We start from the raw sequence: 57671 nt of genomic DNA, 5'->3' as shown, positions 1-57671 counted from the left end.
CATGCTGCTGGGCATCGCCTACAACGGCCTCGGATTCCACCGCGTCCGGGCGCTGCGCTACTTCGTGACCGCCGTGCGCTCCGCCCGATCGCCCCGCAATGCCGCGCTGAGTCCCGTCGACCGCGCTCTGATCCGCTCCGCAGAGGCGAGCGCGTACCGACTGATCGGACGGCCGGGCATGGCGGTCGGACCCGCGACGGCCGCGGTCGCGACCCTCGACGGTCTCAGCGACGACGACCGGCAGCAGCTCACCGAACTCCCGCGCATCTACTCGCAGGTGGGTGTCTCCCTGTACTACGCGGGCGAGATCGAGCAGGCGATGGAGACCTTCGCGAAAGGGCTGGCCGCCTCCCCGACGACGCCGCCCTCCCCCGGGTTCAGCAACCTCGCCATGCTCGCGGGCATCCACGCGCTCCAGGGAGACCTCCCCGAAGCACGCGCGCACGTCGAGTACGCGAGGACCGGTCCGTGGACGGACCGGCAGCGGAAGACGTACATCGGCACCTTCTACCGTCTTGCCGAGGCGATCCTGGCGCTCGAGCGGTTGGATGCGGGCGCGGCCCGCCAGCACCTCGCCGAGATGGAGCACGACCCCCGCACCATCGAGCACTGGATCGCAGTGGCACGCGTCGAAGCGCTGGCCCTGCTGGTGGACGGCAGGCCCGGCGATGCCCTTGCCGGCCTCGAGGCGTACGCGTCGATGAGGGCCGGCGAGGCGCGCTCGCCCGCAGCACGCAACGACCTCGGCCGGATGCGCGCCCTGCAGCAGCTCGCGCTCGGCAATCCCGACGCCGCCTCCGTCATCGTCGAACGGGACACGGTCGCCGGCCCCGACCAGCACATCGCACGGGCACGCGTGCACGTCTCGCTCGGCCGGAACGGGTCGGCGCTGAGCGAGCTCCGTGCGGCGGTCCGCGGTCCCCTCACAGCGCGGCAGACCGCGGAGGCGGCCGCTCTGGAGGCCGCGGTGCTGCTCCGACTCGCCCCCACCTCCCGCACCCGCGGTGTGGTGGAGCACCTGGGCGCGGTCCTGGAACGCACCGAGCAGCGCCTGGCGCTCGCCCTGCTGCCGGCCGACGACCTCGACCGGGTCGTCGCCGCCCTCGACGGTGTCGGCTACGGCCAGGTGACCCGGGATGTGCCCCTGCGCTCGCTGCTCCCCGTCGCCGAGCCGGAGCTGCTGCTCACCGACCGCGAACTCGCTGTGCTGGCGGAACTGATGAAGACCGGATCCGTCGCGGAGATCGCCGCAGCCCTCGTGGTGTCGGCCAACACGGTCAAGTCGCAGCTGCGAAGCGTCTACCGGAAGCTCGGCGTCAACAACCGGGAGGATGCGATCGCCGTCGCGCTCACGCGCAACCTGCTCGTCGAGCGCGACTGAGGCCGGGGTGACTGGAGGGTGAGCGCAGGGTGAAATCGGTCCGCCGGTGGCACCGGGGCACGTAGCGTTCTCTTGCACGCCCGCTTACCCATCCCGCCCCATCCCGCCCCCTCCCGCCCCCTCCCTCACCCGAGGAACGACATGACCATCGACGAGAGCACCCCGACTCTCCGTCGCCCCGGCCTCGACACGCAGAGCGCATCGCGGTGGCACCGCGCCCTTCCGGGCGACCTCGCAGCGCTCCTGCACAACGCCCACGCCGACGAGCGGGAGGCGCTCGGACCGCAGCGGCGGGCGGCCTACCTCCTGACCCGCCAGGTGATCAGCGGCCTGCTGTGCGCCGGCTACCCGGCCCGGCTGGTCGCCGCCGAGCTCGGCGTGCGCAGCGAGTCGATCCGGACGCGCGCCCAAGCGGGATGGATCCGCCTCGCCGACATCGCCGCCCTCACCGGCCTCGAGCAGGACGAACTCGCGCGGCGGTGCGTCGCGAACGACGCCGCCGTCGAGGACGGCCGGCTGTTCAGCGACGAGCTGGTGCGTATCCTGTCCGCACCGGCCACCTCCGCCGACGTCCGGGAAACCGTGGGCGGCCGGTGACCGGAAAAAACTTCGCGAATCGGCGTCATGATTCCGGACATTCGCGATCTCTTAGGTGGTGCATGACCCGAACGTGCGCCAGCGGCGGCGACCCGAAACGCTGCCGCTCAGATCGACGCCGATCGAACGGTGCCGAATCCGGGAGACCCGAACCCCGCTCGACGCCGAGAGTGCCCGCGACCCGACGGGCGCTCTCGGCGTGCACACAGAAAGCCCCTGTCATGCCCGACCCGTTCGCGCCGCCGATGACCGGCGCACTGCTCGCCCTGCTCGACGACCTCCGCCCCGGCGACTGGCTCGCCCTCGCCTCGGCCAATGCGCCCATGCTGGAGAGGACCCGGTCGCTGACCGTCGACGCCTCCCTCGAGGAGGTTGCCGCCTCGGTCTTCGACATCCTCCCGATCAGCCGTGACACCCTCCGTCCGCTCGCCGGCTGGGCGGTGGAGGACGACCACCCGCGGTTCACCGACCTGGCCGGCGCCGTTCAGGGCCTGGCGAGCGACGGGTCCGGACGGCGCCAGGAGCTCTTCGCCCTGCCCGACGACGTGCTGGTCGACTGCGCCGACGGCATCTCGAGCACGATCCGCGTGCCGTGGGACGGCGCCCCCTTCCTCTTCCTCGTGTGCGTCGGCGGCGCGCGCCACGAACCCACCGACCTCCGGCGACGGCGGGCTCTCGCCGGGATCTGCTGACCGGGCGGACGAGCACAGCGTGCGCGACGACGACCAGAAGGAGACCGTGTCCGACCGTTCGGACACGGACCTCGTCGAGTCCGCACGCGCCGGCGACGACGACGCGTTCGCCGAACTGTGGCTGCGTCACGCCGCCGCCGGCCGGACGGTGGCCCGGTCGTTCAGTACCGAAGACCCGGACGACGTCGTCGCCGAGGCCTACGCCCGCATCCTGAAGGCGGTGCGGGACGGACGCGGACCGAGCGCCGGCTTCCGGCCGTACCTCTTCACAACGATCCGCAACGTCGCAGCGGCCTGGGGCGGCGCCCGCCGCGACGTTCCCATCGAGGACGCGACGACGATCGAAGACCCGGAGACGACCGAGGCGGCCAGCATGGATGCGCTGGACAGGTCGCTCACCGCCCGCGCGTTCCGCTCGCTGCCGCAGCGCTGGCAGGAGGTGCTCTGGTACAGCGAGGTCGAAGGGATGAGCCCGGCCACCGTCGCGCCCCTGCTCGGGCTGACCCCGAACGGCACGGCGGCGCTGGCGTACCGGGCGCGCGAAGGGCTGCGCCAGGCATGGATCCAGGCGCACATCTCGGCCAGCCCCGAAGGATCCGACTGCCGCTGGACGACCGAGCGCCTCGGCGCCTACAGCCGCGGCGGACTCGGGAAACGCGAGACCGCCCGGCTGGAACGGCACCTGACCGAATGCGCCAAGTGCTCGATCGTGGCGGCGGAGGCGCAGAACGTCGGCTCACGGCTGACGCTCGTGCTGCTTCCGCTGCTGCTCGGCGTGGGCGGGGCGGCGGCGTACGCGGCCAGCCTGCAGCGCGGGGCTGCAGTGGCGGCGGGCGGTGCGGCCGGGGGCGCGGTGATCGCTGGGGGCGGCGGTGCTGGGGGCGGCGGTGCTGGGGGCGGCGGTGCTGGCGGCGGCGGTGCTGGCGGCCATTCAGCTGGAGCGGCGGGGGCGGCGCGTGCCGGCCGCGCGGCTCGGAGTGGGGGGCATGGAGCAGCCTTCGGCGTCGGAGCCACCATCGTCGGAGTGGCCGCGGCGGCCGGTGTGGTCGGCGCGGTCGTCCTCGGGCCGCAGCTCTTCGCATCCACTCGACAGGATGTGACCGCCGCGCAGCCATCGCATGCGCCGTCGGCCGCGGCGCCTGACGCGCCCGGTGCGCCGACCGGCGGCACCGCGCCGGAGCCGCCGGTGAGTTCACCGCCGCCGGCCGCGCCGGTGGTGCCCGATCCCGCTCCGGCGCCGGACGATGCGCCGCCGGTCGTGATCCCGGTCGTGCCGGCGGTGCCGTCGGCGTCGGTGCCGGCCGCCGAGCCTCCCGTCACTCCCCCCGTAGGCCCTCCGGCCGTTCCGCCGGCGGCGCCCGTCGTCGCCTCGACGTTCCCCTCGGGATTCGAGACCGCCGCGACGTCCCTCCCCCTGACCGGAAGCGGCGAACCGGGCGCCACCATCGCGGTCACCGGGTCGCCCCTGGCCTCCGGGGCCCGGATCGCCGCCTCCCCGGCCGGGTCTCCCTCCGTCGTCCTGGGCGGCACGACGGTCGCGCCCGACGGCTCGTGGACCCTCGACGCCGACCTGAGCGGACTCGCGGACGGCACCTGGGACGTCTCCGTCACGCAGACCCGGAGCGGCCTGACGTCGGCGCCGGCGTCCGTGCGGATCGGCGTCGACCGGACGGCGCTTGCCCCCGTCATCGTCAGTGCGGACACGGGCACCGGCGACCTCGCCGACCGGCTCGCGCCCACCCTCACCGGAACGGCGGAGCCCGGCGCGACGATCGTGGTGTCCGACCACGGCACGGCTGTCGCGACCGTCACGGCGGACGCCGAGGGCTCATGGATGTCTCCCGAGCTGATCGCGATCTCTCCCGACTACAGCTTGACGGCGCGGCAGACGGACGTGCTCGGCAACGTCTCGGCCGAGTCCGCGCCGCTCGCCGGGACGGCGATCGTGCCGACCGTCACCGCCGTGGGGTCACCCGGTACCGTCGCGATCACCGTGCACGGCATCCCCGGTTCGACGGTGCAGGTCTGGGCCGACGGCGAGTCGACGCCATACACGCTCACCCTCGACGCGGCGGGCGACGCGTCCCAGATCTACAGCTGGACCGCGGGCGACCACCGCATCGGTGCCGTGTACCTCTCCGGCGCGCGTCACGGCGTCCTCAGCGACGTGCCGGTCACCCTCCCCTGACGCGCGTCCCGCTCGCCGATAACGGAGGCGTCCCGCCGCCGAACCCCCGAAACCCCCTCCGTTTCGCGCGTGCGCGCGGCGCGCCGCCCATCGCGTCCTCCCTTTCCGACCGCACCGGAAACGGAGGGGATACGTACCGCCACCCCGGCGGCCCACACACGAAACGGAGGACGTCCCGCCCGACCGCACCACGATCCGCCTCCGTTCCCGGCATGGACGCGTCGCGTCGACCGCCGCATCTTCCCTTCCTGACTGCAACAGAAACGGAGGGGATACGTACCGCCACGCCGGCAGACGGCGCGGAACGGAGGGGGATGCGGCCCGGCCGCTCCGCGATCGCCTCCGGGGGACGCGCTGCGGTGGACCGGGCCGGGAAAACCCGGCCCACCGCGACCGCACGAGCGGCACCGCGAGGCGGCGGGCCGAATTCGCCGCGCTCACGGGCCCTGTCGAGCGACCCCGCTTAAGAGAGTGCCGACGGGCCGGATCATGACGCCGGTTCGGAAAATAAGTGCGGCGGGGAGGTTCCCGTCCTCCCCGCCGCGCGACGGAGAGGGCTTACCCAGCCTCTCCCTCGGCCGGTCGCTGACCAGATCGGGTCTGGTTCATCGCTTCCGGAGCCTCGGCCGGCGGCGCAGCAGGAGCAGGCCGGCGCCGGCGATGAGCGCGGCCAGCGCGGTCATCGCCCAGGCCAGCGATCCCAGCAGGTCGCTTCCGGTGTTCGCCAACCCGTGGACGGGCGGATCGGTCACGGTCGCGCACGCCGTCGCGCCGTCACCGCACCGCTCGTCGCCGGTGGACGGATCCCACGGGCCGTTCGGCGTCTCGACGCTGGCGCGGTTGGTCGTGTCCTGCGGCGCCATGAGCTTCGCAGCCAGCGTGATGGTGGCCTTCTCGCCCGCGGCGATGCCCGGGATCACCCAGTGCAGCTCGCCGTCGGTCGCCTTCGCCGCCGCGGGCTGGGCGCCGAGCACCTGGATGCCGCTGGGCAGGTGGTCGGTCACGGCCACATCCTTCGCGTCGATCTGTCCGTCGTTGGTGACGGTGATCGTGTAGACGATCGTGTCGCCAACGCCAGCCGTCGACCGGTCGGCCGTCTTCGCGATCCGAAGGTGCCCGACGTCGAAGCGGTTGGTCACGGTGACCGTCGCCGCGGCGCCCGCCGAGATCGTCACCGTGCCGTCGGCCGGGTCCATCGTCGTGGCGGTCGCCAGCCCGGCGTCCGTCTCCTCGATGGCGCAGGATGCGCCGGCGATCAGGCCGTCGATGGTGGCCGAGTAGCCGTTCGCCTTCGACAGGACCACGGTGCCGTCGGTGCCGAGGTCGATCGGGGTGACCACCCCATCCGCCTCGTACGTGCAGGTGACCTGCATGGTGAAGGGGCCCGCTCCGAACGAGGCGACGCCGTCGCCGATCCGCTTCTTGTCGATAACGAGGGATCCGGTGTCGAACGTGTTCGTGATCGTCACCTCGGCCGGTGCCCCCGCCGGGACGGTGACGCCGCTGGTCGGTGCGATGGACACGGCGGTCGCCCCGCCCGTCGCGGTCTCGGTCACGTCGCAGTGCGCGCGCTGGATGAGCCCGGTCACCGTGGCCGTGTAGCCGTTCGCGTCGTCGAGGGTGACGAGGCCGGCGTTCGGCAGCGGGATGGTGAGCGTCTGGCCGTCCTTCTGCCAGGTGCAGACGAGCTGCGCCGTGAACGGACCGGCGCCGTAGCGGGCCACGCCGTCACCGACTCGCTGCTTGACGATCGTCACGCTGCCCGCCGAGAACGTGTTGGTCACGCTCACGGTGACCGTCGGCACGGAGCCGTCGGTCGCACCCGGGATGGTGACGGTCGGCGTGTCCACGGTGCTTCCGGTCGCTCCGCCGTCGGTCGTCTCCACCACCGAGCACTCGGTGCCCGCCGGGTAGACGCCCGGGACGGTCAGGGTCTGGCCGCCCACGATGGAGAGGTCGCCGTCGAACAGGGTCTGGTCTCCGGCGTAGACGCAAGTGACGTGGACGGTGAACGGGCCGTCGCCGTATCCCGCCGCCGCATCGCCGTCGACGATCTTGGCGATCGCGAGGGCGCCTGCCGCGTAGTGGTTGGTGATGTCCGCGGTCGTCGCCTGCGGGCCGGTGCCGAGCACCACCGTCGCCTGCGTTCCGTCGGTCGCCGCTGCTCCGTCGACCGAGATCGCGACGTGGTTCGGCGAGGCCGCCGCACCGTCCGCATCCGTCTCCGTCACGACGCAGCTGGAGCGCGCCGGGAGACCGCTGATCGTGTGCGACCCGCCGTCCTGGAGGGTGAACGCGGCGTCCCCGGCGGCGAGCGGGATGCTCTGGCCGAGCGGAGCCGTGCAGACCACGCTCACGCCGAACGGCCCGAAGGCGCCGGCCGTCGCCGCGGTGTCCACGTGCTTCGTCACGGTCAGGTCGGTCGTCCCGTAGTCGTTGACGATGGAGACCTTCTGGTCATCCGGCACGGGAGCCGAGGCGTCCGCCGCCGCGATGGTGACCGAGCCGGGCGTGACCGTCCGGCTCGCCTCACCGTAGGAGCCATCGGCGCCGTGCTCCACGACCGCGCACTGGGCGCCGGTCGGGATGCCGTCGATCCGCGCGGTGTACTGGTTCGCCGCGCTGAGCGTCACCGTCGCGTTCGCCGCGAGACCGACGGCGACGCCGCCGATGGTGCAGCTGACATCCGCCTGGAAGCTGGTCGGCGCGTACTGCGCCGCCGGTCCCGTGACGGTCTTGGTGATCTGCAGCGGACCGCCGGTGAGGATGACGCCCGCCTTGATCGGCTCCTGCGGGCCGGCCGGCTGCGAGCCGGACACGTATGTCGGGTAGAAGCCGAACGAGTTCCAGGCGCGGACGGCGGTGACCGGTGCGCTCACCGGGGCGCGGTGGTCGCCGGCCGCGGTGGTCGGCACGTTCGTGCTCGTGTAGGTGACCTTCACGGCGGCGCCGGCCGCCAGGGTGCCGGATGCGGTGCCGCTGAAGTCGAAGACCATCTTGACGCCGGTCACATCCGCCGCCTGGACGGTCGAGCCGATCTCGCTCGACGGGACCCACGCGCCCGCGGGGCAGGAGGACCCCGGGGTGATGTCGGCGGCACACGGCTTCGCAGCGGTCGTCACGTACCAGGTCATCACCGCACCCGCGGCGTCACCGGTCGGCTGGAAGGTCAGGTCGCCGAGGAACTTCGGCGAGTAGACGGAGCCGCGAGGCGACGAGTCGACCACGCCGGTGTCGCCCGGGTAGGGGAAGACGTCGACCGCGGTCAGCGTCTTGGCCGCGACGTTTCCGCCGTTGACCATCTCGAGCTTCCAGTCGTCGGTCGCGCCGATCGCGCTGACCGCCGCACACGGGTACCGGTAGTAGCCGTCCGCGTCGGCGGTGCAGGGCAGGGCCGGGTTGACGACGTTCTGCGCCTGTCCGGTGGACGACTTGACGCCCTTGGATGCGGTGAACGACCCCTGCGACAGCGTCGTCACGACGTTGCTGGTCGAGCAGGTGTTGCCCGCGAACGTCACGGCGCGCCCGTTGCCCGGGTTGAGGGCGGTGCAGTTCGCGCCGGTGAGCTGGCGGTCGGTGGACACCCCGAAGGTGTTCACCGCCGTCTTCGCCGGGGCGAGTCCCGGCTTGATCTGCAGGCCGATGGTGATGCTGTAGGTCTCTCCGGGCGCGAGCTGCGAACCGGCCGGCCAGGTGAACCGGATGGTGCCGGTCGCGGCGTCGTAGGTGCGGGTGATCACGGCGCCGTCGACGGGCAGCGTTCCCCCGGTGGAGGTGCTGAACGTGGGGACGTTGGTCGGCACGTAGAGCAGGGAACCGTCCGCCGGCAGGGTGTCCGTCACGACGGGGTTGGCCAGGCTGCCGGTTCCGCTGTTCTTGAACCGGAGAGTCCAGTTCACCTCGCGACCGGAGGCCGCCTGACCCGGGCTGGTCTTCTCGACCTGGAGCTTCGCGGTGCCCGGGTCGACGGTGAAGGTCGCGCTGGCGTTCGCCTGGGTGGCGTGCACGTCGTTGTAGGACGCATCGGCGGTGACCGTGTCTGAGATGGTGCCTGCGGCCGTCTCGCCCGGCATGGGCTGCGCGACGACCGTCGAGGTCACCGGGCCGCTGCCGTCACGCAGGGTCGTGCGGAGCGACACGTTCAGCCGGACGTCGTCCTTGTCCTCCGAAGCGGAGAAGGCGGCACCGTCGGCCCGCGTGTAGGTGTATCGCAGGCCGGTCACGTCCGCGACGGCGACGCCGGCGGGGAGGGCCGCCGAACCGATCGCGGTCGGCGTCCCCGACTGCCACTGGGCGTTCGCGCCCTGACCCGTGCGCGCATCCACCTGGACCCGGTCGGCGCCGGTCGGCGTGTTGGGCAGCGTGAACGACTTCAGGGTGAAGGCGTTCCAGAAGCTGTCGTCCGCATCCTCGATGACGAGGACCTTGGGCGAGAGGGTCCCGGTCGACCGGGCACGCAGGTTGACCTGGATGGGGTCGACCGGGTTGGCCTGCAGGGTGCTCGTCGGGTTGAACGTCTTGCCGGTCGTGACCTGCAGGTTGCCGTTCTGGAGCGTCACCATGACGCCCTGCTCATCGGCGGCCTGCACGGCCGGGTAGACGTCGTCGTGGAGGGTGGCGTGCGCGTTGTTGAGGATCGTGCTGGGCACGGGAGCCGTTCCGCCGGTGCGGGTCGTCTTGCGCAGCTGCGCCGTCAGGGTCAGGCCGACCTTCTGCTGCGGCGCGATCGTGCCGCCGGTGCCGTCGGTGCCCTGAGCGTTGGTGCCGCGCAGGAGCGCGCTGACCGCGACGACATCGCTGAGGTCGGCCGGCGTCAGGGCCATGGCCTGCGCGAGCGTCACCGTCTGGGTCGTGGTGCTGCCGTCCGCCGCCAGGTGGAGCAGGGAGACGCTGCTGGCGCTCGTCTGGACGCCCGGCGCCTGGCTGAGGTCGACCACGATCTTCGTCAGGTTCAGCTGCTCGAACGGGTTGGCCGCGGCGTCGTAGGGCGCGAACACGCACGGGTCGGACGTTGTGGCGTTCACGCACTCCGTCGGGTCGGAGAGGCGCAACTGCCAGGTCTTGCTCGTGGAGGTGTTCGTGGCCGTCGTCGCATACGTGGTGCTCGGGTACGCGGACGCCGGGACGTCGGGCTGCGGGATGACGAGCGTCTGCGGGGAGGCGGTCTTCGTCACCTTCGTGGTGAACGTCGGGTCGATGATCGTGACGTGGTCGTTCGCGTCACGGCTGACCGGGTCGCCGTCGAACGGCTGCGCGCCGACGCGCACCGTGTTGTCGACGGCCCCCGGCGAACCGCCGAGGTTGTAGGTGCGGGTGCCGGTCACCCAATCGGTGGCCGTGCCGCCCCGGACGGTGTTGCGGATGGCGAGGTCGAGGTGCACGGTCCGGCCGTTCGGCTGGGCGCTCGCGCTGACGCTGGCGACGCCGCTCCCGACAGCGGGGGCGGTCGGGTCACCCGTCGACTGGATGCGCGCGGCGCGGTTCGGGCTCTCGATCACGGTCAGACGCACGCCCTGGGTGCTCGCGCGCTGCGATGCGGTGAGCGTGTAGCCCGGGAAGACGCCGTCACAGGCGTTGGACGTGGGGCAGGCGGCGGACGTGATGTCGTTCCACTGCGTCCCGTCGAACAGCTCGACCTTGGAGACCTTGTCCCAGCGGATCTGCGGGTCGAGGGTCGCACCAGCGGTGGACGTCGGCGTGATCGCGTCGATGCGGACCAGGTCGAACGCCTGGAAGACGCTGCCGCCGATGGGGCTCGGCACGGCCGGGTCCTGAATGGTCATCGACTGCATCCCGCTGACCTGGCTGCCCCAGCCGAGCGTCACGCCGGTGGTGGCGCCGGACTGCGCCTGGACGACCTTGGTGCCGTCCCAGCTCTTCGCCGCGAGCAGCGGGCCGGGGCCGCCCTGCGTCGCCTGCACGCCGACGGTGTCGCAGTCGACGGCGGGCTGGCTGGTGATGCCGGACCCGGCGACCGTGCCGGACGCCTGGCTGACCGCGCAGTTCTGGTACGGCGTGACGGTCGGGTAGGCGCCCGGGTTGGTCGGGCCGCTGCCGTCGCGCAGCTCGCCGCGCGCGGTGAAGGTGATCGCCGGCTTGACGTTGGTCGCCTGACCGAAGCCGTCGGCGTCGGTGAAGGTGAAGCGCAGGCCGCGGACGTCGGAGTGCGTCGTCCCGTTCGGCAGCACGCTGTCGAGAGTCGCCGAGTACGTCTTTGCTGCGGCCGTCGCGTCGACGACGGCCAGCGTGTTCCACGTCGTGCCGTCGGTGGTGTACTCGATCGTCAGCTTCGAGCCGGAGGGCACGCTGGTCGGGGCGATCGCGGTCGCGTCGAAGGCGTTCCAGTAGGGAACGCTCGCGGTGTCCTGCGGCTCGGTGATCACGATCGTGTCGGGCCGGACGGAGCTGGTACCGGTGGGCGTCTGCGCAGACAGCTGGACGAGGCTCGTCCCGCCCGGGATGACCGTGCTGGGCGTGATGGTCTTGTCGAGAGTGAGCTTGACCTCGGGGAAGTACACGTCGAGGTTGGCGTTCGCGGTGTCGGTCGCGGTGCCGGCGGGGTTGGCGCCCTCGACCGTCGCGGTGTTCGGGTAGGTGACGAAACCGGAGCCGGCGGGTCCCGCATCCGTCGTCGTGTTGACGGTGAAGGGGATGCTGGCGGTGGCGCCCGGCGCGATCGAACCGGTGTAGACGATCTGGAAGCCGGTCAGGTACTGCCCGCCGCTGAGCGTCGGTGCGCCGGGCAGACCGGAGGCCTGGTCGACGGTGGAATCGGCAGGGGCGGTTCCCGAGTTCACGAACCAGTGGATGGTGGCGCCGGTCGCCCCCTGCGGCCACGCGGCGGCAGAGGTGAAGCCGCCGAAGGTCACCTTGTTCGTGAAGAACGTGCCGGAGCCCGGCTCGGTCACCGTCAGGCTGGTGAGCGGTCCGGTCGAGGTGTTCTTGGCGGTGACGGTGGCCACGGACGAGTCGCCCGCGGGGATCTGGGGGTCGACGAACGACTTGTCGGCCGAGACCGAGACGGTGAGCGGGGCGACGATCTGCTGGGCGGAGGCGAGGGGCGCCTGTCCGTCTCCACTCGGCGTGCTGACGGTCGCGCCGACCTGGTTGGTGCGCGTTCCGCCGGCCACCAGGCTCGCGCCTCCGGTGCGGCCGGTCGCGCGCTGGACCAGGCTGAGGGCGACCGATCCGGCGGTGCCGCCGGCCTCGATGGTGTCGCCGGTGCTCGACGAGAACACGAAGCGGAGGCCCGTGACGTCACCCGGCTGCACGCCGGACGACAGCTGCGGGGTCGCGCCGACCGGTCCGTCGACCGGTCCGCCCGCGGTGAGCGCGATGACCTGGACCTGGTCGGCTCCCGCGGGGAAGGTCACGGCGCCGAAGCCCGCGAGGTCGTAGAAGTCGAAGGTGTTGCCGGCGGCGGACGGATCGGCCGGCTCGGCGATCGTCAGGCTGGTGGCGGGGATGTTGGAGGTGTTCGCGACGGTCAGAGCGACCTGCGAGGTCTCGCCCGGGTTGTACTGCGTCGAGCCGGGCGTCCAGGTCTTCGACACGGACGCGGTGATCACATCCGGGACGTGCACGGTCACCGGCACGGAGCCGCTGACGGTCGACGCGTTCGTCGCCGTGAAGGTCGCGTTGTTGGTCAGCTGCGTGCCGTCGAGGGACTTGTCCACGTTCTGCGGCATGGTGACCTGGATCTGCACCGACCCGGTCGTACCCGCGGCGAGACCCGTGCTCGCCGGGACGGTGTTCGGGACGCTGTCGGCGAAGGCGACCGTGACGGTGTTTCCGCTGACCGTCGTGGTGGCGCTGCCCGCTCCGACGACGGTCGGCTTGCCCACGATCTGCAGCGGCGCGGGGACGGGGTCGGTCAGCACCGCGTTGACGCATCCCGTCGTCGTGGACGAGCAGCCGTAGTTGAGCGTGTAGAGGAAGCTCTGACCCGGGGTGACCTCGGTGACGTTCGCCGTCTTGGAGAGGTTCAGCACGCCGGAGCCCAGGTCGTCGGCGTTGGCCGCGGGAGCTCCGACGGCCACCGCGCCGATCAGGGCGAGCACGATGCCCGCGGCGACACTGGCGGGAGCGCGGAGCGTACGGCGGCGGGCGTGGGCGCCGCGGGCAGGCAGGAACAACGAACGGAGTCGGGTAAGCAAGACGTGGTCCTTCGGGCAGAACAGTCGGGAGATCGCGAAGGTGCGGGAACACGCGACGCGTCGGGTACTGCCGGAGTCTTTCGGAATCGGGGACGCAGCTGAGCGTTTTTCACCCCGGCTTCACCCTGCTGGAGGGCCGTATTCCCCTGTACTGGGGGCAGAACCATCGGGTCAGCGGGTCAGCGCAGGACGAGCACCGCCGCGGTGAGCGCCCACAGGGCGACGACGAACACCGTGTCCCGCGCGCGCCACTGGGGTGGGATGCGTTCGGTGCGGCGCGGATGGGCACCGAACGCGCGGGACTCCATGGTGAGCGCGACCCGGTCGGCGTGACGGATGCTGGAGGCGAGCAGCGGCACCACCATCGCGGAGGCCCGGCGCACGGCGGCGACCGGTCCGCGGCCGGGTGCGACACCGCGAACCCTCATCGCGCGATGGATCGCAGCGAGCTCGGAGGCGAAGAGCGGCACGAACCGGTAAGCCGCGACCGCGGTGTACGCGAACCGGTACGGGATACGCAGCTGCGCGGTCAGGGCGCGGGCGAGGTCGGGGCCGCTCGTCGTGAGGCCGCCGACGAGCGCCAACGCGAGGATCGCGGCGATTCGCAGCGCGGTCGTCAGGCCGACGACCAGCGCGCCGACCGTGAATTCGTACGAGCCGACCGCGACGAGGACGGTCGCGTCCGCGGACCTACCCGGTTCGGCCCACAGGCCGAAGCCGATCGCCGTCAGGAGCACGCCGGCCGGCAGCCCGAGCAGGAGCAGCACGAGCGCCCGAGGTGAGAGCCTGGCGCCGACCAGCAGGAGGACGACCGCCGCGAGGAGGAGGACCAGCGGCACGACCGCGTCCCGGGTGACGAGCAGCCCGATCCACGCCGGGACGACCGCGGCGACCTTCGCGAGCGGATTCAGGCGCGCGAGGAAGCCGGGTGGGCGTTCCGCGAGACGCGGTGCGGTGGCTGTCGCGGTCATCGGGCGGCGGGAAGGTCGGCGAGCCGGGTGAGGCCGCGCAGAGGTTCGGGAACGGCAGGGTCCGCGAGGGCGCGCGCCAGGACGGGCTGACGGAGTCCGTGCGATTCGAGCAGCGCAGGGTCGCCGAGGATGCGGGCCGTCTCGCCCACGACGGGCAGCCGGCCGCCCGCGACGATCGCCACGTGCGAGGCGTACTCGCCGATCAGCCCGAGGTCGTGCGTCACAGCGATCACGGTGGTGCCGCTGCGGTTGAGCTCGGCGAGGAGGTCGAGCAGCTCGGTCGCGCGGGCGCGATCCTGGCCGAAGGTCGGCTCGTCGAGCACGAGCACCGGCGCTCCCTCGATGAGCGCCGTGCCCACCGACAGGCGGCGCTTCTGCCCGCCGGAGAGGAGGAAGGGATGCGCCGAACGGCGGTCGGCGAGCCCCAGGACCGCGAGCATCGCATCCACTCGGTCCGCGATCTCTGCCGTGGGCAGGCGACGCTGCCGCAGCCCGAACGCCAGCTCGTCCTCGACACTGTGGGTGACGAACTGGTGCTCGGGGTTCTGGAAGACGAACCCGACGGTCTCGCGCAGTGCCCGGACGGACGCCCGCGCCGGGTCGAGCCCGAGAACGTCGATGGTCGAGCGCGGGGCGCGCGCGACCCCGGCGATCGCCTGCACGAGCGTGGTCTTGCCCGCGCCGTTCGGACCGACGACCGCGAGGAACTCCCCGCGCCCGACGCGCAGCGATACATCCTCCAGCACGCTCCGCCGCCCGCGCCGCACCGTCAGCCCCGCGACGCGAACCGCCGCCGCCGCCCGCTCATCCCCCTCGTGCTCCTCGCCCTCGGGGGCCTCCGCCCGCCGTCGAGTACGCACAAATTGCACACGATCCGGCGCGTCAGCGTACAAAGTTTGCGTACTCGACGGTGGGGGGACGGGGGCTTGGGAGAGGGCTCGGGTGAGGTCGGAGGCCGTGAGGGGCAGCGGGTCGAGGGGGATGCCGGCCGCGCGCAGTCGGAGGGCCGCGGTCGTCGCGGTGGGAAGCCAGACGCCGAGCTCGTTCAGCTCTTCGGCGCGATCGCGGATCAGCTCCCGCGCCGGACCGTACGCGAACGGACGGCCCGCCCCGTCGAGCACGAGGACGGTGTCGGCGATCGGGAGCGCCAGGTCCAGATCGTGCTCGATCAGCACCACCGACCGCGTCGACCCCGCGGCCGTCAGGCGTCCGAGCAGACGGTAGACCTCCTCCGCGCCCGCGGGGTCGAGATTGGAGGTCGGCTCATCGAGCACGAGCAGCGGGGCGTCGAGCGCCAGCGCGCAGGCGATCGCCAGCCGCTGACGCCCTCCGCCGGAGAGCGTGTCGGGGTCGTCGCCGCGGCGCTCCCACAGGCCGACGGCCCGCAGCGCCGACTCAGCCCGGGCTTCGACCTCGGCGACCGGGAGCAGACGGTTCTCCGGTCCGAAGCACACCTCGTCCAGCACCGTGCGCGCGACGAGCTGCGCGTCCGGGTCCTGGAACACCATGCCGGTGTGCTCGCTCAGCTCGGCGACCGTCGCATCCCGCGTCAGCACACCGCCGACCCGGACGCTCCCTTCGACATCGGCGGGCACGGCGTGCGGCACGAGTCCGTTGAGGGTCAGCGCGAAGGTCGACTTGCCGCATCCACTCGGTCCCAGGACGAGCAGCACCTCGCCGGGGGCGACGGTCACGTCGATGCCGTCAGGGGTCCAGGCGGCGGCTCCGTCGTGCCGCACCCGGACACCGCGCGCCTCCGCAGCGAGCACGGGGGTGGATGCGGGGGCGCCGGATGCGGACGGAACGGCGTCCACGGACCTCCGATCGCCCACGCACACCCCTCCTCTTGCCGACCCGCTCCACGCTACGGCACGGGTGGGGGCGGCGCGAAGAGTCGGCGACGGAGGAACGGTGAGTCGCATCCCGAGCTCATCTCCTCCGTTTGCCGCACCCCGGCGGCGCGTCGGCCGGGATCTCCTCCGTTTCCGTCATTGGTGGAAAAGGGAGGAGTTGGCGCGCGGCGCGCCGGAGAACAGCGGGAAACGGAGGCGGCGGGGAGCGGACGCGGCCGGATCGCCTCCGTTTCCGCAACCGCGGGCAGGCGGCAGGCGTCGGGCGGGCGGACGCTACGCCCGCGCCTCCTGCACGTCGCGGGTCTTCAGGGTCCAGTACGTGGTGACGGGATGCGTCCCCAGCACGATCTTGCCGCGCGAGTGCAGGTTCTGGAGGTCGTCGTAGGCGTACTTGATGTCGGAGAGCGGATAGAACCCCGAGATCAGCAGGGTGAACGCCCGCTCCTCCGCCAACTGCGCCAGACGGCCCAGCTGCGCGGTGCCGTGCGCCACGGTCTCCGGGTCGTCCTGTAACAGCCGCAGCTCCGTGTCGCGGCGGTCCTCGCTCGACCGGTATCGCGACGGCGGAACGCCGAGCGACTCCGCGAGGGCGCGTCCGTCCTGCCCGAAGTTGTCGATCAGGGCCGTGATCCCGCCGGGCGCCTCGGCGCGGATGCGCTCCTCGATGGCCTCGCCGTACCGCACCGGCCGGATGCCGAGCTGACGCAGGTAGTCGAAGTTGCGGTCACCGCACGTTCCGATGACCCGGGCTCCGCGATGCTTGGCCAGCTGCGCCTCGATGCTGCCGACGCCGCCGGCCGCCGCCGACACGACGACGGTGTCGTCCGGTCCGATCCGGAGGTCGTCGAGGGTGTCGAGGGCGGTCACACCCGCGAGGTACAGACCGCCGGCCACCTCCCACGGCACGTGCGGCGGCTTCGCCACCAGCGCGCCCACCGGGACGACGATGTGCTCCGCGTGCGCGCCGGTCCGCACGTGCCCGATGACCGCCGTGCCCTTCCTGAACCGTCCGCCGAGGTCGCCGGTCACGACGATCCCGGCGAAGTCGCTGCCCGAGCCGCGCGGGAACGGCTCGTCCGCCCACGCCTCCTCACGACCGGTGCGGATGAACCCTTCGATGTGGTTGATGCCCGTCGCGATGACCTCGACGAGCACCTCGTCCGCGCTCGGATTCGGCAGCGGCCGGCTCCGCTTCTCGAGGACGTCCACATCCCCGTTGCCGTCGTACTCGAAGACCACCGTCTCCCCGGGCTTCTTCGCCATGGGATGCTCCTTCTGCCGTCGGCCGGGCCGGCCGTGGCGTCAGGATATACCTAGCTTGGCTAGAAACTCTACAATCTACGGTTCTCTACCAGGAACCCGGGGAACCCGCCGTCAGAAGGACGCCGCGTGCTCGAAGTGCAACTGCAGCGGCTCGACCGGCACATCGAGGTTCGCTCCTCCGCGGTAACGGGTGCCGATGTGACGCGACGGGAGCCGGGAGTTTCCGGCCCCGAACAGCCGCTCGCGCAGCGTCCCCGCCGTGGCGCCCTCCTCCGGCAGCCGTCCACGGCGACGCAGCTCCGGGACCACCAGCTCGGCGAAGTCGCGCGCCGTGTCGAAGGAGTGGTACTGCCGGAGGTTGATCCCATCCAGGCCGTCCTCGTCCAGCCAGCGCTCGATCTCATCCGCAACGGTCTTCGGGTCGCCGACGACGAGGAACCGCTCGTCGCGGCCCACCTTGATGAAGTCGAGCGCCTGCCCGACCGTCGTGTCGAGCGGCAGGTACGGCACCTTCTCCGCCGGGAAATCCGCCCGGGCCAGCGCCTCGCGCACGGTGATCTCGCGCGGGAACGCGGTCAGGTCGACCGGCAGGCTGCTGTGCGCGAGGATGCCGTCGAGGCTCGCGCGCTCGCGGTACAGGCGCCACTTGTCCTCCGCCTCCTCCTGCGTCCGGCCGACGATGACGCCGGCCATCGCGATGAAGCGGATGTCGTCGCGCTCGCGACCGTGCCGCACGGCCGCCTCGCGCATCCCGTCGGCATTGCGGCGGAACTCGTCGCTCGTGCGTCCGCCGGTGAACACGACCTCGGCGTGCCGGCCGGCGAACTCGATGCCCGCGGGCGACCCGGTCGCCTGGAACAGCGTCGGCGTCCGCTGGATCGAGGGATGGACGATGTGCGGCCCGGCGACGCGGAACCGCTCCCCGACGTGGTCGATGTACCGCACCTTCGACGGGTCGGTGAACACCCCGGCCGCGCGATCGGCGACGACCGCGTCGTCATCCCACGAGCCCTCCCACAGCTTGTAGAGCACGTCGAGGTACTCGTCGGCGTAGCGGTACCGTTCGTCGTGTGGAACCTCGCCGTCGAGGCCGAAGTTGCGGGCCGCATTGGGCAGGTACGAGGTGACGATGTTCCAGCCGATGCGGCCCTTGGTCAGGTGATCGAGCGTCGACATGCGCCGGGCGAAGGCGAACGGCGGCTCGTAGGTGGTCGAGAACGTGACGCCGAATCCGAGCCGCTCGGTCACTGCGGCCATCGCCGGGACGAGCAGCAGCGGATCGAGGTTCGGGCTCTGCAGCCCCTCCCGCAGGGCCGTCTCCGGGCCGCCGCGGAACACATCGTACGCACCGATCACGTCGGCGAGGAAGATGCCGTCGAACCCGCCGTGCTCGAGCAGCTGGGCCAGCTCCAGCCAGTAGTCGAGGTCGGCGAAGCGCTCCCGGTTGTTGCCCGGCAGCGTCCACAGGCCGTGCGTGATGTGGCTCACGCAGGCCATCTCGAAGAGGTTCACGAAGAGCTGCTTGGGTTCGCTCATGCGGCGGTCTCGCTTTCAGGGGTGGTGGCGGCTCGCGCGGCCGGATCGAACTCCGGGATGGCGGCGATCAGGGCACGAGTGTACGGGTGCGCGGGCCGTTCGAAGACATCATCCGGCGAGCCCTCCTCCACCACCACCCCGTCCTTCATGACGAGGACGCGATCGCTGAGGTGACTGATGACCCCCAGGTCGTGCGAGATGAAGAGATAGGCGACGCCCGACTCGCGCTGCAGCTCGGCGAGGAGGTCGAGGATCTGGGCCTGGATGGTGACGTCGAGCGCCGAGACGGCCTCATCCAGCACGATCACGTCCGGGCGCGGTGCGAGCGCCCGGGCGATGGCGACGCGCTGCCGCTGGCCGCCCGAGAGCTTCAGCGGGAACCGCGGGAGGACGTTCGCGGGAAGGCCGACCTGCTCCAGCAGTTCGAGCACCCGCGCGCGCCGCTCCTCCGCCGACGCGAACCGCTCGGAGCGCAACGCGTCGACCAGGATGCGCTCGACGTTCCAGCGCGGATCGAACGAGCTCAGCGGATCCTGGTACACGACGGCGATCCGGCTCCGGAGCCCCCGCCGCCGGCTCTCGGCGAGCGGCGCCCAGGGCTGTCCGAGCAACCGAACGGTGCCGCCGTCGAGGGCCTCCAGTCCGAGGGCCAGACGCGCGGTGGTGCTCTTGCCCGAACCGGACTCGCCGACGATGCCGAGCGTCTCGCCGGCGCGCAGCGAGAAGGAGACGCGGTCGACGGCCGTGGTGACCGTGCCGTCGGAGGTGTGGAAGCGCTTCACCAGATCGGTCGCCTCCAGCACGACGGCGCCCGCCGGCGGCTTGGTCGGCACCGCGGCAGCACCCGGGGTGAGGGCGTGCCCGCGGGTCGCCTCGCCCGGAACCGCGGCGATCAGAGCGCGCGTGTACTCGTGCGCCGGCGCTCCGAGCACCTGACCGGCCGGACCCTGCTCCAGCACGTCGCCGCCCCGCATCACGAGGATGTGGTCGGCGAGCCGCGCGACCACCGAGAGGTCGTGACTGATCAGGATCACGGAGGCGCCGCGCTCCTTCATCAGTTCGAGCTGGTCGAGCACCTGCGCCTGCACGGTCACGTCGAGCGCGGTGGTGGGCTCGTCGGCGATCACGATGTCCGGATCGAGGGCGATGGCGGAAGCGATCAGAGCGCGCTGCCGCAGGCCGCCGGAGAGCTGGTCGGGCCGCTGCTTCGCTCGGACGGCCGGGAACGGCACGCCCACGCGCGTCAGCAGGTCGAGCACGCGCTCCCGGCGCGCCCGGCGCCCGCCCCAGCCGTGCAGGCGGAGCGCCTCGTCGATCTCCCGTCCGACCGGGCGCAGCGGGTCCAGCGACACCAGCGCATCCTGCAGCACGAAGCCGATGTCGCGGCCGCGGATGCGCTTCCACTCGCGCGGGCCGAACCCGCGGACGTCCTCGTGGTGGATGGTCAGCTCGTCCGCCTCGACCACCGCCGAGCGGCCCGCGAGGCCGACCAGCGAGCGGGCCGTGACCGACTTGCCCGAGCCGGACTCGCCGACGATGGCGACGCACTCCCCGGGCCGCAGGTCGAAGCTCACGCCGTGGACGACCGGACGCAGCGCGCCGTCGACCCGGAACGCGGTGCGGAGGTTGCGCACCCGCAGCCGGGTCGCCGGCCAGTCCAGCTCCTCGACGATGGCGTCGGTCTCGGTGGTCTCCGTACTGATGCTCACGACCGCTCTCCCTTCTCCAGGCGCGCCTGGATGTGCCGTCCGATGGTCGTCGCGGCGAGCGCCACGGCGACGATCACGAGTCCGGGGATGACGACGAGCCACCACGCCGTCGTCAGGTACTGGCGCCCCGCATCCAGCAGGGCACCCCATTCCGAGGCGGGCGGCGCGACGCCGAGACCCAGGAACGAGAGGCTCGACGCCCACACGATCGACTGCCCGATCGACAGGGCGAACACCGCCACCAGGGGCCGCAAGGCGTTCGGAAGGATGTGCGCGCGCAGGATGCGCCAGCGCGAATGCCCGAGCGCGGTCGCCGCCTCGACATACCCGGAGTTGCGCGCTCCGAGGATCTGCCCGCGGATCATCCGCGCGTACCCGGGGGCGGTTCCGATGCCCACCGCGAAGACCTGCGTCGCGGCGCTCGGGCCGGCGATCGCGATCAGCAGCAGGGCGAGCAGGAGGGCCGGGAATGCGAAGAGGATCTCCACGAACCGGTCGATCACGACCGCCACCGGCTTCACCCCGAGGGCGGCGAGCGTGCCGAGCACGAGTGCGAGACCCACACTGACGGCCGCAGCTCCGAGGCCGATGGTCAGCGAGTCGCGGGCGCCCCAGATCACGCGGGTGTAGAGGTCGCGGCCGGACTCGTCCGTGCCGAAGGGATGCGCGAGGCTCGGCGGCTGCAGCGCCACCTGGTAGTCGATCGCGGTCGGAAGATGCGTGGTCAGCGCCTGCGGCGCGATCACGGCGACCAGCAGGAGCACGGCGAAGGCGACCGCGAGCACCAGGCCCCACGGCACGCGACCGAGACGGGTGGCGAGCGTCGGGCGGACCGGCGCGGCGGCGGGGGACGGAGGCGTTCCGAGCGCGGTCATGTCAGCTCCAGGCGGGGGTCGATGACGGTGTAGACGACGTCCACGATGAGGTTCGCGGCCACATACACGACGGCCACCAGGGTGACGATGCCGGTGACCACCGGGAGGTCCTGCGCGTTGACCGCGCTGACCAGCACCGAGCCGATGCCCGGACGCGAGAAGATCGACTCCACGATCACGGCACCGGAGAGGGTCGCCCCCAGCGCCCAGCCGGAGAGCGTCACGGCCGGGATGACCGCGTGCCGGAGCACGTGCCGCAGCCGGATGCCCCACTCGCCCATCCCGCGCATCCGCGCCGACAGCACGAACGGCTGATCGAGCGACCGCTCGAACTCGGTGCGCACGCTCTGCGCCATGAACCCGGCGAGCGGGATGGCCAGCGTCAGCGCCGGGAGCACGATCCCGGCGGGCGAGGATCCGCTGATGATCGGGAACCAGTGCAGCCCGAGGCCGAAGACCAGGAGCAGGATGATGCCGAGCCAGTAGGCGGGGAGCCCGGCGGTCACCACATCCACCGTCGACCCGAAGGCCGCCAGCCGCGGGCCGCGACCTGCCGTCAGTGTCACCCAGACGACCATGATCAGCCACGCGAACGCGATGGCCGTCAACGAGAGGGTCAGCGTGCTGCCGAGCTGCTCGCCGATCACCGCGGTGACCGGCCGGTACTGCTGGTACGAGGTGCCGAAGTCGCCGGACACCAGCCCGCGGAGGTAGTCGAGGTACTGCACGATCACCGGCTTGGTCAGCCCGTACTGCTGGTTGATCTGCGCCAGCTCCTCCGGGGTGCGCGCCTGCGCCTGACCGGCCCGGATGTTGAGGATGGTCGTCGCGCGGTCGCCGGGCAGCGCCAGCTGGGCGAAGAACGCGACGGTGGCCGCACCCCACAGCACCACGACGGCGGCGCCGATCTTACGCAGCAGCGTGATCGCGACCGCGCGACCCCGGCGGGGCCGGATCGCGTTCTGCGCGATCGGCCCCGTCGCGGTAGCGGTGGTCAGCTCACTTGACGAAGTAGGCGTCATAGAACGTCGGTCCTCCCTGTGCGTTCTCCTGCCACACCCCGCGCAGCTTCGGCGCGACCGCGAGCGTGCTCAGCCGGTCGTAGACGCCGATCGACAGCGCGTGCTCGGCGATGTAGTCCTGCGCCTTCTCGTAGGCGGCGTTCTGCGCCTCCACGGTCGGGGCGGAGTTGCCGTCGAGGATGTACTGCTCGAGCGTCGGGTCGTTGTAGAACGCGGCGTTGGAGTAGTTGGGGTGGTCCGGGGTCGACGGACGCCAGTTGATGTAGAGGATGCCCGCGGTGACGGCCGTCCAGTAGCCGGCGGCCAGGTCGTGGGTGTCCGGCCCGGCGTACTTGCCCGAGAAGAACTCGCTCTGCGGGACCGGCACGAGCTTCACGTCGAAGCCGACCTTCGCAGCCTGCTCCTTCACGCCCTGCAGGATGGCCGCTCCGTCCGCGTTGATGATCGAGCCTGCGCCGTAGGGCAGCGAGACGGTCAGCTTCGTGCCGTCCTTCTCGCGGACGCCGGTGCTGCCCTGGCGCGTCCACCCGGCCGCGTCGAGCAGCGCATCCGCCTTCTTCAGGTCCTGGCTGTACCAGTCGGCCGCCTTCTCGCTGTAGCCGGGGGTCGCCTGGCTGACACCGCCGTTGCCCTCGAACGGGATGACTCCCCGGCCGATGGTGTCCACGATCTGCTTGCGGTCGAGGCTGTAGGCGAACGCCTGACGGACCTTCTCGTCGGTGAACGGACCCTGCTGCGTGTTGAACGAGATCTGCTGCGGACGGCCCGGCGTCACGTACTTCTCCAGCTGGTAGCCACCGGACTTCAGCGTGCTCCACTGGACGGCGGGGACGTCGTAGATGGCGTCGACCTGGCCGCCCTGGAGCGCGGCGACGCGGGTGGTCGGGTCGGCCACGAACTTCCAGTCGATCTCGTCGACGTAGGCCGCGCCGGTGTGCTTCGCGTTGGCCGGGGGCGACGTGTAGTCCTTGTTCTTCTTCAGGATGATGTCCTGACCGCGGTTCCATTTGTCGACGATGAACGCGCCGGAGCCGATCGGCGCCTCGCAGTTCTGCTCCTTGCTGCGGGTCTCGAGCGCGTGCTGCGACTGGATGCCGAAGTAGCCCTGCGACAGGTTGTCGGCCAGGCGCGGGTACGGCCGGGAGAGGTCGATCTGGAGGGTGGTGTCGTCGATGGCCTTCGCATCCTTGTAGTAGCCGTCGAGCCAGACCAGCGCCGTGCTGTTGCCGCCCTTCAGCCAGTAGTCGAAGTTGTAGGCGACGGCCGCGGCGGTGAGCGGCGTCCCGTCGGTGAACTTCACGTCCTTCTTCAGGTCGAAGGTCCAGGTCAGTCCGTCGTCGGACTGCTTCCAGGAGGTCGCGAGCCACGGGACCACCTTGTGGTCCTCATCCAGCGACGTCAGGTTGTCGAGCACCTGGTACGAGAGATAGGCCTGCTCGATCCAGCCGCCGAACACGCAGGCCGGTTCCTGCTGGTGGGCGTACACGATGGTGCCGCCGTCGACCTTGGTGCCTCCGCCTGCTGCGGCGTCGGAGCCGGAGGCGCAGGCGGACAGCGCCAGCGCGCCGGTCAGGACGACGGCTGCGGCGCCGAGGGAACGGGTGGGACGGGAACGCATGGGGACTCCTCAGGCATCGGGGGATGCGCATCAGGATGCGGGAGTCCGCAAGCGGCGTCGATGCTGCGTGTCCTACTGTTTCGCCGCCGACACATGCCGTCACGGACGCTTCCGCGCCGCGTCCTCCGGCGCTATGGGCTCAGTGCGAGAGCAGCGACTTGAGCACGATGACGACCACGCCGAACAGCCCGGTCACCACCGCCCCCACCAGGCAGACCCATACTCCGCGGCCGCGCACGCGGAAGACCAGGAAGCCGAGCAGAGCGAGAAGCAGGACGCACAACCAGAGGGCCAGGAAGACGCCGGCAGTGGCGGAGAGGATGTGCAGCGAGGCGAGGAGAAGCGGGACGCTCGGGATGACCGCGGCCTCCAGCATCCCGCTCGACTCGAACAGCGCGTGCCGCAGCGAGTCGCGCATCCGGTCGCCCAGGCGGTCGGCGTCGCCGTGGAACCCGAGCGCGTCGGAGTACACGTGTGCCATCCAGAACACGACGATGCTGACCAGGCTGAACACGAGGATCTGCACGGCCGAGCCGCTGTCCTCGTTGTCGACCGAGGTCGCCGCGATCACGCTGGCGTAGACGATGGTCCCGTAGATCGCCGCGGGTGTTCCCCAGTGCCGCCACAGCGCGCGGTGGACCCGCACGCCGTCGTGCTCCTCGATGGGCGGGTTGAGGTCCATGGATCCCATGGCACCCATTGTGTCCGACGGAGGGGGCCGCGCGCCTCTGTCAATCCGTGGACGGTTCGGAGGGTCAGGTCCCGCCGCTGAGCGAGCACGCGCGGAGCTCGCCGTCGGCCGAGACGACGATGCCGTCCGGCAGGTCGAAACCCGGAGGCGCGTAGATGACGCCGCCACCGATCGTGCGTCCCCGAGGCTGGAGGCCGGTCAGCGCCACCGGCCCGACATCGTCCCTGCGCGGAATGTCGCCGCACGTGAAGTTGCGATGGTCGTACTGGACCCGGGTCGGGATGGCGCGCGGCCACCAGTCGGCGGTCGCGGCGTGGACCTGCACGAAGAACGTCGCCACTCCCACGAGCACGGCGCAGCAGATGGCCCCGATCGCCAGGCCGGCCCAGCGCCTCCGGCACCGTGGTCCGCTCACCCGCCGGTTCCCTGCCTGACCTGACGCACCCAGGGCGAGAGGACGTTCTGGCCGGGTTTCGGGGTGTCGATGAAGCCGTTCAGGTTCACCTCGAATTCGTCGCCGTCGGGCAGCCCCGCGCGCACCCAGGTTCCGCCCGAGCACGCGGCGCCGGAGCGCTCCGGCGTGCCGTCGGTGTACGCCAGGCAGATGCCGAACGGATGCGTGCCGCGCAGCAGGTAGATGTCCCAGCCGTCGGCCCTGCCCTGATAGCGGGAGGTGGACATGTCGCCGCCCTGGACATCCGGGATGAGGTCGGTCGGGATGCGGTCCTCCGCCGTGCGCTTCCCGTCGAACGGTGTCGGCGGGAACACGCACCCGCTCAATCCCACCGCGACCACCGCCGCCATCGCCGTCGCGAGAACCCATCGCCGCATCGCGTACCCCCCGAACGGCACGCTAGCAGCAGCCGTCGCCCCGGCCCAGAGCCGGCGGGCCGTCGCCCGGCGGCACGTCCTCGGAAACGGAGGCGATCGGCCTGATGTCGGGCGGGGCGAAGAAATGGAGGCGATCTGGCCCGATGCCTGCCCTGGACGCCTCCGTTTCTCGGCGGCGCGCGGGCGCATCCTGCTTTTCTCCTCCTTTTACGACGCGGCCCTGCGCCCGGCGGCCGATGCGAAAAGGGAGGCGATCCGGCCCGACGCGCCGTGGATCGGCCACGAAGGGAGGGAGTTCGAGACCGGAGGGCCGGGATGTCCTCCGTTTCGGGCACGGGCGGCGGCAGCGGACGCCGCGACCGACCCTGGCCCGGCCGGGCGGGCACGGCTACCGTGGCGGGCATGAGCCCGTCGAAGAAGTCCGAGACGTTCCTCGAGGTGGAGGGGCAGGAGGTGCGCATCTCGAGCCCCGACAAGGTCGTCTTCCCCGAGCCCGGCCTGACGAAGCTCGACCTCGCGCAGTATTACGTCGCGGTCGCGGAGGGCGCGCTGCGCGGTGCCGGCGGCCGCCCGATGGTGCTGAAGCGCTTCGTGAAGGGGCTGACGCAGGAGCCGTTCTTCCAGAAGCGGGTGCCGGAGGGGCACCCCGACTACATCGACACGGCGACGCTGCACTACGCCAGCGGCACGTCGGCGGAGGAGGCGGTGGTCCGGGATGCGGCCGGGCTCGCATGGGTGTCGAACCTCGGCTGCCTCGACCTCAACCCGCATGCCGTCCGGGCCGAAGACCTCGACCATCCCGACGAGCTCCGCGTCGACCTCGATCCGATGCCAGGTGTCGACTGGTCGCAGATCGTGGACGTCGCCTTCGTCGCCCGGGAGGTGCTCGACGATCACGGGCTGGTCGGCTGGCCGAAGACGAGCGGGTCGCGCGGCCTGCACATCCTGGTCCGCATCGCGCCCGAGTGGGGGTTCGCCGACGTGCGGCTCGCGGCGGAGACGCTGGCCCGCGAGGTCGAGAACCGCGCGCCGGGGCTCGCGACGGCCCGGTGGTGGAAGGAGGAGCGCGGCGAGAGCGTCTTCGTCGACTTCAACCAGAACGCGAAAGACCGCACAGTGGCATCGGCCTACTCCATCCGGCCGCTGCCCGACGCCCGCGTCTCGACCCCGCTCGACTGGGACGAGGTGCGCGATCGGCGACCGGAGGAGTTCACCGTCCGGACGGTGCTCGACCGATTCGCGGAGCGCGGCGACCCGCACGAGGGCATCGACGACGCGGTCGGTTCGCTGGACGCCCTGCTCGCCCTCGCGAAGAAGCTGGGGCCGGCCGAGAAACCACCCCGCAGCGGGGACGGCGCCGGCCGCCGCGTCTCGCAGATGCCTCTCATCGAGGTCGCCCGCACGAAGACGAGGCCAGAGGCGGTGGATGCGCTCGAACAGTGGAAGGCCGCCCACCCGGACGTCGCGGCGAAGCTGCACCCGGCGGACGAACTGGTCGACGGGATGCGCGGCTCCAGCTCGCTCTGGTACCGCGTCCGGGTGAACCTGCAGCATGTTCCCGAGCCCGATCGCCCGGAGCAGGAGCCGCTGATCGCCGACTACGACCCGTGGGCCGGCCGGCAGTGGCCCGGCCGGGAGTAGCCGGTGCCCCTCCCCGCGCTCAGCCGCTCAACCCGCTCGCGACCAGCTCCACATACTCCCGCAACGCCCCGTCGTCCGGCGCGTTGTTCGGGTTGACCTCGGTCAGCACGATGCCGGCGAACCTGTCGCTGTCCGAGAACACGCGCAGGCTGGCCACGACCTCCGCGACGCTCAGTCCCCAGGGAGCGGCGTCGGGGTTGGGCATGTTCGCCAGCGGCAGGTGCAGGTGGCCGAGCACGTCGACATCGAAGTGGACGACGAAGCGCTCCCCCGCCGTCTCCGCCGCTGCGAGCGCCGCGCGCGCGGCCTCCACGGCATCCACGTGGATGCGCGTCGCCGGAACACGGACGAGTCCGAGCTGCTCCACCAGGGTCCGCTCGAGGTCGTCGCCGTCCTCCGGGAGCGCATCGCCGTAGAGGACCACCTCGTCCGGGCGCAGCAGCGGAGGCTCCCCCTGCAGCGTCGTCAGGATCGGGTCGCTGCCCGGAAGAGCCAGCAGATGCGCCACCCCCATCGCATCGACGTTGCCGTAGGCGATGCGACCGGGCGTGTACAGGTCGGGACCGCCGTCCACGTACAGCAGCGCCGTCGGCGCACCCGCCCGTCGAAAGCCCGCCACAACGCCGAGGGTCACGGTGCAGTCGCCGCCGATCACCAGCGGCGTCCGCCCGGCGCCGATCACAGCAGCCACCGCGCCCGCCGTCTCCACGGCGACCCGATGCACCTCGCCGATGTTCTGCCGATCGGGATTCGCCGGATCGGGTCGCCGCCGGAAGCCGGGCACATCCCCGTAGTCGCGGAGGTCGTGTCCCTGCTGCTCGAGCAGCCCGATGAGGCCCGCGTCACGGATCGCAGCCGGCGCCAGGTCCATGCCGGGCGTGTGACCGCCGGCACTCGACGGCACACCGACGACTCCCCAGTGTCGTGACCTGCTCACGCCCTCATCGTACGAGCGGACGGTTCGCCGGTGGAGGGGCTGCCGCCTGCATCCGCGCCGCCTGCATCCCCGCCGCCCGCGCCCTCGTGGCCGATCGCCCGCAGGCTGCGGTCGAGCACGGTGATCAGCAGGAAGACCACCGCGATGCCGATGACGACCCAGCCGAGCACGTGCAGGCCACCGGTGGTGGCGTGGGCTCCGTAGACGTTGCCGTAGACGACGGACGCGACGATGGCGCCCAGGTAGAAGAAGGTGCGCAACAGCCCGGCCGAGGACGCGATCCGCTCCGGCTCGGCCTGGTGGTACAGCGTGTTCTGGATCGCGAGATTGTTGAGTCCCTGCGGGATGCCGAGCACGAGCATCGTGACGACGAGGAACCAGATCGGTGTCGTCCCGCCCATGAACAGCACGAGGACGCCGGCGGCGAGCTGCGCGATCGAGCCGATCAGGAGCTTCCAGAGCACCTCAGGACGACGGCCGAAGGCCAGCGCGACCCCGATTCCCGCGGCGAACACGGGCAGCAGCACGAGGCCGGCCGCGGTCGGGCTGAGCGTCCGGCCCTCCTCCAGCCACTGCGTGAACCCGTAGACGAACGTGTAGGAGATCGTGGCGGTGAGCAGCGAGCGCGTGTACGTCAGCAGCAGCGGCCCGTTGCCGCCGAGCACGCGCAGATCGATGAAGGGCGCATCCACCCGGAGCTCCCACCAGACCAGGCCGGAGCCCGCGACGAGCGCCACGGCGACCATCCACAGCGTCGCCACCGAGATGTTCTGCAGGAAGACCAGCAGGGCGAGCATCGTCACCGCGAAGAAGAGGATGCCGAGGCCGTCGATGCGGGGGCGCTGGTCGCGCGGGGGCTCCAGGCCCGTCGTACGCGGGAGGAGGATCCAGCCCAGGATGACACTGGCGACGCCGAGCGGGAGGTTCACGGCGAACGTGGCGCGCCATCCCCACGCTCCGATGAGCAGACCGCCGAGGGTCGGGCCGATGACCGCGACCGTCTGCGTCGTCACCGAGAGGACCGTGAGGATGACGGCGGGCGACGCGACGCCGGTGCGCTGCCCCTCCGCGCGGATCATGTGCATCGCCGCCGGATAGCCCGCACACGTGCCCAGCCCCAGCACGACCCGCGCGACGACCAGCCACCAGACGCTGTCGTGGGACGCCGGGATGAGGAGGCCGATCGCGCCCGCCACCGCAACCAGCGCGCCGCCCGCGATGAAGAGGCGCTTCACCCCGTAGATGTCGACCAGGCGGCCGACCAGAGGCTGGCCGATGGCCGTGGCGAGGTAGAGGGCGGACACCAGCCACACGGTCTCGGACGCCGGCGCCCCGAGCGCGATCCCGATGGGGGCGAGCGCCACCGCGATGATGGCGGTGTTGATGGGGTTGAGGACCGCCCCCAGCATCATCGGCGCGAGCAGGCGCCGATCGAAGCGGTGGGGCGGCGGTGGCTTGAGCGCCATCAGTCGAGGATCCGTTCGAGGATGGCGGTCGCCGCCGCGAGGGTGATCAGCTCTGCCTTGGACGCCTGCTCGGACAGCGCCTGGTCGAGCCAGGCCAGGCCCGCCTCCTTCTGGCCGGCGACCTGCGCCCATCCCGCCTCGGTCAGGTCGACGATCTGCCGGCGACCGTCGTTCGGGTCCTGGCTGCGGGTGACGAACCCCAGCGCCTCCAGCGCCTCCACGATCGCCGCCATCGACTGCGGGCGCACCCGCTCGGCCATCGCCAGCGCGCTCACCGTCGACACGCCGCCCTTGCTCAGCCGTGACAGTGCCGACGCCTGCGAGGGCGTGATGGCGTCGGATGTGGCCTCGCGCAGCTTGCGAAGAAGCCGGGCGAGCACCGCCCGGAGGTCGACGGCGATCTGCTGCGGTGTCACATCCGGTTGACCTGTGCTCATATCGACAGTCTAAACTGCACAGTTGTACCTGTCTAGATACGTCGAGAGGATCCCCGATGACCACCGCCCTGCTGCTGATGGACTTCCAGAACGGCATCGCCGGCCGCCCCGGCTTCGAGCCGACGGTCGAGGCGGCCGCCCGAGCCCTCGCCACCGCACGCGACCACGGCATCCCGCCGGTCTTCGTCCGCGTCGCCTTCCGTCCCGGCTACCCGGAGGTCGCCGCCTCCAACCTGGCGTTCGGCGGCCGCGCGGCGAGCGCCGGCGACGCCATGCAGGTCGACAACCCTGCGACCCAGGTCGTGGACGCGCTCGCACCACGCGGCCAGGAGGCGGTCGTGGTGAAGAAGCGCGTCTCCGCCTTCGCGGGAAGCGACCTGGAGGTGCTGCTCCGCGGCCTCGGCGCCGACGAGCTCGTGCTCGCGGGCATCGCGACCAGCGGCGTCGTGCTGTCGACGCTGCGCCAGGCGGCCGACCTCGACTACCGGCTCACCGTGCTCGCCGACGCGTGCGGCGACGCCGACCCGGAAGTGCACCGCGTGCTCGCCGAGAAGGTCTTCCCACGTCAGGCCGCCGTCACCACCGTCGACGAGTGGGCCGCGTCGCTCTGAGTCGACGGACATGGGGCACGATGGGGGGATGACGACCGCACGCGTGATCTCGGTGAACAGCGACGGCGACCACCGCTTCTCGAAGCCGCCGCAGGAGTCCATCACCCTGGTCGCCGGCCTCGGTGTCGAAGGTGATGCGCATTTCGGCGCGACGGTGCAGCACCTCTCCCGGGTGCGGCGTGACCCGACGCAGCCGAACCTGCGCCAGGTCCACCTCATCCACCGCGAGCTCTTCGACGAGGTGACGGCCGACGTCGCGCCGGGCCAGCTCGGCGAGAACGTGACGACCGACGGGCTCGAGCTGCTGGGCCTTCCGCGCGGCACCCGCCTGCACCTGGGCGAGGAGGCCGTCGTCGAGCTGACCGGGCTGCGCAACCCGTGCGTCCAGATCGACCGGTTCGAGCCCGGCCTGCTCAAGGAGGTCGTGGGAACCGACGCCGACGGCGCCACTGTCCGCAAGGCCGGGGTCATGGCCGTCGTCGTGACCGGCGGCATCGTGCGGCCCGGCGACGCCATCGACGTGCGCCTTCCGGCGGAGCCGTTCGAGGCGCTCGCGCCAGTGTGAGCCGCCGAGTCCCGCGCTCGAAAGGGAAATGGAACCTTTTCGCCCCGTCCGGACATCTCTTTATAGGGACACGGATCAGGACGGCGAGAAGGGGCGCCCGCTGAACGTGCATCCCTGCTCCGGGGGCCTGAACTTCCGTCCACCGGACGAGGACCGGGCCGCGCACCGTACCGGGGGGTTGGTGCGCGGCCCCCTCGTGGGCACGGAGCGCTATGCCGCCGATCGCGCGGCGGCCGGACGACGGCGGAGAGACGCGTCGCCGACCTCGGGGCCGCGGTAGACCATGTCCATCGCCCCGATGCTCTCGCCGGGCGGCACGATCGCGTCGATCCGGTCGAGCACGTCGTCCGACAGTGCGACATCCACCCCGGCGAGCGTGTCCTCCAGCTGCTCCATCGTGCGCGGTCCCGCGATCGCCGAGGTGACGCCCGGGTGCGCGATGACGAAGGCCATGGCCAGGTGGGTGAGCTTCACGCCCACCTCGTCGGAGAGCTGGATGAGCTCCTCGACCGCCGCCAGCCGGCGCTCGTCGCGGAAGTGACGCATCCCCGTCCGGGTCGACCGGAAGTTGTCGTTCTCGCCTCCGGCCCGGTAGCGGCCGGTGAGCGTTCCACCGGCCAGCGGGCTGTAGACGAGGGTTCCCATGCCGTATCGCTGGGCGACCGGGAGGATCTCGCGCTCGATCTCACGGTCGAGGATGGAGTAGTTCGGCTGCTCGGTACGGAACCGCTCGTAGCCGCGGCGCTCCGACATCCACTGCGCCTCGACGATCTCCGAGCCGCGCATCGAGGACGAGCCGATCGCCCGCACTTTGCCCTGCCGCACCAGGTCGGTGAGTGCGGAGAGGGTCTCGTCGATGTCGGTGTCCGGGTCCGGTCGGTGCAGCTGGTAGAGGTCGATATGGTCCGTCTTCAGGTTCCGGAGCGAGCGCTCGACGGCCTGCATGATCCAGCGCCGGGATGCGCCGCGGTGATTGATGTCATCGTCGACCGGTCCCCAGAACTTGGTGGCGAGCACGACGTCGTCGCGGCGGCCGGCGATGGCCTCGCCGACGACCTCCTCGGAGTCGCCGTAGCGGTCCGCGGTGTCGATGAAGTTGATGCCGGCGTCGAGCGCGCGGTGGATGACGCGGACACCGTCCGCGCGATCGGGGTTTCCGAGCGCCCCGAGCATCATCGCGCCGAGCGCGTACGGGCTGACCTTGATGCCGGTGCGGCCGAGAGTTCGATACTGCATTGCTTCTGCTCCAGATGTGATGAGGCCGTGGCACGGGCGTCTGCCGTGCTCTAGAATCCGAAGAAGCGGAACGTCACTCCGGATACGTCGAACTGTACCGGAACAGTGTTCCACTTACAACACCCGTCGTTTCAGCCTGCCACCGGAGGAGTCGCCATGGCCGCCAGCACCCGCACCTCGGCGACCTCGGACGCCGTCGCGCCCGCGGCGAACCGGCCGAAGCGCTCCGACGCCCGCCAGAACGTCACCGCGCTGACCGAGGCCGCGAAGGCGGTCTTCGCCGAGTCCGGAGTGGAGGCACCCGTGCGCGCCATCGCCGACCGTGCGGGCGTCGGCGTCGGGACGCTCTACCGGCACTTCCCCCTGCGGTCGGACCTCATCTCGGCGGTCTTCCGCGCCGAGATCGACGCCTGCGCCGACGCGGCGACCGAGATCGAGGCGACCTACCCGCCGGGCGAGGCGCTGGATCGCTGGATCATGCGCTACACGCAGTTCGTCGGCACGAAGCGCGGCCTCGCCGCAGCGCTCCACTCCGGCGACCCCGCCTACGAGCCGCTGGCCGACTATTTCTCCACACACCTCAGCCCGACGCTCGATCGCCTCCTCGCCGCGGCGCGGGCGGCCGGCGACATCGAGCAGGAGGTGGATGCGGCCGAGCTGCTCGGCGCCGTCGCCAACCTCTGCCACGGCGCCGGCCCGAAGGGCGGGGTCTCGCCGCGAGCCGACCGCATGGTGCGCATCCTGCTGGCCGGGCTGCGGGCGCCCGCCGACGAGGTCTGAGCAGCCCCACGCGACCGCCGATCCGTCAGGCCGGTTGGCCGAGGAGTTCCGGATAGCCGGCCGTCGTGAGCCACTCCCGCATCGTTTCGCGGCTCTGCGAGAGGCAGCGCAACCGCTCCTCGACGCGGGCGAGTTCCTCCGCAACCTCTCCGGCGACCGTCCGGGTGCACTGAGCGGCGGACACGGTTCCCCGCACGCCCTCCATGTCGAGGAGCATGCGGATGAGCCGGGTCGTCATCCCCGAGGCGAGCAGGCCGCGGATCCGCAGGACGGTGTCGACCTCCTCTTCGGCGTAGTCCCGATATCCGTTGGGCGACCGCGTCGACTCGAGGAGCCCCTGCTCCTCGTAGTAGCGCAGGAGACGGGTGACGACACCCGTGCGCCGGGAGAGCTCACCGATTCTCATGCCGTTCCTCCCCATCCTCTTGACCTTCTCATCGATGTCAATGTTTACGGTACGAGCATGACAGCATCCCCGGCAAGCATCGCCTCGTCTTCGACCGCCCGCACGCGGACGCCGCTTCTGCTCGGCCTCGGCCTCGCCCTGTTCGCCTCCGTCAGCACCGAACTCCTCCCTCCCGCGCTCATCCTCGGGATGTCCTCGACCCTCGGCGTCGACGCATCAGCCGTTGGCGCGCTGGTCGCGGTGTGGGCCGTGACGATCGTCATCGGCACGGTGCCCGCCATGCAGGTCACCCGGCACGTGCCCCGCAAGCCGCTGCTGGTCGTTTCGCTCGCCGTGCTCGCGGTCGCGACCGTCGTCGTCGCCGTCGTCCCCGTCTTCGCCGTCGTGGTCGTGGCACGCCTCGTCTCGGCGCTCGCGGCCGCCGTGTCGTGGTCGGTCGTCTTCGCATACGTTCCGATGCTGACCCCGCCAGAACGGCTGGGCCGGGCCATGGCCATCGTCCTCGGTGGCGGAACCCTCGCCTCCGTCCTCGGGGTCCCGGCGGGCGCCGCCCTGGCCGCGGCGGGTGCGTGGCAATGGGCTTTCCTGGGCGCGGCCGGCCTCGTGATCGTCTCCGCCCTCGTGCTCGCCATGGGCCTTCCCCGGCTGCCGGGAGCAGCTACGGGAGGGGCGCGGACCCGCTCCCTCGATCGCTCGGCGATCCCGGTGGCCGCGCTCCTCTCGGCAGGCGCGCTCCTGTTGACGGGGTACATGACCCTGTACGCGTACATCGTGCCGGTGCTGGGCGCTGCCCGGATCGGGCCGGACGGTGTCGGTACCGTGCTGCTCATGGCCGGCCTCGCCGGCGCCGTCGCACTCCTCCTCGGCGGAGCGCTGAGCGACCGGTATCCGGCGACCGCGCTGCTTGCCCTGGTCGCCGCCGTGCCGGCTGGGATCCTGCTGATCACCATCGCGCCGGCATCCGGACTCCCTCAGCCGCTGGCTGCGGCGGGCACCGCGCTCGTCGGGTTCGGGATCGGCGGCCTGCCTCCTGTCCTCCAAGCGCGGGTGGCGAGGACGGCGTCTGCGACGTTCCGCCCGACGGCGACCGGCCTCTTCGTCGTGGTCCTGAACATCGGGATCGCCGCCGGCTCCGCGATGGGCGGCGTTCTCATCGCGACCTCAGGGCGCGGCAGCGTAGCGCCCGTCGCGCTTCTGCTGGCGGGAGCCGCGGTGGTGGCATTCGCCGCTCTGGTCGCACGTCCCGCTCACGGGCGAACTTTCCCCTAGTGTTCCGGCGACATCGGTGCGAACATATGAGGGTTCGCCCCAGACCCCGGCGATGCTGTCCCCGAATTCTTTCGGCGCATCACCCGGGTCGGGCCCGGGTGACCGTCGTTCGGGTACGCCGCCATCCGGGTCCCGCCGCGGCAGGCGTATCAACAGTGGGATGCGACGCACCCGAGCTGTCGCAGACCAGGGAGTCGCGCGACTCCCGCGAGACGGGGGCTCGGTGACCCGACACCGGGCTCCCGTCGACGCGTGCGGCCATGGTCGCTTCCCGGGGCCCGCTTCCGCGTACGGTGGTCGAGTGAGCTCTGACCTGATCCCGTCGATGCCGGCTCGGCGGGCGGCGGTCGTGTTCAACCCGAGCAAGGTCCAGGTCGCCGCCCTGCGCACCGCCGTCGCCACGGAGGAGTCCGCGGGCGCATGGGCGGATTCGGCGTGGTTCGAGACCAGCGCGGCCGACGACGGGCGCGCCGCCGTCCTGGATGCGGCCGCATCCGAGCCCGAGCTGATCGTCGTCGCGGGCGGCGACGGAACGCTGCGAGCGGCCGCGGAGGCTCTGGCGGGCACGGGCATCCCGATCGGCCTCATCCCGTCGGGCACCGGCAACCTGTTCGCCCGCGAGCTGGGCCTGCCGCTGAACAACCTGCGCGCGGCCGTCACCGTCGCCTTCACCGGCCGCGACCGACCGGTCGATCTGGGTCTGGCGACGCTCGAACGGCCGAACGGCGAGTTGGTGGAGCGCGCGTTCCTCGTCATGGCCGGGATCGGGCTCGACGCCCAGATGGCAGCGAAGACCAATCAGGAGCTGAAGAAGCGGATCGGCTGGCTGGCGTATTCGGACCCGATCGCCCGCAGCATCCTCGGCAACCGGCAGTTCGACCTCACCTTCCGCCTGGACGACGAGCCGGAGGTGTCGACCCGCGCTCACACCGTCATCGTCGGGAACTCGGGCAGCCTCACCGCCGGGCTGCTGTTGATCCCGGCCGCGACCATCGACGACGGGATGCTGGACGCCGTCATCCTGCGGCCCGGACGCGGCGCGGGCTGGACGAACATCGGCTACCGCCTCACCTTCAACCGCCTGCTCCACCGGACCGGGTTCGGCCGGTTCGTCGGCCGCCTGACACCCGAGCCGCGGGCGATCCGGTACGCGCAGGCCCGCAAGCTGCAGGTGCGGTTCGAGGAGCCGCAGGAGATCCAGCTCGACGGCGACCCCAACGGCTCGGTGATCGCGGCGACGCTGACCGTGACGCATCACGCGCTGACGATGCGGGTGCGGCTCAGGCGCTGAGCAGCAGGTCCTCCCTCGTCACCTCGTCGCGGAAGGGGCGACCGCCGGCGAATCGTTCCAGCTCGTCGAGCGCGGCGTCGGTCATCCGCTTGAGCTCCGATCCGAGCGACCCCGCAAGATGCGGTGTCACCATCGCATTCGGCAGGCGGTGCAGGACCGAGTCGGCCGGAAGCGGCTCCGGGTCGGTGACATCGAGGATCGCGTTGAGCCGGCCGGAGACGCATTCGCGCTCGAGCGCGGCCGTGTCGACGAGGCTCCCGCGGGCCGTATTGATCAGAGTGGCATGTGCGGGAAGCGCCGCGAGCTCGGCCGATCCGATCAGGTGACGGGTCGCCGGGAGCTCCGGCGCATGCAGCGAGAGCACATCCACCCGCGGCAGAAGGTCGTCCAGGGCGACCGGCACCCCGCCGGCCGCCGCGATCCCGGCGGGATCGGCGTACGGATCGGCGACCAGACAGGTGACGTCGCCGAGCTGCTGGACGAGTTCGACCACCCGGCGCCCGACGCGGCTGAACCCCACGACGCCGATCGTCCGGCCGAGGTTCGACAGCTCCCCGTACCGGGTGATGTGGAGGCCGTTGTCGCCGTGCGTCGAGGCATCCGCCGCGATGAATGGCGCCTTCTTTCCGGCAAAGATGATCGCCGCGAGCGTGAACTCGGCGACGGGCACCGCGTTGACCTCCGCCGCGGACGTCGCGCGGATCCCGCGCTCCCAGAACGCCTCCGTCACCTGAGGGCGAACGCTGCCCGCGCAGTGCAGCATGGCGCGGAGCCGCGGCATCCGATCGAGCCGTGCGGCATCGAGCCGTGGTGCACCCCATCCGGTGAGCAGAACCTCGACGGTCGACAGACGCTCGACGATGGCGGGATCCTCGAGGTCATCGGTGAAGACCGGCTCCTCCACGCGGGCGATCCGGCGCAGCCGCGCCAGCCGCGCGACGTCGAACTGATGCTCGTAGACGTCTCGCGCCATGACCACGAGCGCGTGCGGAGAGTCCTTCCTCGCCATCGTGTCCCGGCCCGCCCTTCTGTCGTGGCGGGTCGCAGCACGGTTGCGCGCCCGCCACGACCAGTACATACTCGGGGCCGTCTCAAGCGAACAAAGCGATCACGTTCGAACACAATCCATCACGGACGGACGCTCAGGGAGGAACTCGACGGTGAATCGTTCGACGGCGACAGGCACGCATCCGACCCCCCTCGCCCGCGTGAGCGCTCATACCAGGCCCCCGGCCGATGTACGGGTCACAGCGTTCTCCGGACCCCTGTTCGCCCAGTGGGGCGAGCGGATGCGCGAACCCGCGCTCCGCGAGCGCTTCCTCCGGGAAGGCACGGAAGGGCTGCGACGTCGGACCGGCATCCCGGCATCGGGCGACCGGCGGGTCTGGGACGGTGTGGACCCGTTCACGATCGAACACCTCCGGGTGGACGCGGAGGGCGACCTCCCGCGGCCGTGGGTCGACGCGACCGCCACGCTGTTCGCCCGCTACGTGCGAGACGGCGACCGCAGGCAGTACGAGATCGCCGTCGACTCCCGCCGACATCGGCTCACCCGAGCCGTCGTCCTCGCGGCGGCGACCCGCTCCTCGGTGTGGCTCGACGAGGCGGCCGACGGTGCCGTCCTTCTCTGTGAGCAGAGCACCTGGTCGCTCCCGGCCCACGACGATGCGCACGCCCGCCGGGATTTCGTCCTGCCCGACGTTTCGGCGCCGTACCTCGACCTCGCCGCGGGCGAGGTCGTCGCCCAGCTCGCCGTCGCAGATCGCGTGCTCGGAGGGGAGTGGGAGCAGGCGTGGCCCGGGCTGAGCGAGCGAATCCGGTCGGAGGCCGAGGCCCGGGTGTTCACTCCGTTCGAGACACGCGACGACTTCTGGTGGCTGGGCTACTGGCGAGAGGTCAACAACTGGAATCCGTGGATCCTCGGCAATGTGCTGCTGGCTGCGGTGCTGCTGCTCGACGACCCGGAGCGCGTGGCGAGGATGGCCGCCCGAGCCCTCGACAGCCTGGACCGCTACGTGGCGACGCTTCCGACGGACGGCGCGATCGACGAGGGCGTCGCCTACTGGTGGAACGGCGCAGGCCGGATGCTGGAGCTGCTCGGCCTCGTCGCGCAACTCACCGACGGCGACCTGGACGCCGGCGGGATGCCCCTCGTCGCCGAGGTATTGCGCTTCCCGATGCGGATGCAGCTCGGCGACGACTGGTACGTGAACGTCGCGGACGGCTGGGCCCGCAGCCGGCACGAGGAGCCCTGGCAACTGCCGTTCCGCTGGGCGTTGCGGAACGGCGACGGCCGGGTCGCCGACTGGGCCTGCGGCGGTCGCCGCCCGGGTCGTCCCGTCGCGCCGGTCACGGGCGGTCTGCCCCGGCTGGTCCGCGCCATCGCCGACCCGGAGTGGCGCGACGCCGCGCCCGCGGACGCGCCGCTTCCCCGCTCGGTCTGGCTCCCGTCCGTCCAGGTGCTCGTCTGCCGCGACCGCGCAGGGGACGCCTCGGGTCTCACGCTCGCCGCCAAGGGCGGGACGAACGACGAGAACCACAACCACAAGGATCTGGGATCCTTCATCGTCGCGTCCGGCGGGCGGCCCCTGCTCGTCGACATCGGCAAGCCGACCTACACGCGCGAGACGTTCAGCCCGGATCGCTATCGCATCCGCGCGATGCAGAGCGGCTGGCACAACGCACCGGCCCCGCACGGACTCGAACAGGGCGAGGGGCCCGCCTTCCGCGCGCACGTCGTCGGGCGTGCGCCGGCCGGCGAGCCGGAAGCGACCCATCCGGCACCGACCGATCCGGCCTCCGAGTCACCGATCGAGCTGCAACTCGACCTCAGCGCGGCCTACCCGCTGGAGGCGGGCGAGTCGTGGCGACGGACCTTCCGCTTCGCGTCCCCGCGCCGGATCGAGGTGACGGACAGCTGGCGGCTCGCCTCACATCCCGCCCACCCTGCGGCCATGCTGCACCTGATCGCGGCCGGCGCGGTGGACGCGTCGGGTGACCGCGTGATCGTGCGCGCGGACGGCCGGGGCATCGCCATCACAGCGGAGGGTGCCGAGCCGACGCTGGAGGAGTGGCTGCTCGACGACCCCGAGCTCTGCACGGTGTGGGGGCCGTCGCTCACCCGCATCTCGTACACCCTCCCCGTCGCGGTGGGAACGCTCACCACGGTCGTCGAGGAGATCGGATGACCCGCCGGGAGCCCCTGTACGCCATCCAGCGACGCGAGCGGATCCTGGACGAACTCCGCGCGCGGGGCGCCGTGAGCGTCAGCGTCCTCGCCGGTCAGCTCGGCGTCAGCGAGCTGACCGTGCGCCGCGACATCAACACGCTCGCGCAGCAGGGATTGGTGACCCGGGTGCACGGCGGTGCGACCCTGCGCAGCGCCCTGGACGCCGGACCGCGCTCGTCCGTCGCGCCGATGCCGGCGAAATACACGATCGGCATGGTGGTGCCCTCCCTCGACTACTACTGGCCGGCCGTCGTCAACGGCGCGCGTGCCCAGGCGGCGCAGCGGCGCGCCTCGCTGCTGCTGCGGGCATCCACTTACGATGCTCGGGACACCCGTCGGCAGATCGAGGCGCTGCTCACGGCACCGGGATTGCACGGACTCATCGTCGCCCCGGACACCACCGGTGCGGATGCGATGGAGGTCCTGAGGTGGCTCGACACCCTGCCGGTCCCCGTCGTGCTCGCGGAGCGCCGAGTGTCCAACGCGGCGGCCGGGCGGCTGGACAGCGTCTCCTCCGACCACGCGGCGGGTGCGGCCCTGGCGGTGCGGCACCTTCACGAGGCCGGCCACACGCGCATCGGCCTGCTCACCGAGAGCGGGACGCCGACCGGTCGCTACGTCCGCCTCGGCTGGCGGTCAGCGCTGGAGTCGCTCGGCCTGCCCCGCGATGTCGCGAGGATCGATGGCATCCGTTTCGATGTTCCGGGCCGGGAGCGGGCTTTGGACGAAGCGCTCGAGGTCATCCGCAGCACCGGCACAACCGCGGTCGTCGTCCTCCCCGATCCGCAGGCGATCGCCCTGGAGCAGCACGCGATCGACCGCGACGTGCGGGTGCCCCACGATCTCGCGATCGTCGCCTACGACGACGAGGTGGCCCGTTTCGGCGATCCGCCCCTCAGCGCCGTCCGGCCGCCTAAAGAGTTCGTCGGGCGCGAGGCCGTGGACCTCCTGATCGCACGGTTGGAAGGCGGCCCGGGGCGGCCGGCACACCGCGTGAAGCTCGGGCCGGAGTTGCGTGTGCGGGAGTCCTCCCTCCCCGCATCGATCGTCGACGTCGAGACGGACTGACTCAGGGGACGCCTTGACGGCAGAGAAGCTGAATCCTAGATTATCGATTACTCACTATCGATTGGAGCAATGATGCTCGGATTCACTCGTGCCCGCTCGCGGAGCGCCGGTCTCGCCGGCGCCGGAGCCGCAGCCGTCCTCGCACTGGCCATCACCGCAGCCACTCCCGCTGCGGCGGCTCCCCCACCAGGACACCATCCCGGCCACGGCAAGACCCTGTACGTCTCCGAGGGCGCCGCGCGCGTCGGCAACGGACGATCGCTGCAGACGCCGCTGCCCAGCATCCAGGAATGCGCGGACCAGGCGCAGCCCGGCGACACGTGCGTGATCCAATCGGGCACCTACGAGGAGACGGTCACGCCCCCGCGTTCGGGAACGGGCAGCCAGCCCATCACGTTCGCGGCGGCGCCCGGTGCGAACGTCGTGGTCAGCGGCGCCGAGCAGCTCACCGGATTCGCGCCGGTCGACCAGGCACAGCTGGATGCGGTGGTCGCCACCGACCCGTTCGCGGCGAACTCCCTGTTCAGCCAGGCGGTCGCGGCAGGCAAGGTCTACAGCGTCGCCGCCGACCTCGGAGACGCCGGCGGGGAGGCCCAGGTGTTCACCGACGGCACGATGGACATCGAGGCGTCGTACCCGTTCCCCGGGTCTGACCTGCTCGACCCGGTGGTGGAGCGTGCGGACGCGGGCACCGCCGATGCGACCATCGTCGACTCCACGCTGACCCGCCCGGCCGGCTACTGGAACGGAGCGCGCGCGCTCACGTCGTATTGGTACGTGACGGCGACAGGCACGGTCGCGAGCTCGACCGTCGGCTCCGTCACGCTGACGACCGCCCCGCCGTGCGTTCACAAGGTCGTGCCGACGGACACCTGGTTCCGCCTCTCCGGCAAGATCGGCGAGCTCGGGCATCCCGGATCGTACTTCTACGACGCCCAGGCCAAGCGCCTCTACCTGTACAGCGACGACGACCCGAACGGGCACCGCATCGAGGCCAAGGTCCGCGACCTGGCGTTCGACCTCTCCGCCGTCAGCAACGTCCATGTCGCCGGCATCGGGCTGTTCGGCGCGACGATCCGCACTGGGGATACCAGCACGGGAGTGGTGCTGGACGGCATCGACGGGAAATACCTCAGCCACTACTGGGACGTGACACAGGGCGCGACGGACTGCGGGTCGAACGTGACACGTGGCGTGACCACGAGCGGAATCGTGCTGAAGGGCACCGGCAACACGATCAAGAACAGCCGTCTGCAGTACAGCGCAGGCAACGGCGTGTCCTTGGGAGGGTACGGGAACACCGCGATCGACAACGTGATCACGGACGTGGACTACGCCGGGACCTACGCCGCCGCGGTCGCCGTTCAGGGCCACAGCCAGACGGTGACCCACAACACGATGGCCCGGACCGGCCGGAGCGGCATCAACCTGCAGTGGAACGGCGTCGCCGGGACCACCGCCGGACCCGATCGCATCGCGTACAACGACATCTCCGGCCACGCCACGCTGAGCGTCGACACGGCGGCGATCTACTCGTGCTGCTCGTCGCACATGGAAGGCACCCGCATCGACCACAATGTCCTCCACGATCCGGATCCCCGCCCGGGCGGCGTGTACCCGTTCGGGATCTCGGGCATCTACGCCGACAACGGGATGAGCGACCTCCAGGTCGACAACAACGTCGGATGGGGCAACCACGAGGGGACCGTGGAGCTGAACGGCCTGGGCACCGGGTCCCACGACAATCTCCTCTACAACAACACCGGCGGGATGACGCTCTTCTACGTGAAGGAGGCGGGCCAGTCGACCGGGACGAAGATCTACAACAACATCGGTCCGATCACCGGTCTCGCCGGGGCGACGGACGGCGGTCTCGTGCTGTCGAACAACCTCATCGACGGCGATCCGCTGTTCGTGGATGCCGCGGCGCACGACTACCGGCTGCAGGCCGCCTCGCCCGCGCGCAATGCGGCGATCCCGCTGCCCGGCGTGAACGACGGATCGACCGATCCGACGCCGAGCCTGGGGGCCTTCCAGTACGGCGCAGCGCCCTGGACGGCGGGCGCACGCCCCTGAGCCGACGCCGGAGCGGGGGTCGCGCATCGTCGGGCCCCCGCTCTCAGGTTCGCGCAGGCCTCCACGCGGATCCAGCGATTATCGATTATGCTGATCGAGCGCGCACAGCCGCGCGCCGATCGAAGGGACGACATGACGCAACGACTGGTCTTCGCGGGCGACTCGATCACGGACGCGGGGCGCGACCGCTCCGACGGCCGGTCGCTCGGCGACGGCTACGTGGCGATGATCGCGGAGGAACTCACGGCGCAGGGGGCCGATGCCACCGTGATCAACCGGGGGATCGCCGGAGATCGGGCCGTGGACCTGGAGCGGCGGTGGGACGACGAGGTGCTGGCCGAGCACCCCGACGTCCTCACCGTCTACGTCGGTGTGAACGACATGTGGCGGCGTTTCGACAGCGATGACCCGACCAGCGCGGAAGCCTTCGAAGCGACCTACCGACGGCTCCTGCGATCCGTGCGGGCGGAATCGCTGCTGCTCGTCGAGCCGTACTTCGTCCCGGTCCGCGACGAGCAGCGCGCGTGGCTCGATGACCTGGACGCGAAGCGCGCCGTGGTCACCCGGCTGGCCGGCGAGACCGGGGCGCGCCTGGTGCCGCTGCACGAGACGATGACGCGTGCGGCGGCCGAACTGGGAACGGAGGCCGTCGTCCCCGACGGCGTCCACCCCACGCCGACCGGGTCGCGGATCATCGCGGAGGCCTGGCTCGCCGCCGCCGCGGACGTCTCGACCATTGTCGCTGGGGCGGAGGCCCACCGATGACCGACCCCTTCACCTCCCTCGCGGGCCTCAAGCGCGGGCTCCTCTCGGATCAGATCTACGAACTGATGAAGACCATGATCAAGGAGGGGACGCTGCCGCCGGGCGAGCAGCTGGTGGAGTCGCAGCTCGCCAAGCGCATGCAGGTCAGCCAGGCGCCGGTGCGCGAGGCCCTCAAGCAGCTCGCGCACGAGGGGCTGGTGTCGCACGTGCGTCATCTCGGCAACTTCGTCGCGAGCTACTCCGAGGAGGAGTTCATGCAGGCCAGGGCCGCGCGGGCGGAGCTGGAGGCCATCGCCGGGCGCCTCGCCTGCGGCACCCTGTCCCCGGCCGTCCACGCCCGCCTCGCCGACCTCATCCAGCAGATGCACGCCGCAGCGGACTCCGGCGACCTGGACGCCTTCCGCGAGCTCGACTTCACCTTCCACCGCTCGGTCGTCGAGGCCAGCGGCAACAGCTATCTCCCTCGGATGTGGGACATCATCGAGCCGGGACTGCGCTCGATGCACGTGCTGGGCGACCCGAGCTTCGAGGGCGACTGGCACGAGGTCGCCGACTGGCATCGCAGCCTGCTGGATCGGCTGGACGGCGACGACCCGGCCGCCGCATCCGCTCTGTTCCGCGCGCACGCGGCGGGCACCCTCCTCGAGGACCCGCCGACGGATCAGAGCCGGTAGAACTCAGAGCCGGTAGAACTCAGAGCCGGTAGAACTCAGAGCCGGTAGAGCTCTCGCGCCGTCCCGCCCCAGAACGCCGCATCCCCCGCGGCCCCGAGCGGCGGGAGTGCTGCGGCCGTCCGCGCGACGATCTGGTGGTAGGGAACGATGCGAGCGGACATCGGCCAGTCGCTGCCGAAGAGCAGGCGGTGCGCTCCGAAGGCGTCGACCGCGACCTGCAGAACACGACGCAGTCTCCGGCCGGAATCCCCGGCCGGGTCCTCGTCGTCTACCGAGGCGGCGGAAGCCGTGACGACACCCGAGACCTTGGCCGCGACATTCGGCCGGGCCGCCGCCTCGGAGACCGCACGGGTCCAGCTCTCGTCGGGATCGCCCGCACCCAGCCCGAGGTGACAGACCACGAACGTCGCCGTCGGATGCCGTGCGGCGAGCGCCGCCACGGCGGGGAGCTGCTCGGGCCGCACGAGGAACTCGACCACCTCGCCGGCCGCCGCGGTCCCGTCGCAGAGCGCATCGAGCCCGGCGACATCCGACAGATCCGCACGCCGCCCGGGCACCGCGACGCGGACGCCCCGGACGGTACCGGCGCCGTCGGCGGCCGGCGGCCTCGAACCAGGCGCGAGCACCGGGTCGTACTGCAGCACCACCCCGGTGAGGAGAGGATGCCGCAGCGCGGTCAACCAGCGCACCTCCTCCGCGGTGTCGGCCGCCTGGACAGCGATGGCGCCCCGGATCGGCCCGACCGGCGTCACGCCGCCCCAGGCATTCTCCGCGAGGTCGTCGATGCGGGCGACGACCGGCAGGCCGAGCTCCGGCCGGAACCAGGCGAGGGCGAACCGCCCCGTGTCCCAGAGGTGGACGTGCGCGTCGACGGCATGGCCGGCCGCGCTCACACCGCTTCCAGCGCCGCCCACAGACCCTCCGGCAGCGGCGTCGTCTCGGCCCGCGCGAACGCGGCGACCTCCTCCGGCGTCCGCGCTCCGATGACGACACCCTCGACGCCGGGCCGGCGCAGTGGATAGCGCGCCGCCGCGTCGGCGAGCGCGACACCATGGTCCCGGCAGACCTCCTGCAGCCGGAGCGCACGGCCGCGCAGCTCGGTGCTCGCCTCCCGGTAGTCGAAGAACGGACTTCCCGCCGGGTCGGCGAGGATGCCCGAGTTGAAGACGCCGGCGGCGATGACGCCGACACCGCGCTCGACCGCTGCGGGGAGCAGTTCGGTCTCGGCGGTTCGGTCCAGCAGCGTGATGCGCCCGGCGATCATCACGACGTCGAGTCCCGCCTCGCGGACCAGCCGGGTGAGCGGATCCGGCCACACCATCCCGGCTCCGATCGCGCGGACCACGCCTTCCTCCCGCAGCGCGACCATCGCCGGGATCGTGACGCGCAGCGCCTCGTCGATGTCGACAGGGTCGTGGAGGTGGAGAAGGTCGATGCGGTCCGTGCCGAGGCGTTCCAGGCTGCCCTCGACACTTCGGAGGACCCCGTCCGCGCTGAGGTCGCCGACAGTGTCCACGCCCGTCGCGCCGACCGGGACCGCCGCGCCCGCAGCGTCGACGATGCGGCGGCCGACCTTGGTCGCGATCGCGACAGTGTCCCTGTCCACGCCCCGCAGCGCTCTCCCCAGGCGCAGCTCGCTCGCGCCGGCGCCGTAGTGCGGCGCGGTGTCGAAGAACCGGATGCCGTGGTCGAGCGCGGCGTGGACCGTCGCCGACGCGTCCTCGTCGGCCACATCCCGGTACAGGTTGCCGATCGGCGCACAGCCCAGCCCGAAGGTGCGGGAGGCGCCCGGCGTCGCGGTCAGAGGGCCAAAGGCTGCGCGGAACGCCACTGCTCGTACTCCTGTCGCGTGTCCGGCGTGAGCGGGTAGTAGTCGCTCAGCCGTGCGCCCTCGTCGAGACGATGACGACTGAAGGTCTCCCACTCCTCGTGGTCGCGGGCGGCCTCGATCACATCGCCCGACATCGCCTGCGGCACGATCACCGGCCCGTCGTCGTCGGCGATGACCACATCGCCCGGCATGCAGAGGGCGCCGCCCACCGCGACCGGCACGTCGTACGCCCAGGGGAACAGCTCCGTCTGCGAGGCGTAGTGCGGGGTCGTACCCGTCGACCAGACCGGCAGCCCCAGCTCCCGGATACGGCCGGCGTCACGGATGCGGCCGTCGACGACGATCCCGGCGCCGCCCTTGCGGAGGAAATACCGGGCGAGGATGTCGCCGATGCAGCCGGAGAAGCGGCTGCCGTAGGCCTGGATGACGAGCACGTCGCCCGGCTTCACCTGCTCCAGCACTGCCCAGAGCGCGGTGTGGCGCTCGACGTACTCCTGTCCGAGACCGGAGGCGAGATCTTCGCGCTGCGGCATGAACTGGAGCGTGATGGCGGACCCCACGACCCGCTGCCCTGGATTCAGCGGCACCGGGCCGTCGACGTACGAACGCGTGATGCCCATCCCGTGCAGCTTGGCGCAGGCTGTCGCCGAGGTGATCGTGTCGAACCCGGCGATCGTCTCCGCATCGGGGCGCCGGTACGCTCCTCCGCGGACGGGGAGGCTGAAGTCGGGGTGCGGGAGCGCACCGGGGAGGTCGGTCATGTTCGTTCCTTCGTGTGTTCGATCCGGTCGGGCGCCGCCGCACCGCGATGGCGGGCGGGGGAGTTCGATGGCGCGGTGATGAGCTCGAGCTGGAGCCGGTGCGCGGGAGGCAGGACGATCTCCACGCCGTCGGCGTCGGTGTCGACCTGCCGGTCGACCGGGGTCCCGCGGGTCGCCGCGTAGGCGGTGCTCGCTCCGGGGTAGTCGACGCCCGGTTCCTCGCGGAAGCGCACACCGGCGAGGCGGGAGGTCCCGAACCGGGACGGCCGGACGACCACACGACGTGTATGCAGCGGCGAGACGTTGACGAGTTCCAGGCTGATGCGGTCGCGGCCGAGCCCGGTGACGAGCGCGGCCACGTCGGCGGGGAGGCCGGGTCGCGCCGCGTCGGCATCCTCGTAGTCGACGGCGACGAACGGCAGCCCGCCGTTGTAGAGCATCTGCGGCGCGCCCGACACGAGCTGGGTCAGCACCTCGGTGACGACCGGGTTCACCCGCTGCCAGAAGTGGAGGTGCACCGTCGCCGGGTCGCTGTCGTCCTGCTGGATGAGGGCGATCCTGCGCGCGACCTGCCCGAGCGCCATCGAGAGGGCCTGTTCCGGGTAGTCCGGGAGGCGTCCGTCGAGATAGTCGAGCCAGGGCGCTTCGTGTCCGGCCTCGGCCTTGTCGCGGAAAGCCTTCACCGGCTGCGGGCCGGAGGGCAGCCCCTCCCTCACCCGGTCGAGTCGCGCGCGGTCGGCGTCGCTCCGCGACCACCACCACAGCCACGTCGGCAGCTCCAGCGGCATCGGCGCGTAGTCGAACCAGCCGTCGCGCCCGTAGCGGTGCGGCACGAGCAGCGCGGGCTCGTCGGCGTCCGCACCGAGTCGCGCCAGCCAGCCGCCCTTGAGGCTGTACGGGGTCTCCGCGACCGACGCGACCACGGCATGGTCGAGCACCGCGTCGAGCACGCGCCGCGCGGTGTCGAGCCGGCTGTCGTCGCCGGTGACGAGGGCGGCGTTCAGGGCGGAGACGACGGCGGCCATGCCGACGGAGGGGAGGCCGTGCGGCCACGTCCAGCCGTAGTGGCCGCCGTACCAGCGCCCTCCGTGCAAGCCGCCGACTGTGCCGTCGGGCGCGACGTTGTCGGGGAGGAGCCCGTCGTTGGCACGGGCGCGCGCCTCCCACCCTCCGACGTAGCGGTCGATCCACGCGGCCGCCTCGGGATCTCCGTCGTAGAGCCAGCGGTTCGCGACGAGTCCGGTGGATGCGAGGTTGACGACGACGTCGCCCCGCGCGGCGCGCTGCATGGCCTCCCCCATCGCCCGAGCCTTCGCCGGGTCGACGAGGTCGTCCCAGGTCTCGATGCCGGGAACGTCCTCGAGCGGGAGGCCGTAGCGGCGCATCTCGCCGAACGACGCCGAATACGGTTGCACGACGTCGTTCAGTCCGGGGCGCGCGCCGAGAGCACCGGTGTGCGGAGCCCGGATGATGTTGCGCTCCGGGTCGTAGTTGCCCGCGGCCGGATCGGTGTACAGCTCGGCGAAGCGCCGGGCTCGCCGGGCGAAGGCGGCATCGCCGGGGTCGGCGGCGCACAGCCCGTAGAAGAACAGCAGCGACTCCCCCTGGTGGAACCAGTCGTAGCCGTTCTCGTACTCGTCGGTCAACATCCCCGCCGCTTCGAGCTGCGCGGTGACGCCTTCCCAGTGCCGCTTCGCCGCGGAGAGCACGTCGTCGCTGCCGCCCAGCAGGTAGAACGCGGGCCAGTTGAAGAACGGCTCGTACAGGTCGTCGACGCCGTCGCGATCGGTGAAGACGGCGGGGAAGCGGATTCCGCCGTCCTCTCGCGTGTACCGGCGCTGGAACAGCCGCCAGCCGTCCTCGATACCGGCGAACAGCCGGCGTTCGAGCACCGCCCAGGCCGGCACGGAGTCGAGCGGCACCCCTCTGATGGTCTCCACGGTCAGCCCTTCGTCGCCCCGGCGACGAGGCCGCCGATGATGTGCCGCTGCATGATGATGAAGAAGACGACGATCGGGGCGATCGCCAGCAGCAGCGTGGGGAACACCACGGTGTAGTCCGTGGAGAACTCGCCGACAGCCGCGTACACGCCGGTCGTGACGGTGTAGATGCCCGACCCCGCGCCGAGAATGATCTGTGGGCTGACGAAGTCGTTCCACACCCCGATCGAGTTGAGCACCACCACGGTCGCCACCACGGGCCGCATGATCGGGAAGATGCACGACCAGAAGATCCGGATGCGGCCTGCACCGTCGAGCGCAGCAGCCTCGTCGATGTCCCGCGGAACCGTGCGGAGGTACGCGCTGAACAGGAAGATCGTCACCGGCAGGGTCGCGGCGGTCTCGAACAGGATGAATCCGGGGATGGTGTTGATCAGCCCGAGCACCCGCAGCACGAAGACGACCGGAATCAGCGTGACCTGCCCGGGGATGAAGAGCCCGGAGACGAAGAGCAGCAGCAGCGCCATGTGCCACTTCCGGCGCCCGCGCGCGATCACGTACGCGACCGGGGCTGAGAGCAGGATGCAGAACAGGTTCACCAGCGCCACGAAGAGCAGGGTGATGCCGTAGGCGGCGATGACGTTGAACTTGCTGCTGGTGATCGCGTTCCAGAGGAACTCGAGCGTGAATGTGCTCGGCGAGATCTCCAGCGGATGCCGGACGATCTCCTCCTGCGGCTTGAACGCGCTGATCACGAGGACGTACAGCGGCACCAGCATCACGAGGGCCGTCGCGCCCAGAGCGATCCAGCGCACCAGGGCCGCGAGGGGAGAGCGACGCTCGCTGGCCGCCGGGCGTGAGCGGCGGCGGGTCGGGGTGTCCTGAACGGATGTCGTCATCAGTCCGTCACCTTCCTTTCTGCACCCCGGCGGGCGAAGGTCACCGCGAGCCCGATCGCTGCCGTGATGACCAGCAGGACGACCGACTGCGCTGCGCCGAGTCCGAGCCGGGACTGGGCGAACGAGTCCTTGAGGATCTGGTAGACGATCGTCTGAGTGGACGCGGCGGGGCCGCCGTCCGTGAGCGCGAGCACCACGTCGTAGACCTTCAGCAGCCCGACCAGGGTGAGCACGAGGTTCACGGTGACCACCGGCGCGATCATCGGAACCGTGACACTGCGGAACTGCTGCCAGCGGCTCGCTCCGTCGACGGTCGCCGCCTCGTAGAACTCGGTCGGGACCGACTTGATACCGGCGATGTAGAGGATCATGTTGAACCCGAAGTGCGCCCAGACGATGGTCAGGATGACGGTCGCCTTCGCGAACGACGGGTCCGTGAGGAACGGCACCGGGGCCACGCCCACCGTGCCGAGCAGCCCGTTGACCGCCCCATGCGGCGAGAGCAGCGCCGACCAGAGGAAGCCGATGATCAGCGCGCTGATGATGTACGGGTAGAAGAAGATCGTCCGGAGGACCGTGTTGGCCCGTCCGGGTCCGGAGATGAGCGCGGCCAGGGCCAGCCCGACGGCGTTGCAGAGGATCGTCCCGGTCACCGCGATGACGGCGGTGAAGACGGCGGCGTCGATCGTCCGCGGGTTGCGGAAAGCGAATCGGTAGTTGTCGAACCCGATGAAGTCGAAGCGGAGGCTGTACCCGTTCCAGTCGGTCAGGCTCAGCACGAACGCGAGGATCATCGGCACGATGAACATGGCGATGAACACGATCACCGCCGGGGCGGCCATCACCACGCCGGCGAGCCGGTCGCCCCAGCGGGCGCTGGGGCGACGGCTCCCGGCGTCGCGCGCACGTTCCCGGAGGGCGGTGGGCGCAACGTTGTCGGTCAGCATGGGTCGGGTCTCAGTGGACGTTCGCGGTGAACCAGTCGTCCATCGCCTTGTTCACGTCGGCGGCGGACGTCCCGCCGAGGAGCGCCTGCGTCTGGGCGTTGATCTCGGTCGAGTAGCCGGTGGGCAGCGTCCGCTCCCCGTAGCCCTGGCCCGTCGGGGTGTACGCGGCGTCCGGGGTGTCGTTGACGATCTTCAGCAGCTCCGTGCCGAGGTCGCCCATCTCGTAGTCGTAGCCGGCGCGGTAGTTGCCGTCGACCTTCAGCTGGTCGAGGATGGCCGTATTGTCGGTTACCAGGTACTTCACGAGCTCGGCCGCGGCATCCTGATGCTTCGACTCCTTCATGATCACGTACGGGCTCGCGATGTTCGCTCCCATCGCCGGCTGCTTCGTGCCGGAGAAGGCGGGCGCCCGGAACACCCCGATATTGGCCGGGGCCTTCGCAGCGGCCTCGCTCGCGACGAACCAGCTGCCCATCGGATAGAGGGCCGCCTTGCCTGCGAGGAAGTTCTGCTCGGCGTCGGGGTACTTGATGCCGAGCGCGTCGTCGTTCACGTAGCCCTTGGCGATCCAGTCGGCGTACTCGCGGACCGAGTCGCCGTAGGTCTTGCTGAACGTCAGCTTCCCGTCGCTCATCTTCTGGTACCAGTCGTGGTTCTCGGCGACCACCGTCGGCAGCGCGACGGTCTGGAGGGCGTAGCTCGACATCCAGTCGCCGCCGGTCTGGATGCCCGTCCAGCCGGCCTTCTTCAGCGCGGCCAGGTCGTCGGAGAGCTCCTCCACGGTCGTGGGGGTCTCGGTGATGCCCGCGGCCGCGAAGGCGTCCTTGTTGTAGAACCACAGACTCTGCACCTGGAGGCCGATGCCGGCCATGTAGTACTTGCCGTCGATGGTGTACTGCTCGGCGAGCGGCGCCTTGGTCGCCCAGTCGTACTTCGACAGGTCGACGAGCTCCGGGGCGAGCTCGGTGGAGGGCGGCAGCGACTCGACGACGTCGGGCGCCTCACCCGCTGCCAGGAGGCGCGGCACGGCGGCGGCGACGCCCTCCGCGCCGGGATTCTGGATCTTGACGTCGATATCGGGGTGGGCCTTCTCGAACGGCTCGACGAGGGTGTTCCACCAGTCCTCGGTGAGATTGGGAGTGACGTTGACGAGCAGGCTGACGGTCTGCTTCCCGTCGCTCTGGCCCGACCCCCCGGTGGCGCATCCGCTCAGCCCCAGGCCGACGGCAGCGAGCGCGCCGACCGCGATCAGTGTTCGCCTCTTGATCATCGTTGATCCTCTCCTGCGCACGACCTCCGTGGCGCCGTCGCTACGATAATCGATAATCGCTTATGGCGCAACGAAGCGCGCGGCATCGCCAAAGGAATCGCTGGTCAGAGGTGAGAAAGAGAAGGGACGCTCGGGGCGCTGATCAGCGCACGCCGACGTAGAAGCGCGACTCATCGCTGCGGTGCAGCGCGTGGTAGTACTCGAACGGCACGCCGTCCTCATCCCAGGCGACCGACACGATGTCGAGCGCCGGGGCGCCGGATGGCAGCTCGAGCAGCGACGCCTCCTCCGCAGAGGGGATGATCGCCTTCAGCCAGCGGTCGGCACCGGCCGGCGCGACGCCGTACGTGCGGCGCAGGTGGTCGTAGAGCGACCGGTTCTCGAGATGGGCCTTGAGAAGCCCGGCGAAGCGGTCGCGGGGAAGCGTCGTCTGCACCAGCAGCCACGGCGTCCCGTCGACCGTGCGCAGGCGCCGCATCCGGATCACGGGGGTGTCCTCCGGCACGCGGAGGGCGGCGGCCTCGTGTTCGTCGGCCCGACCCTCGTCGAGCGAGAGTATGCGCGTGACGACCGTGCGGCCGGTGCCGACGAGGTCTTCCGAGGAGCCCGCGTTCGATCCGATGAAGGACAGATCGCGGCGCGGCGGCGCGACGAACGATCCCTTCGCGCGGATCTTGTAGATCTGCCCGCGGCGCACCAGCTCGGCCAGCGCCTCCCGGACCACCGTGCGCGACACCCCGTACCGGTCGATCAGGTCGGCCTCGGACGGAAGGGCCTGGTCGGGGGCGAGTGCGCCCGTTTCGATCGCGTCGCGCAGCACGGCCACGAGCTGCTGCCAGAGCGGCTCCTTCGCCTCCCGGTCCAGCCGCGCGTCGCTCAGTGCGTTGGCGGGCATCGCATCCCCCTTCGTTCGGCCGGCTCCATCGTCGGCTCGGGCCTCGCTTGACACTCCGCCAGGCTACTGTCTAAGGTCTTGTCACTACAAGCTTGTCATGATGAGTTAGACGTGACAAGTTGACCGAAAGCAATCACCTGGCAGTCCCCGAACACGATCCGTTTCGCAGAGAAGCGAAACCCTGGAGGCAGAACAATGTCGTTTCAATCCTGGCGCCGCATCGGCGTCGTCACCGCTGTCGCGGCGGCCCTCACCCTCACCGGCTGCTCGGCCGGCGCTGCCGGCGACGGCGGCGACGGAGCGGGCAAGACGTCCGGCATCTCCGTCGCGCTGAGCAACGGCTTCGTCAACGGCTGGCGGCTCACCCTGATCGACAAGTTCGAGAAGGAGGCCGACAAGCTCAAGAAGGACGGCGTCGTCTCGAAGTACACGACCGTCAACGCCCCCGGCGAGAACAGCGCGACCGAGCAGGCCTCCCAGATCCGCAGCCTCGTGCTGCAGAAGCCGGACATGCTCATCGTGATCCCTGCGTCCTCCACCGCCCTGGTGCCGGCCGTCGAAGAGGCCTGCACCGCCGGCATCACGGTGCTGGTGCTCGACGCCGACATGAAGGCGCCGTGCGCGCACATCGTCCGCAACGACTACGCCAAGTGGGGTGAGGTCTCCCTCGTCCCCGCCCTCAAGGCGATCAACGGCAAGGGCGACATCATCATCAACCGCGGCGTGATCGGCTCGCAGCCGGAGGAGGAGTTCAACAAGCGACAGCACGAGATCCTCAAGGAGTACCCGGACGTCAAGGTCGCCGCAGAGGTCAACGGCTACTGCGACGGCTCGACCGCGCAGAAGGAGATCGTGTCGGTGCTCGGCTCGCTGCCTCCCATCGCGGCCGTCCCCGGCTGCATCGGCGGGATGGGCGTCGTGCAGGCATTCGAGTCGGCCGGCCGGCCCGACCCGGTCGTGGTGTTCGACACGGACGGCAAGTCGCTGAAGTTCTGGAAGGACAGCGGCATCAGCAACGGCTCCTTCGCCGCACTGACCGACCCCGGCCAGGGCGTCGCCGCCCTCTACGTCGGCCTTGAGCTCCTCGCGGGCAAGAAGGTCCCGTCGACCGTCGTGCTCCCGCTGCTGGAGATCGGACAGGGCGACCTCGACTACTGGGCGGGCAAGCTCTCCGCCGACGAGTACGCCGCGTACCCGTGGGACAAGAAGAGCGTGAACGCCGCCATCGCGGCCGTCGCCGACGGGAAGGACGCCGAGGCTCCCGCGCTCAAGTAGCGCGAAGCGACCGGCGAGTTCGAAGGAGCGATCATGCCCACGACGATCACACAGACGCCCGCGCACGCGGCCGCCGGCCAGGCGACGGAGGCCGCCGCGCTCCGGCCGACGGCCGCCATCGCCGCCCGCGGCGTAACCAAGCGCTACGGGAGCACCCGCGCGCTGACCGGGGTCGACCTGCACGTCGAGCGCGGGGAGATCCTCGGACTCGTCGGTCACAACGGCGCAGGCAAGAGCACACTGATGCGCATCCTTGCCGGGCGCGAGCAGCCCGACGAAGGCTCGGTCACGGCCGGGGATGCGACTCCCGGACGCCCCTGGGATGCCGAGACGGCTGCTGCCGCCGGCGTCCGGATGGTCTACCAGGAGCTCGCGCTCTGCCCTGACCTCACCGTCGCCGAGAACGCGTACCTCTCCGACCGCCGCGGCGGGTCGCCGTTCGGGTGGCGGGGCCGCGCCGAGCGCCGCATCGGCGAGGTGCTGGACACCGTCTTCCCCGGGCACGGGATCGCGGTGGTCCGCCGCGTGGGCGAGCTCACCCTGGCGCAACGCCAGATGGTGGAGATCGCCCGCGCCCTCTGCACCGAGCGGCTCGGTCTCCTCATCCTGGACGAACCGACCGAGTCGCTCGGTGTGGACGCCGCCGACCAGCTGTACGCGCACCTCCACCGGCTCACGGCGGACGGCGTGAGCGTGCTCCTGATCTCGCACCGCATGGCCGAGATCATCGCCCACAGCAACCGGGTCGCCGTGATGCGCGACGGTGCGGTCGCCGGCGTGTTCACCGAGGCCGACGAGCGTTCGCTGCTGCGGGCGATGGGCGGCGACGTCCACGCGCCCACAGCCGTCGAGGCTGCGGCTGAGGCCCGCGCCACCGGCGAGGTCGTCGCGGCGATCCGCGGCGACGGCATCCCCTTCACCGTCCGCGCCGGCGAGATCGTCGGCCTCGCCGGCCTCGCCGGGCAGGGTCAGGAGCGCATGCTCGGCCGGCTGTGGTCGGCCGGCGCCCTCACCCGCGGAGTCGACGCTCCCCGACGCCGCGCCTATGTGCCCGGCGACCGTCAGACCTCGGGCATCCTCCCGCTCTGGAGCGTCGCCCAGAACCTCACCATCGCCGCACTCCGCGGCATCAGCACCGCCGGAGTGGTCGACGGCCGAGCGAAGCGCGCGCTCGCGGCCCGCTGGATCGACGCGCTCAGCATCCGTGGTGCGGCCGCGACGCCGATCACGGCGCTCAGCGGCGGCAACCAGCAGAAGGTCCTCGTCGCGCGTGCGTTCGCAACCCACGCCGCGCTGGTGCTCCTCGACGACCCGTTCCGCGGAGTGGACGTGGCGACGAAGAGCGAGCTCTACACGCTGATGAAGTCGGAGGCGGCGGCCGGCCGGGCCATCGTCTGGTACTCGACCGAGAACGCCGAGATGGCGCACTGCGACCGGGTCTACGTGCTCCGCGCCGGCCGGATCGTGTCGGAGCTCTCCGGCGACAGCAACACCGAGGAGCGGATCATCGCCGACTCGTTCGAGGAAGGGACCGTCCGATGACCGCCATCACCGCCTCCACCGGGCAGAAGCGCACCGCGAGCGCCGGTCGCCCTGCCACCGCGGTCCGGCTCCGAGCAGGCCTCGCCCACGGCTCGCCGGCCCTTCTCTCGCTCGTCGCCCTGGCGGTGATCGTGGCGATCGCCGCGGCCATCCAGCCGGGCATCCTCTCCGTCACCGGGCTCAGCCTGATGCTGATGTCGGCCGTCCCGCTCGCCTTCGCCGCTCAGGCGCAGATGATCATCATGTCGGTCGGCGACATCGACCTCGGCATCGGCAACCTGGTCGGACTGGTGACCGTGATCGCCGCGACCCTCCTGGCGACCGACCCGCTGCTGGGCGTCGGGATGTTGGCCGGCGTGCTCGTCGTCTACGCGCTTCTCGCGGTCATCGTGCAGAAGCGCGGCGTGCCCTCGATCATCGTCACGCTCGGGATGTCGTTCGTCTGGCTCGGGATCGGGTTGCAGCTGCTGCCCACGCCCGGCGGCGCGACTCCGGCGTGGCTGACCGCGATCGGCTCCTGGCGCAGCACCGTCGTCCCGCCGCCGCTGGTGTTCGTCGCTCTCGCGGCCACCGCCGGGTGGTGGATCATGCGACGCACCCGTGCAGGCGCTCGTATGCGGGCGTTGGGCTCCAGCGCGGCGACGCTCGACAAAGCCGGATGGTCGGCGACCCGCACCCGCATGACGGCCTACGTGCTCGCCGCCGTGCTCATCCTGGTCTCCGGTCTCCTCCTCGCGGCCCAGACCCGGTCGGGCGACATCAACTCCGCGAGCAACTTCACCCTCACCACCATCGCCGCGGTCATCCTCGGCGGCGGCACGTTCTCCGGCGGCCGGGCGCTGCCCCTCGGCACCGCGCTGGGCGCCGTCACCCTCGGACTGATCTCCGTCCTGCTCAGCCTGGTGGCGCTCCCGTCGAGCATGCAGGCGGGTGCACAGGGCGTGATCGTCCTCGCGGTCCTCGCCGGCCGCATCGTCACCGAGAGGTTCAGCCGATGACCACGTCCACGCAGACCCCCACCGTCTCGACGCCCGTCGCCGAGCCTCGCGCCCGGTTCCACTGGCCGGCCTGGGGCTGGTCGCTGATCGGCGTGCTCGCGGTCTGGCTGTGCATCGTCGCGGTCCGCCCCGCGCAGCCGTTCGACCCGCTGGCCCAGGCGCTCTCACTCGCCCCCTTCCTGGTGCTGGTCGCACTCGGGCAGATGCTCGTGATCACGCTCGGCCCCGGCAACATCGACGTCTCCGTCGGCACCGTCGTCTCGATGGCGTCCTACGTCTCCGTCGGCGTCGGCGCGTCGGCCGGTCCGCTGCTCGGCGTCGCCGCCGGGGCCGGTGCGGGGCTTGCAGCCGGGCTGATCAGCGTCATCGCCATCCTGGTCCTGCGGGTGCCCCCGATCATCGCGACGCTGGCGACCAGCCTGATCGTGCAGTCGACGACGCTCCTGCTCGCCGACGCGAACCGCGCCTCCGCCTCCGCCGTCCTGCGCGGATTCGTCAACGCGAAGATCCTGGGCATCCCGGTCATCGCGCTGGTCGTCGCCGTCATCACGGTGGTCGTCGCGCTTGTCCTGACGCGCACCCGGTTCGGCCTCTCGGTGCTCGCCGTCGGGCAGAGCCCGCGGGCCGCAGAGCGGGCGGGCATCCGGGTGTGGCGGGTCACCGCCATCACCTACCTGGTGAGCGGCGGTCTCGCCGGCCTCGCCGGAGGACTGCTCGCCGCCTTCATCTCGCCGAGCACCGTCCTCGGCACCTCGTACATGCTCGACTCCGTCGCGGTCGTCGTGATCGGCGGGACGCTCATCTCGGGCGGCCGCGCCGTGCCCGTCGGCGCCTGGACCGGTGCGCTGTTCTTCGTGCTGCTGTCGGGCCTCCTCAACCTCGTCGGCTGGAGCGTCGGCGCCCAGAACATCCTCAAGGGCGTGCTCGTCGTCGCCGTCGTGGTGGTCTCCGCCACCGCGACCGGCACCGGCCGCTCCAGCCTGGCGCGACTCCGCGCCTCCCTGACCATGACCCCCAAGAAGAAAAGGAACACCCATGCCTGACCTCGACGACCTCCGCGAAGGAACCGACTTCACCGGAGCCGTCGCCCCGACGGGCGACGCAGCACTGAAGGGCGCCGCCGGACTCGACTGGGGGATGCGCGCACGCCTCTCCCGTGTCTTCGACCCTGCCGACGGCAAGACGGTCATGCTCGCCTTCGACCACGGCTACTTCCAGGGCCCGACCTCCGGGCTCGAGCGGCTGGACCGCTCCATCGTTCCGCTGATCCCCCAGGCGGACGCGCTGATGTGCACCCGCGGCGCCCTGCGCACCACCGTTCCGTCGAACGCCGGCAAAGGCGTCGTGCTGCGCGCCAGCGGAGGCCCCAGCGTCCTCGGCGACCTCAGCCAGGAGGACCTGGCCGTGAGCATCGACGACGCCGTGCGGCTCGACGCCGCCGCCCTCGCGGTTCAGGTCTTCGTCGGGGCGGAGAACGAG

At 71.3% G+C, this 57671-nt stretch carries 46 protein-coding genes (2 of these 46 running past the window's edge); 20 read left to right on the top strand and 26 right to left on the bottom strand.

Features of this window, described 5'->3' with window-relative positions; translation table 11 throughout:
- From BLR91_RS19835 to BLR91_RS19820, 4 genes are all read left to right on the top strand, one after another.
- Window positions 1-1381: the 3' portion of a response regulator transcription factor gene (locus BLR91_RS19835; protein WP_089878575.1), read on the top strand. Its footprint begins 221 nt before the window's first position; 1381 of the gene's 1602 nt are visible here — the last part of the coding sequence; the start codon falls outside the window, past its left edge; the stop codon is at window positions 1379-1381.
- Window positions 1382-1522: 141 nt separating this feature from the next.
- A complete protein-coding gene (locus BLR91_RS19830; RefSeq protein ID WP_089878578.1) occupies window positions 1523-1978 on the top strand; it encodes a hypothetical protein in 456 nt (151 codons plus the stop codon).
- Between the two features lie 221 nt (window positions 1979-2199).
- Complete coding sequence (locus BLR91_RS19825; protein WP_089878581.1) at window positions 2200-2670, top strand: hypothetical protein; 471 nt, start codon at window positions 2200-2202, stop codon at window positions 2668-2670.
- Between the two features lie 19 nt (window positions 2671-2689).
- Window positions 2690-4858, top strand: coding sequence for a sigma-70 family RNA polymerase sigma factor (locus BLR91_RS19820; protein ID WP_089878584.1), 2169 nt, complete (start codon window positions 2690-2692; stop codon window positions 4856-4858).
- Between the two features lie 605 nt (window positions 4859-5463).
- Here the strand turns inward: BLR91_RS19820 and BLR91_RS19815 are convergent.
- The 12 genes from BLR91_RS19815 to BLR91_RS19760 all read right to left on the bottom strand — a co-directional run bounded on the left by BLR91_RS19815 (window position 5464) and on the right by BLR91_RS19760 (window position 25383).
- On the bottom strand, window positions 5464-13014 hold the full coding sequence (locus BLR91_RS19815; protein WP_231918761.1) for a DUF5979 domain-containing protein: 7551 nt from the start codon (window positions 13012-13014) through the stop codon (window positions 5464-5466).
- Window positions 13015-13193: 179 nt separating this feature from the next.
- On the bottom strand, window positions 13194-13985 hold the full coding sequence (locus tag BLR91_RS19810; protein WP_089878587.1) for an energy-coupling factor transporter transmembrane component T: 792 nt from the start codon (window positions 13983-13985) through the stop codon (window positions 13194-13196).
- Window positions 13982-15817, bottom strand: a complete 1836-nt coding sequence (locus tag BLR91_RS19805) for an ABC transporter ATP-binding protein (protein ID WP_231918760.1) — start codon at window positions 15815-15817, stop codon at window positions 13982-13984. Before BLR91_RS19805 ends, BLR91_RS19810 begins: the two co-directional genes overlap by 4 nt.
- A gap of 294 nt (window positions 15818-16111) precedes the next feature.
- Complete coding sequence (locus tag BLR91_RS19800; protein ID WP_089878593.1) at window positions 16112-17101, bottom strand: NADP-dependent oxidoreductase; 990 nt, start codon at window positions 17099-17101, stop codon at window positions 16112-16114.
- 111 nt (window positions 17102-17212) lie between these two features.
- A complete protein-coding gene (locus tag BLR91_RS19795) occupies window positions 17213-18637 on the bottom strand; it encodes an NtaA/DmoA family FMN-dependent monooxygenase (RefSeq protein WP_089878595.1) in 1425 nt (474 codons plus the stop codon).
- Window positions 18634-20346, bottom strand: coding sequence for a dipeptide ABC transporter ATP-binding protein (locus BLR91_RS19790; RefSeq protein ID WP_089878598.1), 1713 nt, complete (start codon window positions 20344-20346; stop codon window positions 18634-18636). Before BLR91_RS19790 ends, BLR91_RS19795 begins: the two co-directional genes overlap by 4 nt.
- Window positions 20343-21221 carry an ABC transporter permease gene (locus BLR91_RS19785; protein WP_089878600.1) on the bottom strand — a complete coding sequence of 293 codons (879 nt, stop codon included), beginning with the start codon at window positions 21219-21221 and terminating at the stop codon, window positions 20343-20345. Before BLR91_RS19785 ends, BLR91_RS19790 begins: the two co-directional genes overlap by 4 nt.
- Window positions 21218-22243, bottom strand: a complete 1026-nt coding sequence (locus BLR91_RS19780; protein ID WP_089878603.1) for an ABC transporter permease — start codon at window positions 22241-22243, stop codon at window positions 21218-21220. The genes BLR91_RS19785 and BLR91_RS19780 overlap by 4 nt, the downstream gene beginning before the upstream one ends.
- Complete coding sequence (locus tag BLR91_RS19775; protein ID WP_089878606.1) at window positions 22221-23861, bottom strand: ABC transporter substrate-binding protein; 1641 nt, start codon at window positions 23859-23861, stop codon at window positions 22221-22223. Before BLR91_RS19775 ends, BLR91_RS19780 begins: the two co-directional genes overlap by 23 nt.
- Before the next feature lie 139 nt (window positions 23862-24000).
- Window positions 24001-24552, bottom strand: a complete 552-nt coding sequence (locus tag BLR91_RS19770; protein ID WP_018192543.1) for a hypothetical protein — start codon at window positions 24550-24552, stop codon at window positions 24001-24003.
- Between the two features lie 64 nt (window positions 24553-24616).
- Window positions 24617-24967, bottom strand: a complete 351-nt coding sequence (locus BLR91_RS19765; protein WP_231918759.1) for a hypothetical protein — start codon at window positions 24965-24967, stop codon at window positions 24617-24619.
- Complete coding sequence (locus BLR91_RS19760; RefSeq protein ID WP_157694702.1) at window positions 24964-25383, bottom strand: hypothetical protein; 420 nt, start codon at window positions 25381-25383, stop codon at window positions 24964-24966. The genes BLR91_RS19765 and BLR91_RS19760 overlap by 4 nt, the downstream gene beginning before the upstream one ends.
- A gap of 402 nt (window positions 25384-25785) precedes the next feature.
- Here BLR91_RS19760 and BLR91_RS19755 point away from each other — a divergent pair, with 402 nt between their 5' ends.
- A complete protein-coding gene (locus tag BLR91_RS19755) occupies window positions 25786-27024 on the top strand; it encodes a DNA polymerase domain-containing protein (RefSeq protein ID WP_089878613.1) in 1239 nt (412 codons plus the stop codon).
- 19 nt (window positions 27025-27043) lie between these two features.
- Here BLR91_RS19755 and BLR91_RS19750 read toward each other — a convergent pair whose 3' ends face one another.
- The 3 genes from BLR91_RS19750 to BLR91_RS19740 are packed head-to-tail and all read right to left on the bottom strand — an operon-like array spanning window position 27044 to window position 29864.
- Window positions 27044-27961, bottom strand: coding sequence for an arginase family protein (locus BLR91_RS19750; RefSeq protein WP_231918758.1), 918 nt, complete (start codon window positions 27959-27961; stop codon window positions 27044-27046).
- Window positions 27958-29427, bottom strand: coding sequence for an MFS transporter (locus tag BLR91_RS19745; protein ID WP_089878619.1), 1470 nt, complete (start codon window positions 29425-29427; stop codon window positions 27958-27960). The genes BLR91_RS19750 and BLR91_RS19745 overlap by 4 nt, the downstream gene beginning before the upstream one ends.
- Entirely contained in the window at window positions 29427-29864 is a 438-nt protein-coding gene (locus BLR91_RS19740; RefSeq protein ID WP_231371199.1) for a MarR family winged helix-turn-helix transcriptional regulator, read from the bottom strand. The genes BLR91_RS19745 and BLR91_RS19740 overlap by 1 nt, the downstream gene beginning before the upstream one ends.
- Before the next feature lie 56 nt (window positions 29865-29920).
- On the opposite strand from BLR91_RS19740, the gene BLR91_RS19735 reads away from it, so the two are divergent.
- Together BLR91_RS19735 and BLR91_RS19730 are read left to right on the top strand one after the other, a co-directional pair.
- On the top strand, window positions 29921-30475 hold the full coding sequence (locus tag BLR91_RS19735; RefSeq protein ID WP_089878624.1) for a cysteine hydrolase family protein: 555 nt from the start codon (window positions 29921-29923) through the stop codon (window positions 30473-30475).
- A gap of 28 nt (window positions 30476-30503) precedes the next feature.
- On the top strand, window positions 30504-31040 hold the full coding sequence (locus BLR91_RS19730; protein WP_018192552.1) for an MOSC domain-containing protein: 537 nt from the start codon (window positions 30504-30506) through the stop codon (window positions 31038-31040).
- A 210-nt stretch (window positions 31041-31250) separates the two neighbouring features.
- Here the strand turns inward: BLR91_RS19730 and BLR91_RS19725 are convergent, their stop codons facing one another.
- Window positions 31251-32276 carry an aldo/keto reductase gene (locus BLR91_RS19725; protein WP_089878626.1) on the bottom strand — a complete coding sequence of 342 codons (1026 nt, stop codon included), beginning with the start codon at window positions 32274-32276 and terminating at the stop codon, window positions 31251-31253.
- A 156-nt stretch (window positions 32277-32432) separates the two neighbouring features.
- On the opposite strand from BLR91_RS19725, the gene BLR91_RS19720 reads away from it, so the two are divergent.
- Entirely contained in the window at window positions 32433-33056 is a 624-nt protein-coding gene (locus BLR91_RS19720) for a TetR/AcrR family transcriptional regulator (RefSeq protein ID WP_089878629.1), read from the top strand.
- 25 nt (window positions 33057-33081) lie between these two features.
- On the opposite strand, the gene BLR91_RS19715 is transcribed toward BLR91_RS19720, so the two are convergent.
- Window positions 33082-33462 (bottom strand): MerR family transcriptional regulator, encoded by a 381-nt coding sequence (locus tag BLR91_RS19715; protein WP_089878632.1) that lies wholly within the window; start codon window positions 33460-33462, stop codon window positions 33082-33084.
- 57 nt (window positions 33463-33519) lie between these two features.
- On the opposite strand from BLR91_RS19715, the gene BLR91_RS19710 reads away from it, so the two are divergent.
- Entirely contained in the window at window positions 33520-34731 is a 1212-nt protein-coding gene (locus BLR91_RS19710) for an MFS transporter (RefSeq protein ID WP_089878635.1), read from the top strand.
- A 301-nt stretch (window positions 34732-35032) separates the two neighbouring features.
- Window positions 35033-36022 (top strand): diacylglycerol/lipid kinase family protein, encoded by a 990-nt coding sequence (locus BLR91_RS19705; RefSeq protein ID WP_231918757.1) that lies wholly within the window; start codon window positions 35033-35035, stop codon window positions 36020-36022.
- Here the strand turns inward: BLR91_RS19705 and BLR91_RS19700 are convergent.
- Window positions 36012-37031: a hydroxyacid dehydrogenase gene (locus tag BLR91_RS19700; RefSeq protein WP_089878639.1), complete on the bottom strand. Its 1020-nt coding sequence runs from the start codon at window positions 37029-37031 to the stop codon at window positions 36012-36014. The genes BLR91_RS19705 and BLR91_RS19700 overlap by 11 nt on opposite strands.
- Before the next feature lie 280 nt (window positions 37032-37311).
- Here BLR91_RS19700 and BLR91_RS19695 point away from each other — a divergent pair, with 280 nt between their 5' ends.
- The 5 genes from BLR91_RS19695 (at window position 37312) to BLR91_RS19675 (ending at window position 43834) form a co-directional block, all read left to right on the top strand.
- Window positions 37312-39210, top strand: coding sequence for a heparinase II/III domain-containing protein (locus BLR91_RS19695; RefSeq protein ID WP_157694703.1), 1899 nt, complete (start codon window positions 37312-37314; stop codon window positions 39208-39210).
- A complete protein-coding gene (locus BLR91_RS19690; RefSeq protein ID WP_089878644.1) occupies window positions 39207-40319 on the top strand; it encodes a substrate-binding domain-containing protein in 1113 nt (370 codons plus the stop codon). The genes BLR91_RS19695 and BLR91_RS19690 overlap by 4 nt, the downstream gene beginning before the upstream one ends.
- Before the next feature lie 69 nt (window positions 40320-40388).
- The gene (locus BLR91_RS19685; protein WP_231918756.1) at window positions 40389-42395 is read left to right on the top strand and encodes a right-handed parallel beta-helix repeat-containing protein; all 2007 of its coding nucleotides are present in this window, start codon (window positions 40389-40391) and stop codon (window positions 42393-42395) included.
- Between the two features lie 132 nt (window positions 42396-42527).
- Complete coding sequence (locus tag BLR91_RS19680; RefSeq protein WP_089881682.1) at window positions 42528-43160, top strand: SGNH/GDSL hydrolase family protein; 633 nt, start codon at window positions 42528-42530, stop codon at window positions 43158-43160.
- The gene (locus BLR91_RS19675) at window positions 43157-43834 is read left to right on the top strand and encodes a GntR family transcriptional regulator (protein WP_089878647.1); all 678 of its coding nucleotides are present in this window, start codon (window positions 43157-43159) and stop codon (window positions 43832-43834) included. The genes BLR91_RS19680 and BLR91_RS19675 overlap by 4 nt, the downstream gene beginning before the upstream one ends.
- A 35-nt stretch (window positions 43835-43869) precedes the next feature.
- Here BLR91_RS19675 and BLR91_RS19670 read toward each other — a convergent pair whose 3' ends face one another.
- From BLR91_RS19670 to BLR91_RS19635, 8 genes are all read right to left on the bottom strand, one after another.
- Window positions 43870-44727 (bottom strand): amidohydrolase family protein, encoded by an 858-nt coding sequence (locus tag BLR91_RS19670; RefSeq protein ID WP_157694704.1) that lies wholly within the window; start codon window positions 44725-44727, stop codon window positions 43870-43872.
- Window positions 44724-45665, bottom strand: coding sequence for an aldo/keto reductase (locus BLR91_RS19665; protein ID WP_089878654.1), 942 nt, complete (start codon window positions 45663-45665; stop codon window positions 44724-44726). The genes BLR91_RS19670 and BLR91_RS19665 overlap by 4 nt, the downstream gene beginning before the upstream one ends.
- A complete protein-coding gene (locus BLR91_RS19660) occupies window positions 45635-46426 on the bottom strand; it encodes a ribonuclease activity regulator RraA (protein WP_089878658.1) in 792 nt (263 codons plus the stop codon). Before BLR91_RS19660 ends, BLR91_RS19665 begins: the two co-directional genes overlap by 31 nt.
- Window positions 46423-48366, bottom strand: coding sequence for a hypothetical protein (locus BLR91_RS19655; RefSeq protein WP_231918755.1), 1944 nt, complete (start codon window positions 48364-48366; stop codon window positions 46423-46425). The genes BLR91_RS19660 and BLR91_RS19655 overlap by 4 nt, the downstream gene beginning before the upstream one ends.
- Before the next feature lie 2 nt (window positions 48367-48368).
- Window positions 48369-49265: a carbohydrate ABC transporter permease gene (locus BLR91_RS19650; RefSeq protein ID WP_089878663.1), complete on the bottom strand. Its 897-nt coding sequence runs from the start codon at window positions 49263-49265 to the stop codon at window positions 48369-48371.
- Window positions 49265-50212 (bottom strand): carbohydrate ABC transporter permease, encoded by a 948-nt coding sequence (locus tag BLR91_RS19645; RefSeq protein ID WP_089878666.1) that lies wholly within the window; start codon window positions 50210-50212, stop codon window positions 49265-49267. Before BLR91_RS19645 ends, BLR91_RS19650 begins: the two co-directional genes overlap by 1 nt.
- A 10-nt stretch (window positions 50213-50222) precedes the next feature.
- Window positions 50223-51482: an ABC transporter substrate-binding protein gene (locus BLR91_RS19640; protein WP_089878670.1), complete on the bottom strand. Its 1260-nt coding sequence runs from the start codon at window positions 51480-51482 to the stop codon at window positions 50223-50225.
- A 142-nt stretch (window positions 51483-51624) separates the two neighbouring features.
- Complete coding sequence (locus BLR91_RS19635) at window positions 51625-52377, bottom strand: GntR family transcriptional regulator (protein ID WP_197674303.1); 753 nt, start codon at window positions 52375-52377, stop codon at window positions 51625-51627.
- A gap of 195 nt (window positions 52378-52572) precedes the next feature.
- Between BLR91_RS19635 and BLR91_RS19630 the strand changes: the two genes are divergently transcribed.
- The 5 genes in view from BLR91_RS19630 to lsrF are tightly spaced (at most 33 nt apart) and all read left to right on the top strand, a layout consistent with a single transcriptional unit that may run on beyond the window.
- Window positions 52573-53652 carry a substrate-binding domain-containing protein gene (locus BLR91_RS19630; RefSeq protein ID WP_089878673.1) on the top strand — a complete coding sequence of 360 codons (1080 nt, stop codon included), beginning with the start codon at window positions 52573-52575 and terminating at the stop codon, window positions 53650-53652.
- Window positions 53653-53685: 33 nt separating this feature from the next.
- Window positions 53686-55194, top strand: a complete 1509-nt coding sequence (locus BLR91_RS19625; protein WP_089878676.1) for a sugar ABC transporter ATP-binding protein — start codon at window positions 53686-53688, stop codon at window positions 55192-55194.
- On the top strand, window positions 55191-56192 hold the full coding sequence (locus BLR91_RS19620) for an ABC transporter permease (protein WP_089878679.1): 1002 nt from the start codon (window positions 55191-55193) through the stop codon (window positions 56190-56192). Before BLR91_RS19625 ends, BLR91_RS19620 begins: the two co-directional genes overlap by 4 nt.
- Entirely contained in the window at window positions 56189-57235 is a 1047-nt protein-coding gene (locus BLR91_RS19615) for an ABC transporter permease (protein WP_089878682.1), read from the top strand. Before BLR91_RS19620 ends, BLR91_RS19615 begins: the two co-directional genes overlap by 4 nt.
- Window positions 57228-57671 carry the 5' portion of a 3-hydroxy-5-phosphonooxypentane-2,4-dione thiolase gene (gene lsrF, locus BLR91_RS19610; protein ID WP_089878684.1) on the top strand. It continues 429 nt past the right edge of the window, so the window shows 444 of its 873 coding nt (coding positions 1-444); it begins with the start codon at window positions 57228-57230; its stop codon lies beyond the right edge, outside the window. The genes BLR91_RS19615 and lsrF overlap by 8 nt, the downstream gene beginning before the upstream one ends.

This window comes from Leifsonia sp. 466MF, from assembly GCF_900100265.1.
Classification (GTDB): domain Bacteria; phylum Actinomycetota; class Actinomycetes; order Actinomycetales; family Microbacteriaceae; genus Leifsonia.
Note: the sequence above shows the minus strand (reverse complement) of the source record. Positions and strands in the feature narration are given on the sequence as shown.

Coding starts and splice junctions, on each gene's coding strand:
- BLR91_RS19830 (WP_089878578.1), top strand. CDS start 1,523: ATGACCATCGACGAGAGCACCCCGACTCTCCGTCGCCCCGGCCTCGAC.
- BLR91_RS19755 (WP_089878613.1), top strand. CDS start 25,786: ATGAGCCCGTCGAAGAAGTCCGAGACGTTCCTCGAGGTGGAGGGGCAG.
- BLR91_RS19650 (WP_089878663.1), bottom strand. CDS start 49,265: ATGACGACATCCGTTCAGGACACCCCGACCCGCCGCCGCTCACGCCCG.
- BLR91_RS19710 (WP_089878635.1), top strand. CDS start 33,520: ATGACAGCATCCCCGGCAAGCATCGCCTCGTCTTCGACCGCCCGCACG.
- BLR91_RS19825 (WP_089878581.1), top strand. CDS start 2,200: ATGCCCGACCCGTTCGCGCCGCCGATGACCGGCGCACTGCTCGCCCTG.
- BLR91_RS19795 (WP_089878595.1), bottom strand. CDS start 18,637: ATGAGCGAACCCAAGCAGCTCTTCGTGAACCTCTTCGAGATGGCCTGC.
- BLR91_RS19630 (WP_089878673.1), top strand. CDS start 52,573: ATGTCGTTTCAATCCTGGCGCCGCATCGGCGTCGTCACCGCTGTCGCG.
- BLR91_RS19745 (WP_089878619.1), bottom strand. CDS start 29,427: ATGGCGCTCAAGCCACCGCCGCCCCACCGCTTCGATCGGCGCCTGCTC.
- BLR91_RS19645 (WP_089878666.1), bottom strand. CDS start 50,212: ATGCTGACCGACAACGTTGCGCCCACCGCCCTCCGGGAACGTGCGCGC.
- BLR91_RS19615 (WP_089878682.1), top strand. CDS start 56,189: ATGACCACGTCCACGCAGACCCCCACCGTCTCGACGCCCGTCGCCGAG.
- BLR91_RS19680 (WP_089881682.1), top strand. CDS start 42,528: ATGACGCAACGACTGGTCTTCGCGGGCGACTCGATCACGGACGCGGGG.
- BLR91_RS19720 (WP_089878629.1), top strand. CDS start 32,433: ATGGCCGCCAGCACCCGCACCTCGGCGACCTCGGACGCCGTCGCGCCC.
- BLR91_RS19775 (WP_089878606.1), bottom strand. CDS start 23,861: ATGCGTTCCCGTCCCACCCGTTCCCTCGGCGCCGCAGCCGTCGTCCTG.
- BLR91_RS19640 (WP_089878670.1), bottom strand. CDS start 51,482: ATGATCAAGAGGCGAACACTGATCGCGGTCGGCGCGCTCGCTGCCGTC.
- BLR91_RS19675 (WP_089878647.1), top strand. CDS start 43,157: ATGACCGACCCCTTCACCTCCCTCGCGGGCCTCAAGCGCGGGCTCCTC.
- BLR91_RS19725 (WP_089878626.1), bottom strand. CDS start 32,276: ATGCAGTATCGAACTCTCGGCCGCACCGGCATCAAGGTCAGCCCGTAC.
- BLR91_RS19760 (WP_157694702.1), bottom strand. CDS start 25,383: ATGCGGCGATGGGTTCTCGCGACGGCGATGGCGGCGGTGGTCGCGGTG.
- BLR91_RS19770 (WP_018192543.1), bottom strand. CDS start 24,552: ATGGGATCCATGGACCTCAACCCGCCCATCGAGGAGCACGACGGCGTG.
- BLR91_RS19695 (WP_157694703.1), top strand. CDS start 37,312: ATGCGCGAACCCGCGCTCCGCGAGCGCTTCCTCCGGGAAGGCACGGAA.
- BLR91_RS19730 (WP_018192552.1), top strand. CDS start 30,504: ATGACGACCGCACGCGTGATCTCGGTGAACAGCGACGGCGACCACCGC.
- BLR91_RS19685 (WP_231918756.1), top strand. CDS start 40,389: ATGATGCTCGGATTCACTCGTGCCCGCTCGCGGAGCGCCGGTCTCGCC.
- BLR91_RS19780 (WP_089878603.1), bottom strand. CDS start 22,243: ATGACGCCTACTTCGTCAAGTGAGCTGACCACCGCTACCGCGACGGGG.
- BLR91_RS19625 (WP_089878676.1), top strand. CDS start 53,686: ATGCCCACGACGATCACACAGACGCCCGCGCACGCGGCCGCCGGCCAG.
- BLR91_RS19800 (WP_089878593.1), bottom strand. CDS start 17,101: ATGGCGAAGAAGCCCGGGGAGACGGTGGTCTTCGAGTACGACGGCAAC.
- BLR91_RS19635 (WP_197674303.1), bottom strand. CDS start 52,377: ATGCCCGCCAACGCACTGAGCGACGCGCGGCTGGACCGGGAGGCGAAG.
- BLR91_RS19740 (WP_231371199.1), bottom strand. CDS start 29,864: ATGAGCACAGGTCAACCGGATGTGACACCGCAGCAGATCGCCGTCGAC.
- BLR91_RS19785 (WP_089878600.1), bottom strand. CDS start 21,221: ATGACCGCGCTCGGAACGCCTCCGTCCCCCGCCGCCGCGCCGGTCCGC.
- BLR91_RS19690 (WP_089878644.1), top strand. CDS start 39,207: ATGACCCGCCGGGAGCCCCTGTACGCCATCCAGCGACGCGAGCGGATC.
- BLR91_RS19810 (WP_089878587.1), bottom strand. CDS start 13,985: ATGACCGCGACAGCCACCGCACCGCGTCTCGCGGAACGCCCACCCGGC.
- BLR91_RS19620 (WP_089878679.1), top strand. CDS start 55,191: ATGACCGCCATCACCGCCTCCACCGGGCAGAAGCGCACCGCGAGCGCC.
- BLR91_RS19660 (WP_089878658.1), bottom strand. CDS start 46,426: ATGACCGACCTCCCCGGTGCGCTCCCGCACCCCGACTTCAGCCTCCCC.
- BLR91_RS19700 (WP_089878639.1), bottom strand. CDS start 37,031: ATGGCGAGGAAGGACTCTCCGCACGCGCTCGTGGTCATGGCGCGAGAC.
- BLR91_RS19735 (WP_089878624.1), top strand. CDS start 29,921: ATGACCACCGCCCTGCTGCTGATGGACTTCCAGAACGGCATCGCCGGC.
- BLR91_RS19715 (WP_089878632.1), bottom strand. CDS start 33,462: ATGAGAATCGGTGAGCTCTCCCGGCGCACGGGTGTCGTCACCCGTCTC.